Source organism: Streptomyces sp. NBC_00466 (genome assembly GCF_041433995.1).
Classification (GTDB): domain Bacteria; phylum Actinomycetota; class Actinomycetes; order Streptomycetales; family Streptomycetaceae; genus Streptomyces.
In genome coordinates this window covers 115,344-168,987 of sequence record NZ_CP107897.1, presented here as the reverse complement: position 1 = coordinate 168,987, position 53,644 = coordinate 115,344, and the positions used below count along the sequence as shown (strand labels likewise).

At 67.6% G+C, this 53,644-nt stretch carries 62 protein-coding genes and 6 pseudogenes (2 of these 68 only partly in view); 41 read left to right on the top strand and 27 right to left on the bottom strand.

Annotated elements, in window-relative coordinates; translation table 11 throughout:
- Together OG210_RS33460 and OG210_RS33455 are read right to left on the bottom strand one after the other, a co-directional pair.
- On the bottom strand, positions 1-423 hold the 5' portion of the coding sequence (locus OG210_RS33460) for a hypothetical protein (RefSeq protein WP_328335859.1). Its footprint begins 102 nt before the window's first position; the window shows 423 of its 525 coding nt (coding positions 1-423); it begins with the start codon at positions 421-423; its stop codon lies off the left edge, out of view.
- 185 nt (positions 424-608) lie between these two features.
- A complete protein-coding gene (locus tag OG210_RS33455; protein WP_328335860.1) occupies positions 609-1,280 on the bottom strand; it encodes a hypothetical protein in 672 nt (223 codons plus the stop codon).
- Between the two features lie 191 nt (positions 1,281-1,471).
- On the opposite strand from OG210_RS33455, the gene OG210_RS33450 reads away from it, so the two are divergent.
- Together OG210_RS33450 and OG210_RS33445 are read left to right on the top strand one after the other, a co-directional pair.
- Positions 1,472-1,744 (top strand): hypothetical protein, encoded by a 273-nt coding sequence (locus OG210_RS33450; RefSeq protein WP_328335861.1) that lies wholly within the window; start codon positions 1,472-1,474, stop codon positions 1,742-1,744.
- Positions 1,741-1,959, top strand: a complete 219-nt coding sequence (locus tag OG210_RS33445; RefSeq protein WP_328335862.1) for a hypothetical protein — start codon at positions 1,741-1,743, stop codon at positions 1,957-1,959. Before OG210_RS33450 ends, OG210_RS33445 begins: the two co-directional genes overlap by 4 nt.
- A 40-nt stretch (positions 1,960-1,999) precedes the next feature.
- On the opposite strand, the gene OG210_RS33440 is transcribed toward OG210_RS33445, so the two are convergent.
- Positions 2,000-2,896, bottom strand: coding sequence for a Ku protein (locus OG210_RS33440; protein WP_328335863.1), 897 nt, complete (start codon positions 2,894-2,896; stop codon positions 2,000-2,002).
- Between the two features lie 432 nt (positions 2,897-3,328).
- Between OG210_RS33440 and OG210_RS33435 the strand changes: the two genes are divergently transcribed.
- The 6 genes from OG210_RS33435 to OG210_RS33410 all read left to right on the top strand — a co-directional run bounded on the left by OG210_RS33435 (position 3,329) and on the right by OG210_RS33410 (position 9,428).
- A complete protein-coding gene (locus OG210_RS33435) occupies positions 3,329-3,622 on the top strand; it encodes a hypothetical protein (protein WP_328335864.1) in 294 nt (97 codons plus the stop codon).
- Positions 3,623-3,672: 50 nt separating this feature from the next.
- Positions 3,673-4,002 carry a hypothetical protein gene (locus OG210_RS33430; RefSeq protein ID WP_331719797.1) on the top strand — a complete coding sequence of 110 codons (330 nt, stop codon included), beginning with the start codon at positions 3,673-3,675 and terminating at the stop codon, positions 4,000-4,002.
- 74 nt (positions 4,003-4,076) lie between these two features.
- Complete coding sequence (locus tag OG210_RS33425) at positions 4,077-5,033, top strand: ATP-dependent DNA ligase (protein ID WP_331719906.1); 957 nt, start codon at positions 4,077-4,079, stop codon at positions 5,031-5,033.
- A 1,051-nt stretch (positions 5,034-6,084) separates the two neighbouring features.
- Complete coding sequence (locus tag OG210_RS33420) at positions 6,085-8,340, top strand: transcriptional regulator (RefSeq protein WP_331719795.1); 2,256 nt, start codon at positions 6,085-6,087, stop codon at positions 8,338-8,340.
- A gap of 7 nt (positions 8,341-8,347) precedes the next feature.
- Entirely contained in the window at positions 8,348-8,908 is a 561-nt protein-coding gene (locus tag OG210_RS33415; RefSeq protein ID WP_331719794.1) for an XRE family transcriptional regulator, read from the top strand.
- Positions 8,909-9,197: 289 nt separating this feature from the next.
- Complete coding sequence (locus OG210_RS33410) at positions 9,198-9,428, top strand: hypothetical protein (protein WP_328335869.1); 231 nt, start codon at positions 9,198-9,200, stop codon at positions 9,426-9,428.
- A 309-nt stretch (positions 9,429-9,737) separates the two neighbouring features.
- Here the strand turns inward: OG210_RS33410 and OG210_RS33405 are convergent, their stop codons facing one another.
- The 5 genes from OG210_RS33405 to OG210_RS33385 form a co-directional block, all read right to left on the bottom strand.
- Complete coding sequence (locus OG210_RS33405; protein ID WP_328335871.1) at positions 9,738-10,148, bottom strand: restriction endonuclease; 411 nt, start codon at positions 10,146-10,148, stop codon at positions 9,738-9,740.
- A 34-nt stretch (positions 10,149-10,182) separates the two neighbouring features.
- Complete coding sequence (locus OG210_RS33400; protein WP_331719793.1) at positions 10,183-10,362, bottom strand: hypothetical protein; 180 nt, start codon at positions 10,360-10,362, stop codon at positions 10,183-10,185.
- A gap of 91 nt (positions 10,363-10,453) precedes the next feature.
- The gene (locus OG210_RS33395) at positions 10,454-11,302 is read right to left on the bottom strand and encodes a helix-turn-helix transcriptional regulator (RefSeq protein WP_331719792.1); all 849 of its coding nucleotides are present in this window, start codon (positions 11,300-11,302) and stop codon (positions 10,454-10,456) included.
- A 9-nt stretch (positions 11,303-11,311) separates the two neighbouring features.
- Positions 11,312-11,845 carry a DUF6879 family protein gene (locus OG210_RS33390; RefSeq protein WP_328335874.1) on the bottom strand — a complete coding sequence of 178 codons (534 nt, stop codon included), beginning with the start codon at positions 11,843-11,845 and terminating at the stop codon, positions 11,312-11,314.
- Positions 11,814-12,080, bottom strand: coding sequence for a hypothetical protein (locus OG210_RS33385; protein WP_328336013.1), 267 nt, complete (start codon positions 12,078-12,080; stop codon positions 11,814-11,816). Before OG210_RS33385 ends, OG210_RS33390 begins: the two co-directional genes overlap by 32 nt.
- 166 nt (positions 12,081-12,246) lie before the next feature.
- Here OG210_RS33385 and OG210_RS33380 point away from each other — a divergent pair, with 166 nt between their 5' ends.
- From OG210_RS33380 to OG210_RS33370, 3 genes are all read left to right on the top strand, one after another.
- Positions 12,247-12,915 (top strand): hypothetical protein, encoded by a 669-nt coding sequence (locus OG210_RS33380; RefSeq protein WP_328335875.1) that lies wholly within the window; start codon positions 12,247-12,249, stop codon positions 12,913-12,915.
- A gap of 739 nt (positions 12,916-13,654) precedes the next feature.
- Positions 13,655-14,146, top strand: a complete 492-nt coding sequence (locus OG210_RS33375) for a helix-turn-helix domain-containing protein (RefSeq protein WP_328335876.1) — start codon at positions 13,655-13,657, stop codon at positions 14,144-14,146.
- Entirely contained in the window at positions 14,143-14,463 is a 321-nt protein-coding gene (locus tag OG210_RS33370) for a helix-turn-helix transcriptional regulator (RefSeq protein ID WP_328335877.1), read from the top strand. The genes OG210_RS33375 and OG210_RS33370 overlap by 4 nt, the downstream gene beginning before the upstream one ends.
- A gap of 75 nt (positions 14,464-14,538) precedes the next feature.
- Here the strand turns inward: OG210_RS33370 and OG210_RS33365 are convergent, their stop codons facing one another.
- Entirely contained in the window at positions 14,539-14,847 is a 309-nt protein-coding gene (locus OG210_RS33365; protein ID WP_328335878.1) for a hypothetical protein, read from the bottom strand.
- 458 nt (positions 14,848-15,305) lie between these two features.
- Here OG210_RS33365 and OG210_RS33360 point away from each other — a divergent pair, with 458 nt between their 5' ends.
- The 3 genes from OG210_RS33360 to OG210_RS33350 are packed head-to-tail and all read left to right on the top strand — an operon-like array spanning position 15,306 to position 17,402.
- Positions 15,306-15,533, top strand: a complete 228-nt coding sequence (locus tag OG210_RS33360; RefSeq protein WP_328335879.1) for a hypothetical protein — start codon at positions 15,306-15,308, stop codon at positions 15,531-15,533.
- Positions 15,530-16,423, top strand: a complete 894-nt coding sequence (locus OG210_RS33355; RefSeq protein ID WP_331719791.1) for a helix-turn-helix transcriptional regulator — start codon at positions 15,530-15,532, stop codon at positions 16,421-16,423. The genes OG210_RS33360 and OG210_RS33355 overlap by 4 nt, the downstream gene beginning before the upstream one ends.
- A gap of 10 nt (positions 16,424-16,433) precedes the next feature.
- Positions 16,434-17,402, top strand: a complete 969-nt coding sequence (locus OG210_RS33350; RefSeq protein ID WP_331719790.1) for a DUF6207 family protein — start codon at positions 16,434-16,436, stop codon at positions 17,400-17,402.
- On the opposite strand, the gene OG210_RS33345 is transcribed toward OG210_RS33350, so the two are convergent.
- The gene (locus OG210_RS33345; protein WP_328335882.1) at positions 17,339-18,040 is read right to left on the bottom strand and encodes a hypothetical protein; all 702 of its coding nucleotides are present in this window, start codon (positions 18,038-18,040) and stop codon (positions 17,339-17,341) included. The two genes, OG210_RS33350 and OG210_RS33345, sit on opposite strands and share 64 nt — an antisense overlap.
- A gap of 372 nt (positions 18,041-18,412) precedes the next feature.
- Here OG210_RS33345 and OG210_RS33340 point away from each other — a divergent pair, with 372 nt between their 5' ends.
- Positions 18,413-18,751 (top strand): hypothetical protein, encoded by a 339-nt coding sequence (locus OG210_RS33340; protein ID WP_328335883.1) that lies wholly within the window; start codon positions 18,413-18,415, stop codon positions 18,749-18,751.
- Here the strand turns inward: OG210_RS33340 and OG210_RS33335 are convergent.
- Entirely contained in the window at positions 18,715-19,203 is a 489-nt protein-coding gene (locus OG210_RS33335; protein ID WP_328335884.1) for a hypothetical protein, read from the bottom strand. The two genes, OG210_RS33340 and OG210_RS33335, sit on opposite strands and share 37 nt — an antisense overlap.
- Here OG210_RS33335 and OG210_RS33330 point away from each other — a divergent pair, their 5' ends adjacent.
- A complete protein-coding gene (locus tag OG210_RS33330) occupies positions 19,204-19,845 on the top strand; it encodes a hypothetical protein (protein WP_328335885.1) in 642 nt (213 codons plus the stop codon).
- Positions 19,846-20,300: 455 nt separating this feature from the next.
- Complete coding sequence (locus tag OG210_RS33325) at positions 20,301-21,101, top strand: hypothetical protein (RefSeq protein ID WP_328335886.1); 801 nt, start codon at positions 20,301-20,303, stop codon at positions 21,099-21,101.
- Positions 21,102-21,268: 167 nt separating this feature from the next.
- Here the strand turns inward: OG210_RS33325 and OG210_RS33320 are convergent, their stop codons facing one another.
- From OG210_RS33320 to OG210_RS33305, 4 genes and pseudogenes are all read right to left on the bottom strand, one after another.
- Positions 21,269-21,769 (bottom strand): hypothetical protein, encoded by a 501-nt coding sequence (locus OG210_RS33320; RefSeq protein WP_328335887.1) that lies wholly within the window; start codon positions 21,767-21,769, stop codon positions 21,269-21,271.
- A 316-nt stretch (positions 21,770-22,085) separates the two neighbouring features.
- Positions 22,086-23,163 (bottom strand): annotated as a pseudogene (locus OG210_RS33315) (transposase); the annotation flags it as partial.
- 301 nt (positions 23,164-23,464) lie between these two features.
- Positions 23,465-23,644, bottom strand: coding sequence for a hypothetical protein (locus OG210_RS33310; RefSeq protein WP_328335888.1), 180 nt, complete (start codon positions 23,642-23,644; stop codon positions 23,465-23,467).
- A 123-nt stretch (positions 23,645-23,767) separates the two neighbouring features.
- On the bottom strand, positions 23,768-24,310 hold the full coding sequence (locus OG210_RS33305; protein WP_328335889.1) for a GNAT family N-acetyltransferase: 543 nt from the start codon (positions 24,308-24,310) through the stop codon (positions 23,768-23,770).
- Positions 24,311-24,482: 172 nt separating this feature from the next.
- On the opposite strand from OG210_RS33305, the gene OG210_RS33300 reads away from it, so the two are divergent.
- The 5 genes from OG210_RS33300 to OG210_RS33280 all read left to right on the top strand — a co-directional run bounded on the left by OG210_RS33300 (position 24,483) and on the right by OG210_RS33280 (position 28,867).
- The gene (locus tag OG210_RS33300) at positions 24,483-25,496 is read left to right on the top strand and encodes an NAD(P)H-dependent glycerol-3-phosphate dehydrogenase (RefSeq protein WP_328335890.1); all 1,014 of its coding nucleotides are present in this window, start codon (positions 24,483-24,485) and stop codon (positions 25,494-25,496) included.
- Between the two features lie 57 nt (positions 25,497-25,553).
- Complete coding sequence (locus OG210_RS33295) at positions 25,554-25,868, top strand: hypothetical protein (RefSeq protein WP_328335891.1); 315 nt, start codon at positions 25,554-25,556, stop codon at positions 25,866-25,868.
- Positions 25,852-26,709 carry a hypothetical protein gene (locus tag OG210_RS33290; protein ID WP_328335892.1) on the top strand — a complete coding sequence of 286 codons (858 nt, stop codon included), beginning with the start codon at positions 25,852-25,854 and terminating at the stop codon, positions 26,707-26,709. The genes OG210_RS33295 and OG210_RS33290 overlap by 17 nt, the downstream gene beginning before the upstream one ends.
- 165 nt (positions 26,710-26,874) lie before the next feature.
- Positions 26,875-27,990, top strand: a complete 1,116-nt coding sequence (locus OG210_RS33285; RefSeq protein WP_328335893.1) for a hypothetical protein — start codon at positions 26,875-26,877, stop codon at positions 27,988-27,990.
- A gap of 69 nt (positions 27,991-28,059) precedes the next feature.
- A protein-coding gene (locus OG210_RS33280; protein WP_371540091.1) for an IS5 family transposase occupies positions 28,060-28,867 on the top strand; the annotation gives its coding sequence in 2 pieces (ribosomal slippage) (positions 28,060-28,412 and positions 28,411-28,867; 810 coding nt in all).
- A 231-nt stretch (positions 28,868-29,098) separates the two neighbouring features.
- Here OG210_RS33280 and OG210_RS33275 read toward each other — a convergent pair.
- Positions 29,099-29,392, bottom strand: coding sequence for a hypothetical protein (locus tag OG210_RS33275; RefSeq protein ID WP_328335894.1), 294 nt, complete (start codon positions 29,390-29,392; stop codon positions 29,099-29,101).
- On the bottom strand, positions 29,374-30,099 hold the full coding sequence (locus tag OG210_RS33270; RefSeq protein ID WP_328335895.1) for a hypothetical protein: 726 nt from the start codon (positions 30,097-30,099) through the stop codon (positions 29,374-29,376). Before OG210_RS33270 ends, OG210_RS33275 begins: the two co-directional genes overlap by 19 nt.
- Before the next feature lie 278 nt (positions 30,100-30,377).
- Here OG210_RS33270 and OG210_RS33265 point away from each other — a divergent pair, with 278 nt between their 5' ends.
- Positions 30,378-33,857: a DNA polymerase III subunit alpha gene (locus OG210_RS33265; RefSeq protein ID WP_331719789.1), complete on the top strand. Its 3,480-nt coding sequence runs from the start codon at positions 30,378-30,380 to the stop codon at positions 33,855-33,857.
- Positions 33,858-33,990: 133 nt separating this feature from the next.
- Positions 33,991-34,353 (top strand): hypothetical protein, encoded by a 363-nt coding sequence (locus OG210_RS33260; RefSeq protein WP_371540713.1) that lies wholly within the window; start codon positions 33,991-33,993, stop codon positions 34,351-34,353.
- Positions 34,354-34,427: 74 nt separating this feature from the next.
- Here the strand turns inward: OG210_RS33260 and OG210_RS33255 are convergent, their stop codons facing one another.
- The 3 genes from OG210_RS33255 to OG210_RS33245 all read right to left on the bottom strand — a co-directional run bounded on the left by OG210_RS33255 (position 34,428) and on the right by OG210_RS33245 (position 37,432).
- Positions 34,428-34,964: a GNAT family N-acetyltransferase gene (locus OG210_RS33255; protein WP_266862474.1), complete on the bottom strand. Its 537-nt coding sequence runs from the start codon at positions 34,962-34,964 to the stop codon at positions 34,428-34,430.
- Positions 34,965-35,255: 291 nt separating this feature from the next.
- Positions 35,256-36,460 (bottom strand): IS3 family transposase gene (locus OG210_RS33250; protein ID WP_328330467.1). Its coding sequence is split into 2 segments (ribosomal slippage): positions 35,256-36,169 and positions 36,169-36,460, totalling 1,206 coding nucleotides; the frame shifts between segments, so codons are not numbered across the junction.
- Positions 36,461-36,517: 57 nt separating this feature from the next.
- Positions 36,518-37,432 (bottom strand): Ku protein, encoded by a 915-nt coding sequence (locus tag OG210_RS33245; protein ID WP_331719788.1) that lies wholly within the window; start codon positions 37,430-37,432, stop codon positions 36,518-36,520.
- Between the two features lie 216 nt (positions 37,433-37,648).
- Between OG210_RS33245 and OG210_RS33240 the strand changes: the two genes are divergently transcribed.
- Together OG210_RS33240 and OG210_RS33235 are read left to right on the top strand one after the other, a co-directional pair.
- Positions 37,649-37,906 carry a hypothetical protein gene (locus OG210_RS33240; RefSeq protein WP_328336014.1) on the top strand — a complete coding sequence of 86 codons (258 nt, stop codon included), beginning with the start codon at positions 37,649-37,651 and terminating at the stop codon, positions 37,904-37,906.
- An 8-nt stretch (positions 37,907-37,914) separates the two neighbouring features.
- Positions 37,915-38,283, top strand: a complete 369-nt coding sequence (locus OG210_RS33235) for a hypothetical protein (RefSeq protein ID WP_331719787.1) — start codon at positions 37,915-37,917, stop codon at positions 38,281-38,283.
- A 507-nt stretch (positions 38,284-38,790) separates the two neighbouring features.
- On the opposite strand, the gene OG210_RS33230 is transcribed toward OG210_RS33235, so the two are convergent.
- The 3 genes from OG210_RS33230 to OG210_RS33220 form a co-directional block, all read right to left on the bottom strand.
- Positions 38,791-39,099 carry a hypothetical protein gene (locus OG210_RS33230; RefSeq protein WP_328335899.1) on the bottom strand — a complete coding sequence of 103 codons (309 nt, stop codon included), beginning with the start codon at positions 39,097-39,099 and terminating at the stop codon, positions 38,791-38,793.
- 760 nt (positions 39,100-39,859) lie between these two features.
- Positions 39,860-40,624 carry a cytochrome c biogenesis protein CcdA gene (locus tag OG210_RS33225; protein ID WP_328335900.1) on the bottom strand — a complete coding sequence of 255 codons (765 nt, stop codon included), beginning with the start codon at positions 40,622-40,624 and terminating at the stop codon, positions 39,860-39,862.
- Between the two features lie 5 nt (positions 40,625-40,629).
- A complete protein-coding gene (locus OG210_RS33220; RefSeq protein WP_328335901.1) occupies positions 40,630-41,235 on the bottom strand; it encodes a TlpA disulfide reductase family protein in 606 nt (201 codons plus the stop codon).
- A 174-nt stretch (positions 41,236-41,409) separates the two neighbouring features.
- On the opposite strand from OG210_RS33220, the gene OG210_RS33215 reads away from it, so the two are divergent.
- Positions 41,410-41,856: an SRPBCC family protein gene (locus OG210_RS33215; protein ID WP_328335902.1), complete on the top strand. Its 447-nt coding sequence runs from the start codon at positions 41,410-41,412 to the stop codon at positions 41,854-41,856.
- A 15-nt stretch (positions 41,857-41,871) separates the two neighbouring features.
- On the opposite strand, the gene OG210_RS33210 is transcribed toward OG210_RS33215, so the two are convergent.
- Positions 41,872-42,680 (bottom strand): IS5 family transposase gene (locus OG210_RS33210; RefSeq protein WP_371540707.1). Its coding sequence is split into 2 segments (ribosomal slippage): positions 41,872-42,345 and positions 42,348-42,680, totalling 807 coding nucleotides; the frame shifts between segments, so codons are not numbered across the junction.
- A 213-nt stretch (positions 42,681-42,893) separates the two neighbouring features.
- On the opposite strand from OG210_RS33210, the pseudogene OG210_RS33205 reads away from it, so the two are divergent.
- Positions 42,894-43,636: pseudogene (locus OG210_RS33205) on the top strand (IS6 family transposase).
- A 104-nt stretch (positions 43,637-43,740) separates the two neighbouring features.
- Here OG210_RS33205 and OG210_RS33200 read toward each other — a convergent pair.
- Together OG210_RS33200 and OG210_RS33195 are read right to left on the bottom strand one after the other, a co-directional pair.
- The gene (locus tag OG210_RS33200) at positions 43,741-44,130 is read right to left on the bottom strand and encodes a fic family toxin-antitoxin system, toxin component (protein WP_328335904.1); all 390 of its coding nucleotides are present in this window, start codon (positions 44,128-44,130) and stop codon (positions 43,741-43,743) included.
- Complete coding sequence (locus OG210_RS33195) at positions 44,127-44,435, bottom strand: hypothetical protein (RefSeq protein ID WP_328335905.1); 309 nt, start codon at positions 44,433-44,435, stop codon at positions 44,127-44,129. Before OG210_RS33195 ends, OG210_RS33200 begins: the two co-directional genes overlap by 4 nt.
- Positions 44,436-44,767: 332 nt before the next feature.
- On the opposite strand from OG210_RS33195, the gene OG210_RS33190 reads away from it, so the two are divergent.
- The 7 genes and pseudogenes from OG210_RS33190 to OG210_RS33160 all read left to right on the top strand — a co-directional run bounded on the left by OG210_RS33190 (position 44,768) and on the right by OG210_RS33160 (position 48,777).
- On the top strand, positions 44,768-45,112 hold the full coding sequence (locus OG210_RS33190) for a hypothetical protein (RefSeq protein WP_328335906.1): 345 nt from the start codon (positions 44,768-44,770) through the stop codon (positions 45,110-45,112).
- A gap of 2 nt (positions 45,113-45,114) precedes the next feature.
- Positions 45,115-45,603 (top strand): DUF6233 domain-containing protein, encoded by a 489-nt coding sequence (locus tag OG210_RS33185; RefSeq protein ID WP_331719785.1) that lies wholly within the window; start codon positions 45,115-45,117, stop codon positions 45,601-45,603.
- A 29-nt stretch (positions 45,604-45,632) separates the two neighbouring features.
- Positions 45,633-46,049: pseudogene (locus tag OG210_RS33180) on the top strand (ATP-dependent DNA ligase); the annotation flags it as partial.
- A 37-nt stretch (positions 46,050-46,086) separates the two neighbouring features.
- Positions 46,087-47,285, top strand: a protein-coding gene (locus tag OG210_RS33175) for an IS3 family transposase (RefSeq protein ID WP_328335908.1) whose coding sequence is annotated in 2 segments (ribosomal slippage) — positions 46,087-46,372 and positions 46,372-47,285 — 1,200 coding nt in all. Because the reading frame shifts where the segments join, the coding sequence is not laid out codon by codon here.
- Between the two features lie 31 nt (positions 47,286-47,316).
- Positions 47,317-47,793: pseudogene (locus tag OG210_RS33170) on the top strand (RNA polymerase sigma factor); the annotation flags it as partial.
- A gap of 175 nt (positions 47,794-47,968) precedes the next feature.
- The gene (locus OG210_RS33165) at positions 47,969-48,319 is read left to right on the top strand and encodes a hypothetical protein (protein WP_328335909.1); all 351 of its coding nucleotides are present in this window, start codon (positions 47,969-47,971) and stop codon (positions 48,317-48,319) included.
- Positions 48,316-48,777, top strand: coding sequence for a hypothetical protein (locus tag OG210_RS33160; RefSeq protein ID WP_331719784.1), 462 nt, complete (start codon positions 48,316-48,318; stop codon positions 48,775-48,777). Before OG210_RS33165 ends, OG210_RS33160 begins: the two co-directional genes overlap by 4 nt.
- 37 nt (positions 48,778-48,814) lie before the next feature.
- Here the strand turns inward: OG210_RS33160 and OG210_RS33155 are convergent, their stop codons facing one another.
- Positions 48,815-49,339 (bottom strand): NUDIX domain-containing protein, encoded by a 525-nt coding sequence (locus OG210_RS33155; RefSeq protein WP_328335910.1) that lies wholly within the window; start codon positions 49,337-49,339, stop codon positions 48,815-48,817.
- Between the two features lie 186 nt (positions 49,340-49,525).
- On the opposite strand from OG210_RS33155, the pseudogene OG210_RS33150 reads away from it, so the two are divergent.
- The 6 genes and pseudogenes from OG210_RS33150 to OG210_RS33125 form a co-directional block, all read left to right on the top strand.
- Positions 49,526-50,041 (top strand): annotated as a pseudogene (locus tag OG210_RS33150) (tyrosine-type recombinase/integrase); the annotation flags it as partial.
- A complete protein-coding gene (locus OG210_RS33145; RefSeq protein WP_328335911.1) occupies positions 50,031-50,441 on the top strand; it encodes a DUF6262 family protein in 411 nt (136 codons plus the stop codon). The pseudogene OG210_RS33150 and the gene OG210_RS33145, both read left to right, overlap by 11 nt.
- Entirely contained in the window at positions 50,438-51,613 is a 1,176-nt protein-coding gene (locus tag OG210_RS33140; RefSeq protein ID WP_328335912.1) for a hypothetical protein, read from the top strand. The genes OG210_RS33145 and OG210_RS33140 overlap by 4 nt, the downstream gene beginning before the upstream one ends.
- A gap of 179 nt (positions 51,614-51,792) precedes the next feature.
- Positions 51,793-51,932: pseudogene (locus OG210_RS33135) on the top strand (site-specific integrase); the annotation flags it as partial.
- Positions 51,932-52,258, top strand: coding sequence for a helix-turn-helix transcriptional regulator (locus tag OG210_RS33130; RefSeq protein WP_328335913.1), 327 nt, complete (start codon positions 51,932-51,934; stop codon positions 52,256-52,258). The pseudogene OG210_RS33135 and the gene OG210_RS33130, both read left to right, overlap by 1 nt.
- 123 nt (positions 52,259-52,381) lie before the next feature.
- Positions 52,382-53,644, top strand: the 5' portion of a protein-coding gene (locus OG210_RS33125; protein WP_328335914.1) for a hypothetical protein. It continues 90 nt past the right edge of the window; the window shows 1,263 of its 1,353 coding nt (coding positions 1-1,263); the start codon lies at positions 52,382-52,384; its stop codon lies off the right edge, out of view.

Sequence of the window (53,644 nt, the reverse complement as noted above, 5' to 3'; positions counted from 1 at the left end):
CTTCGTCTCGGTGCCGTCCTTGGTGTGGGCGGTCTTCGTGCCCGCGTATGGCTCGGGCCACAGGTTCTTCGGGTCGCGCGGGGCTCCGCCGAGTTCGAGCGGCACCAGGTGATCTTCCTCGTAGGAGGTCATGCTGGTGTCCGCGTAGCCGTAGTCGATGATCCCCTGCGCTTTCAAGGGGTTGGTGTACGAGGTGGGCGGGCGGACCGTCGCGGTCCATCCGGACACGCAGATCGTGGAGTTGATCGTCGACTGGGTGACGTCCGGGTTGTAGGCGCCGGGTGTGCACGAGGGGTCGGACAGCGGCAGGTAGGACTGGGAGCAGGTCGAGGCGTGGGCGGCGGTGCCGGTGGCGAGGATGAGGCCGGCAGCGGTCATCCCGACGGCAGTGGTGGTGGCGGTGAGGCGGCGCATCGGTCGCATGGGGGGTCTCCCGCAGGTTCGGCCCGGAGACGGGTGTTCCGGGTGCCTGACGGTATGACACCACCAGCCAGGTCTATGCGGGTAGACCCAGACAGTGAACAATTCATGGATGTCCGACCTCGACTGCGGGACACGCGACCGTTGCCCGTACACCCGGGCGAGACCGGCCACAAGCGCGCGAGTGGTCAGCTGAGATTGAGGGTGCTGAGTGCGGTGGTCCAGTCGGTGACGATCGCGCGCTGCGCGGCGGCAAGGGTGACCTTGTCGGCGCAGACCGCGGTGTGCAGCTTCGTCTCCACCGGGTCCTTCTTGTTGTTCACCCCGGTGCCGTTCTTGTGGTCTGGGTCTGCTGGTTCCACCCACAGGTTCCGGGGGTCGTTGGGGTCGCCTCCGAGCTGAAGGCTGATCAGGTGGTCGTACTCGGCATCGCCCATGCGGCCGGTGAAGCCGTACGAGGCGGCGTTGAGTTTCTTCTCCTTGCCGGTGACGTAGGTGGAGGGGCGGATGCCGGACGTGTAGCCGCCCTTTCGGCAGATCGTTGACTTCAGGTTCGCCTGGGTGACGGCTGGGGAGATCGCGCCGGGAGTGCACTTCGGATCCTCCAGCGGCTCGCCCTTCTCGTACCGGTACGTGCAGCTGCCGGCCGCGGGCTGCTGCTGCACCGTGTAGTGCTTCTGCGGGCCGGCGCCGATGGGGATCGACCGCCCGGACGACCCGCCTGCTGCTTTTCCGGACGGGCCCGCCGCCGGACTCCCGCTCCCGGAGCTGGCCGGTCCGCCGGGTGAATCGGTGGAACAGCCCGCCAGCAGCAGGCAGGCGAGCAGCACCGGCGGCGCGGCACGATGGGCAGAGTGCATGAGGATCCCTCATCGGTGGACAGCAGACGAGCAGATGCTGCCCTACCGCGCGCACGCCCATACCGCGCGGGGCACGGCGCGAAGGCGCACAGACTTCGCGAAGCCGGGTGCGGTTGCGGACATATAGATCCCGGCGGCGGCCTCAGGGCGGCGGCAGTTGGCGCCCGTGAGTCGCCCGTGGTGGTGGCGACATGCCGAGAAAATCGAACATGTGCTCTACTGCGGTGATGGAGTCCTTCCCCAATGAACTGGTGCAGGCGCAGCGTGAGTGGTCTCGTACGTATGCGGAGCTGTCCGTTCCCCGCCCACGGAATCCCACAGCGCTGCGGCGGCGTCTGCTGCGGCTGTCCCTGTGGATCGAGCAGCACCCCTTCTTTCTTACGGGCCCTGGGCGGTCGCCGGCAGCCCGCTTCGAGCTGCGCCGCCTGGTCCGCGAGACGGAGCGAAGGGCGGATGTGTCGTGAGGGATCGTCCGCCGAGTGAGCGGCAGGTTCAGATCCGGCGCGCAATCGCGGCGTGGATCGCCGAGCACGGTGAGGGGCCGTCCATACAGCAGCTGGGCAAGCAGGTCGGACTGTCCAGTACAGGGTCGGTCGCGTATCAGCTGAAGCAGATGGAGAAGCTCGGCATGATCAGTCGCAGTGGGCGGCGCTGGCGCACCGTCCGGCTCGGCCGCTGAGCCGCACCACGGACATCGAGCAAGGGGCGTGGCCCTGGTGTCAGGCGCTTTTCGCCTTGCGGGCGGCTGATTTCTTCGCTGTCTTCTTGGCCGTGGTCTTATTCGGGCTAGTCTTTTTCGCAGGGGCGTGCTTGATGTCGTGGACAGTCGCATCCTCGCCGCGGGTGTCCCGCGCGGCGCTGACAGAGGCGTTCAGTGCCTCCATGAGGTCCACGACGCTCGTGGCCTGCGACGTCTCTTCGACAGGCTCCGGCGTGCGATGCTCGGCCTTGGCAGCGATCAGCTCCTGGACCGCTTCTTCGTAGCGGTCGGTGAATGAGCTGATGTCTTCCCGGGCCATGGTCTCCATGAGCTGCACGGCCGCGTCGATCTCGTCGTCGCTCACGTCCGCATCGGGAGCGGTACCGACGTCCTCGGGCTGGCGGATCTCGTCCGGCCACTTCATCGAGTGCAGAACGATGACGTCATCAACGACCCGCAGCATGCCCAGGCGCTCCCGCCCGTGCCACGCAAATTTCGCGATGCCCACCTTCTCCGAGCGTTCCAAGGCCTGGCGCAGGAGCGTGTAGGGCTTGGCGGCGACCCCGCCTTTCGCCGCGAGGTAGTAGCCGTCCATGATCCGGATCGGGTCGATGCTGTCAGCCGGCACGAAAGCCGCGATTTCGATGGCCTGCGCTGTGGGCAGAGGCATCTGGTCCAGTTCCTCGTCGGTGATTGGCACGAGCTGGTCCCGTGCCACCTCGTAGGCCTTCCCGATGTCGTACGGGCCGAGGACCTCGCCGTCGAGGGAGCAGACCTTTTCGTAGCGGACCCGGCCCATGTCTTCCTGGTGGTACTGGTGGAACGCGGTCCGGTGATCCTCCGTTGCGGACATAACGGAAACAGGGATCGTAACTAGTCCAAAACTCACCGCTCCGGTCCAGATGGGACGGGGCATCGCAAACCTCCACGCCGGGCCCCGAGACATCCAGCGTACGAACGATCGCTGGAGCAGGCACCCGGGTGCTCCCGCGCGGCCGGGGCAGCTTCGCGGCCGCGGGCCTCACGAGCCGTAGGCTCCGCGGCACAGGGCTGCCACCTCGGCACTCATCACTCCGGCGGCTTTCCGGCACAGCGGGCGCATGTTGTAGCGGGGCGGGGACGGGTGGCGGGTCTGCGGCCGCCGGTGTGGTGCGCTGCGGTGATAACGGCGGTAGGCCTTCTTGGGAGCGGGTGCAGGCCACAAGCGGTGGATGCGGGGCGCAGCGGGTACGTACGCCGTAGTCCGATGGCGGTGAACGTGGCCAGCTGATGGCACCCGGTGAGCCCCGTGAACGTTTCGGTGGGTGTGCTTCTTCTTGGCCTTTGCGTGCTTGGAGTCCGTCGGCTTGTGGGTTGCGGCCTCGACGCGGGCGAGGGTGGAGCGGCCCTGTGGCTGGTGTACGTCCGGCTGTACCCGGGCAGTCAGCGGCACCTCAGCGGCCGCCGGCGGGCGGTCCTGTCCGGCTGGGCGTGGGGCAGCCGGTACGGAGACGCACCCGGATGCCGCGAGCAGCGCGGCCAGGACAAGAAGGAGGGGACGGCGGGAGATCACCCGCCCACCGTGGCGTACGGGGCGCCGACGCTGCTGGCGCCGCGCGTGATCACCACCGGACCGAGTGACCTTCCGACCACGTCCAGGTGATCATCCAAGATGCACCGTGACCTGCGGGATCCGGTGAGGGTTGGCCGCCCATGAACAAAATGATCAGTGCGGTCACTACCGCTGCCGCCTTGGCCTGCGCCGTCCTTGCCTTCTCCGCGCCCACCGCTTCTGCCGTACCGGCCCGCGCTCAGCGTTGCGCCACCATCGAGGTCACCGGTCACGCCGTGCCGGTAACGCGGGGCCAGGGCGGTCCGGTCGTACGGCGCCTGGCTCACGGGAAGCACTACACGTCGTGCCTGATCGAGCGTGGGAACACCACCCTGCACGCCTGCGGCAGCACGTTCACCGATTACTACATCGTCCCCGCCGCCGGCGGCCGCGGGGGCATCATCCCCCTCAGTTGCGCCCGGGTGGCCTGACCTCAGCCCGCTCGCAGCGCGTCCGAGCTCCGCGTAGACATGACCGTGTGGACCTGACCCCTCCGTTCCAGCCGATGCTGGCCCGCCCCGTCGAGACGATGCCCGACGGTCGTGATCTTCAGCTCGACGCCAAGTGGGACGGCTACCGGGTGATCGTGTTCGCCCGGCCCGGTGCGCCGTATCTCCAGGCCCGCAGGGGTTCGGATCTGGGTGCCGCCTTCCCCGAGATCACACGGGAGGTCGCTCTGCTCGCTGAGCGCGGCACCGTGGTATTTGACGCCGAGCTGGTCGTCTACGAGGGCGGCCGACTGGACTTCGGATTGCTGCAGTCCCGGGCTCGGCGCCGGGGACGCGCAGCGGCAGAAGCAGCCCGGCACAATCCGGCTCAAGTTGTCGTCTTCGACGTGCTGCAGATCGGCGACGAAGTGCTTCTCCAGCGTTCTCTGCGGGAACGCAGGGCACTTCTGAAAGACCTGTTCACGCACCGGGCGCTCGGGCCGCCGTGGACACTGTGTCCGGCCACCACAGATCCCCAGCTGGCGCGCGAGTGGCTGAGTCCCGCCTGGGCCGCGGTCGGAGTGGAAGGCATCGTCGGGAAGCCCCTGGCGGGGGTATATCGGCCCGGAGCCAGGGGCTGGGTGAAGCTGCGGTCGCGGGCGAGTGCCGACGCGGTGGTCGGGGCGGTCACCGGTCCGCTGATGTCGCCGACCAGCGTGCTGCTGGGCCGCTATGACCAGCACGGCAAACTGCGGCTGGTCGCCCGCAGTACCCCCTTGCCTGCTGCGCTGCGCCGGGAGCTGGGCGTTGTCCTCGCAGCGGCGGGGCCTGATCACCCGTGGAGCGCCGTGACGTTTTCTGCGGGCTGGGGGACCCAGGCGGTGCTGGAGCACCGCTGCGTGCGCCCAGCGACTGTCGTTGAGTTCGAGGGGGACTCTGCAGTTGACTCCGGCAGGTACCGGCATCCGGTGAGAATCCGGCGCGTGCGAGAAGACCTGACCGCTGACGAGGTGCGCGGCTTCGGCGGACAGTGAATCAGTCGCACCGCGGCCACGCGGCAACCGCTGTTTCACGCCGATCGGCCTGTGGCCCGCCGCCCTTCTCACGCCCTGAGTGCCGGCGGTCGCCACTGCTACCGCGTGATCGATGCCGCGCAGAGAACCGGGAGGTCCGTGGTGTTGTCCCTCCAGCCATGAAGATCAGCAGCCATCCGTACGGCACTCGCCACAGTGATCACCGCGGCCGTCTGTGCCGGGGTCGGTTGGTTCCCACCGAACGCGCCGTCGGAGGAGGGCCCCGACCGACATCATCTGGTTGAACCTACGGGTGAACCGGGAAACCTCCTTGGGCTTGTCCGAAGTCGACACCGCCCCCCATGCGTTGTCCACCTGCACCATGGGCGGCAGGCCTTCACCCAGGGCGAGGATGGCCAAGTCGCTGCTTGTTGCCCATGGCATGAATCCTCCCTGCTCGATCGGATCGTCCGGCAAGCTTCGACAACTCTGATGTATGCGGATAAACAGATGCTCGACGCCTTATTGATGTTCCGGTCTCACGAACACTGGATCACCACAAGCGGAAAGACACCGCCGGGATGAGCATCCCCGCACCCCGCAGAACGCAGCTGCTGGATGTGCCCCGGCGCAGATCGGGCCATGTGCGCGCTGCCGTGAAAACTGCTGCCGCTACGGCATTGGGACCCGCACACTCTGCGACTCGTGCTGGGAGGCCGTGGCCAACAGGCGGCAGCCGACGGCCTCCTGAGCGGACCCAGCACCACCGATGGCACGCCGCCGTACCCGTCGCTGTCGGCGGGCCGCTGCCTGCACCGCGTTACGCGATCCATTCCGGCGGCGGCTGTGCGGCACGTTCCTGCCGCCATCGCTCCTCCGCCTCGGTGCGCTCCACTTCTGCGATGGAGCTGCCGCATGGCGTGCCACGTTCGCAGTGTGCGGAGACGGAGAAGGTCGGGCGGCAGATCGTATCTAGATTCGATTCTACGCGATGCATATGTACGCGATATGTTCGGTGAATGAGCGGCAATTGAGCGGTTCGTAAGGTAGGTTGGGGCTCAGGAGGTGTTCCATGTCTGAGTTGTTCGATGCTGTCGATGCGTTGGTCGCGTCCGCGTCTGCGCTCCCGCCGCCGGAGGAGCGCAAGCGGTTGCGTGTGGCGCACGGTCTGACGCTGGAGCAGGTGGCGGGTGCTCTGAAGGTGCGCCGCGCGACCGTCAGCGTCTGGGAGTCCAGCAAAAACAAGACGGAGCCGCGGGGCCCGGAGCGTGAGGCGTACGCGCGGCTGCTCAGGCAGCTCGCGGAGCTCTACCCCGCGCCGGCGGCCACCGCCGCACCCGGACAGGACACCGTGGTGCCCGAGACGTTCACCGGCCCCTCCGCGCCCGCGCCTCGCGAAGCCGGGTCCGCCGATCTGTCCCCGGAGTCGGGTTCGGTGCCGGAGACTTCGGCTCTGGCCGACGCGCCGGACGTCCAGCAGCGTCCCGTCCGCGCTCCCTCCCGTACGACTGCCGTCACCAGGGGGCCGTCGGCGTCGCGGCGTCCGGCTGCGAAGAAGGCCACGGCCAAGCCCGCCGCCGTCCCAGCCGGTGTCGACCCGCGTTTCGCAAACGGGCCGCTCGCGGTCGTCGACATCGACGCTGACGGGCAGGTGCTGGCGTACTGCGTCGGCGGCCTGGTCCTGGACGTGCCCGCCAAGTCCATGCCGGCCCTGGTCGACTGGGCCCTGCGCGAGGCGAAGTTGGGCGCGCCGAAGCTGGTCGGGCCGGGCAAGGACGCCGACCCGCTGCTGGTGCTCAGCGAGGCTGCGCTGGAGCGCTACGGCCTCCCCGTCGCCCTCACGGAGGAGGAGCGGATCGCCGGGCGGATTCCGGAGGGCCACAAGGTGATCAAGCAGCTGGCCCGCGCGGAGTGGAAGCTGACGAAGCGCGGGTTCGGGCCGTGGGCGCGGATCTACCGCCCCGCTACCGGCTCGGAGAGGGCCTGCGTCCAGCTGTGTATCCCGTCGTGGAACGCGCTGGACACCCGGCACTGGGGCACCGCCGGCCAGCTGCCGCCGGCGGAGCTCGCCCGGCTGCTGGGGACGTACGCGTCGAGGGTGATGACGCCGCGCGGCTCGACTGCCGTCACCGGCCTGGAGCTGATGACTGCCCTCCACCCGCCGACCCGCGCCTCCGAACCGGACGTGGACGGCAAGCGGCACTCCGAGCACAATCCGGGCTCGCTGGGGAAGGAGCCGGTGGACTGCGCGCCGTGCGAAGCCCCGGACGGGCACCCGCTCCTGGCTGATTTGCCGCGCTTCCACGTCCGCGGTCCGGCAGAGAAACTCTTCGAGGAGGCGTACGACTGGGCGCGCCCGCTCACCGACGCCGAATGCATGCACCGCAACCTCGTGGGCCTGGACGTGAACATGGCCTTCGCCGCCGGTGCCAACGGGCTCATCGTCGGCCTCGGCGAGCCCGCGTACGTCAAGCAGCCGGTGTTCGACCCGAAGCTCCCGGGGAGCTGGCTGGTGGACCTCTCGCACGTCGATCTGTCCCGGGTGAAGGCCGGTAAGGACACGTGGGCGGAGCTGGACGCGAGTCTGCTGCCCAGCCCGTTCACGCCGAAGGGCGAGCGTCCCGAGGGCCCGGCCTGGTATGCGACGCCGACCGTGGCGTACGCGGTGGAGCTGGGCTACGACGTCGCGCCGGTGGAGGCGTACGTCCGGCGTGAGAACGGCCGCTATCTGGACGGCTGGTACACGCGGCTGCGTGACGCCTACCTCGCCACGATGGCCGACCTCGGTGTGGCAGCGGACCTGTCGCCGGAGGAGTTCCTGGCGGCGATGGACGGCTACCGCGGCCGTGACCCGGAGCTGGCGATCGTGGTGTCCGCGGTCAAGGCGACGGTCAAGGGCGGCCTGGGGAAGCTGCGTGAGCGGCCGAGGGGCGAGGGCTGGCGGCCCGGCCAGGCGTGGAGGGCTCTGTCCCGTCCGACGTGGCGGCCGGACATCCGGGCGGCGGTCATCTCCCGTACGCGGGTCAATCTGCACCGCAAGATCGTCAAGCACGCGGCGTTCACCGGTCAGTACCCCGTCGCGGTCAACTCCGACTGCGTCGTCTACGCGGTCGACGGCGAGAGCCCGCTGGACTTCCTGCCCTACCGGGAGGGCAAGCCCCTGCCGGGCGGCTTCAAGCTCGGAGTGAATCCCGGCCTGGTGAAGCACGAGGGCACGCAGACCACGCTGTGGGGCGAGGGCGTCAGGGAGCAGTACAAGGCTCCCGAACTCAACCTCGCCCGCTACATCAAGGACGGCACCGTCACCGACAAGGACAACGGGGAGTAGGTAGGCGATGGCCAAGGAGTTCGGGGACGGCCTCAACCAAGCGGTGCAGAAGGCGTTCACCCGCCCCGCACCGAAGGCAGCCGGCGCGCAGATGCGGTACCTGGTCAAGCAGCTCAAGGGCACCAAGGCGGTCGCACAGATGCTGCGGATCTCCCAGCGCACCGTCGAGCGGTACGTGAAGGACCAGATCAAAAAACCCCGCCCGGACCTCGCCGCCCGGCTGGAGAAAGAGGTCAAGCAGCGGTGGCAGCCGCAGATCCGGGCCAAGGCGAGGGAGAAGGCGGCGACGACCGGGGGCATCGTCATCGACGTCCATGCCCGCTTCGGCTACACCGCGCCGATCGGGACAACGGACCAGGACCGTGTCCGGCACCTCACCGTGGCCCTCCCGCCGCAGCATGCAGCCCGTCTCTTCGAGGCTCAGGAGCAGGGCGAAGGTGATGACCGGCTTCGCGAGCTCGCCGCCGACGCGCTCCGGGAGGTGTACTTCCAGGACGGCGGCCGCCGCGCTGGCTCCCTGGACGAAGTACAGATCAACGACGTGCTGGACCTGGAGTTCGAGCTGTAGGCCGTAGCCCGGACAGCCCACGAGCCCCGGACCGATAGGGTCCGGGGCTCGATCGCGTATCCGCGGGGGGTCGGATGTTCCTTCACGCGATGCCGTGCCCAACGACGGGCTTGCGCCCAGGTCACCCGCTCATGACGACGTAACGGAATGACGGGGCGACAGCAGTCGTCCTTCGGGGTGGGACCGACCCCAGCCGTCGCCGGGCCCCGGGGAGGACGAACCGGGGTCCGGCGGCCCACCCCGGCGATACCGTGGTGACACACGCCAGATGACAGCCCAGGAGCCCCGGATGAGCCAGCAGCCGGCCCCAGCGCCCGCCCGCCAGCCCCTCGATGAACACGCCGCCGAGTCGGCCCGCGCGTATGCGGCCGCGGAGCGCGCCAAGACGGACGTCCTCGCCTCGGTCCTGGAGGACATCGCGGCCAACGGCTACCCCTCGCCCGAGACTGGGGTGCCGTGGGAGGCAGCTCGCGACGCGCACCTCGCCCGGCTGGCCGACGAGCAGCCCCGTGTCGCCTGAGCACAGTCCGCGCCGCTCGCGCGTCATCACGGTGGAGCCCGCGCTCACTCACCTCTCCAAACTCACTGCGAGCGAGACGCACGCCTGGACCGCGCGATCGTCGCGATCAGCGTCAACCCCGAGCTGGGCACCGAAGTGCCCGGGACCCTGCTGCGCGACTATACGGACGAGGTCGACGGCGTACGGCTCATCTACTTCGTGACAGCCCTTCAGACGATCACGATCGTGGCGTACGTCGAAGCCTGATCGAGGCGCAGTGAAGCGGCGCACGCGAAGTTTCGCCAGGCTCGGCCAGCTCTGGGCAAGGGCTCAGGGGGTGGTGGCGGGTGACTCCTCGTCGGTGGGTACGGCGTTCTGGAGTCGGTCCAGGCGTCCGTACAGGGCACGGATCAGCCGGGCCCGCCGCTGCACCCGGTGCAGGCTCCAGCACGGCTGCGATAGCCGTCCGTCGGCTTCCTGGAGAACGAGTTCGGCGAACAGCCGCCGACCGTCGTCCTCGGGGAGGCGTTCTGCGTAAGCACGCACATCGTCAGCGACCACCCTGGCCACCCCGGCCAGGAGAAGCCCGACTTGGGCATACTCGTCGTCCCGCATCGCATCCAGGTCAGACCAGACCAGTGCCGTGCGCACCAACTGCTCGTGTGTACTGCGGTCCAGTGGGCAATCTGCGGTGCTCAGTCCGTCCGGGCCGTGCAGAACCGTGTGTGTGCTGGTGTCCATACTGTGCCTCGATGCTGCGGCGTGTAGCCGGCGGTCACCGGCGGATGTCCTGACTGCCGTCGGCCTGGCCCTCGTGGTCCCTGGTCTGGGCAAGGAACCGGGCGAAGCCGCGGTCCGCGCGGGCCAGTAGTGCGGTGGAGGGGACACCGTAGGCGCGCGACTGGAGCCCGGTGCCTTCAAGCTCGCGGGCCCTGGTGTTGGAATGCGCGCTCACGTGGCCCTGCCTCTCGGGTGGTCCGTCGGTGCTTCGACGCTACGCAGCAGCAGCGCACGCGTTCAATGAAATTGCGGAAAATTGCGGAGATTCACTCCAGTGCGTCGATCGCAGCCGCGATGAGAGCGCGGGCCGCAGACCCGTACACCGCCATCTCGGCGAGGCTGGCGAACGCTTTGGCGTAGTCGGCGAGTTCGCGCGGCTGGGTGACGTTGATCTCGGCGGTCAGGGTCTCCACTACGGCCTGCACGTCGTCGTGGAGGTAGAACGCCTCCAGCGGCCACACGGTGCGCTGCGCGGTGAACGGAATGATCCCCAGCGTCACGGATGCCAGCGGCATCACGGCCAGGAGGTGCTCCAGCTGTCCCCTCATTGTGTCGGGGTCGGCGGTGCGGAACTTGAGGACCGACTCCTCGATGAGGACGACGAAGCGATGGCCGCCCTCGTAGAGGAAACGGGAACGGGCCAGGCGTGCTGCGACCGCTTCGGCAACGTCGTTGGGGGTGCCCTGGAAGGAGGTGATCTGCTCCATCAGGGCGGTCGCGAAGCCGGGCGTCTGGAAGAACCCCGGAGGCACATTCGACAGGTACGCGCGGCAGACGCGGGTGCGCTCGTACAGGGCGTAGAAGTCTTCCTGGACCTTGCGCATCCCGCCCTGATGCAGGCGGCGCCACTCCAGGTACATGGAGTCGACCGCGCGGGCGGTGGCGATGAGGTTGTCCGCCTGGTCCTCGGCATCGCAGGACGCGCACCAGATGCGGATGTCCGCATCCGAGGGCGGCGCCTCACCCCTCTGGATGCGGGTTGTCTTCGCGGGGTGCCAGCCGCACCGGGCGGAGAGTTCTCTCCCGGTGAGGCCGGCGTCCTTGCGCAGGTGCTGCAAGCGCACAGCGAGCGCTTCACGGGCACCTTGCGCGCTGGATGAGGGGGAAGTGGACATAGCGGTTCGTCAGACGCTGTACTTCTCATGCGGGATTCCGCGTTCCCAGACGGCTTCGAAGGCCGACGCGCACAAGTCCACCGCGGCCGGGTCCTCGGTTGCCTCGAACCCGGGGTCGGCCCAGTCTCCGCTGCCAGTGAAGAAGTGGAACATGACCAGGCGGCCGTCGATCAGCCAGAAGTCGTTACCCGGCAGGGCAATGTCGCTGGCGTGCCGGCGGGGCAGCCAGCGGACCTGCTCGCCCGCATCCAGGTTCAGCGGGGTCACAGCGTGCTCCCACCGGATGTAGTCGGTAACCGGCTCGGAAACGATGCGCGCCCGGCGCATCACCACGCCCCGGCTCAAGGTCTCCTTCACCAGCCCCAGCCACTCTGGCCACCACGACGCCGTGGGATCCAGGACGATCTGCCCGGTGCGGGAGAACCGCTCGATCTCCTCGGCCTCATCACCGACGCCGTACTGGTCGCGCATCTCCAAGTGAACGGCAGTGCGCTGAGCGCCCCTCAGCAATTCAGCGAAGTCGGGCACGCTGCTCTGCGACATCACACGCCTCCCTCAGAATCGCCACCATGCGGGCCGGAATACGGATCACCGTCTCATGAGCCGGGATCCCCACCGTATGGCCGGCAACCCATTCGGTTCCGCCCACCTGTGCCTTCAGGAGCGCTTCGGCTTCCGCGCCCTGCAGCACCAGGTCGGCGCTCTCCTCTTCCACCCACACCGTCGGCGATCCACCACCACCGGTGTTCGGGTCGATCCCCACGAACCGTAACGCCATGACACTCACCCCTGTCGAGCCGATTGCGAATAGTTGCGCATCGACAATCCCGCCCGTCGGTGACGCGGTCAAGGGCGTAGGGGCGTGCGAGGTTGGCGCAAGGGCGCCCTTGTGTCAACCCGCAGGCTGTCTGAGGCTGGGACGACCAATACGGAGGGGGCCCGCGATGGGACGGTTAAAGGCGAACAAGCCGCGGCGCGACAAAGAACCCGGACGGGAGCGGTTCCGAATCGACGACCGGGTCGTCAGCCAGACGGAGATCCTGGAGGAGGGCGCACGGCTGAGCGACCACGTGGACGATCACGGGCGGCTGCTCTTCATGGATTCCCCAGCCCTGGGCCTGGGACAGACCGCCATCGGTATCGACTCCGACACCGGCGCCATACAGACCACCGACCGCGAAGACCCCATGCCCGTAGCGCTCTTCGAGCCGGCCCGCGCCATGATGACCAATCACCCCGATGGTCCTCCCCGAGAGATCCAGGTAGAAGGCGCGCTCATCGCCGGCCTACGCCGCTTCCCACGCGGCATCGCCGATCTGCGCACAATCCCCGGTTGGGCACTGCACCGGCTCCCCGACGACCAGCTGGAGCTGCGTTCACCCGACGGGGGCGTCTACTCACGGATTGCCGTTCCATCAGCCCCCGACTGGTACTCGGCGGCTCTGCATCATTGCCATGTCATGTGCCTGTATGGGCCGCAGCTCGGTGTGCGCACCCCGCCCGGGACCACTGTCGAGCAGTACAACGACACGAAGCGCCTGGAGGAGCTGAGGCAGGCGCGGGGCCGGGGTCTCGTGGCTGCCGGGATCATCGCGTACCACAACAATCGCTGAGACCTGCTGAAGACGACCCGTTCCCGGACCCAGGTGCAATGCCAGAGCACGGCGGTCCGCGGGTGTGAGAGGGAAGGGGTCAGGAAGGCGAGCGCCCCACACGGCCGCCCTGCGCAAGGCCAGCATCAGTCCCTAGCTCCACATCACCTTGCTTTCCGTGACCTGTGTGCTCCGTTCACATGGTGCCAACGCCTGGTGCCCTCGTGTGACCTCAGCCCACGAACGTCAACCACGAAGGCGGGTGCGGGAATCGCCATGGCTCAGTGGCCAGCCGAGCCGACCACCGGGATCAGCCCCTCCTCCTCAATGCATTAGTCCGGCCACAGCCGAGATGCACGGGTCCCGCGACATGTCGACGCGCCCCGAGGACCGGCGCGGGACGCGCCGGCCCGCAGGGCCTCCGGTACGGCGCGATTGCTGTGCGTCCTCATGCATTAAGAGCACGTAACCCCCGCATGGCTCTGACCTGCATAAACGCGTACCGATACCCGCTTCCTGAATCGGGTAACCCGACTCCGGAAGCGGGTAACCCGATTCGGGAATCGGGATGTCCCGACTCCTGAGTCGGGACATCCCGACTGGAGAGTCGCATTGCTTAGCTATGTGCTCATTAGCAACACGCCCAGTGATCCGACAGTCCTGCGGCTTCGGTTAGCAATTTGGTAATGTTCTATGTGGTAAGTGATCCGTCGCTCCCGTCGGGTCGGTTGCCGTTCTGGTCACTACTCGGAGGGATCGCATGGCGCAGCCAGCGAAGAAAGTGCTCTATGCGCTCGATCAGCGCACCGGCGAGCTGGAGGAGGCCCCCGAGGTCCCCCGGGCTCCCTATGCGTTCGACGGCCCTCACATCAACGTCGGTATCCGCAGGGGCCGGGAGCTTGCCTCTGCCGCCTCCGGTCTGACCGACCGTGAATTCAGGGTGCTGGTCTGGTACTGGTTCGCGACCGAAGAAGTCCAGGGCGCTGTGATGCTGACGGCGGCCGATGTCGCGAAGGAACTCGGGATGAGCGCCGACACGCTCGGCCGTACCGTGAAGGTGCTGAAGAAGGCCCGGCTGCTGCTGGAGGCGGGGGGCCTTGGCCGTACCACGTTCTACCGGTGCACGCCGCACCTGGCGTTCATCGGCACCGGCTTCGCGCATCGCGAGGCTGTGAAGGACTGGAATCCACCGGAGAGTACCGTCCGCGAACCGCGAGACCATCGGCGGAACACCAAGAGGGGCGAGGCATGATCAGAATCAACGGCGGCGACGACGTCCAGAAGCTGCTCATGAAGACTGGCCACGTCCTGACGCCGAATCAGCGCATTGTGGTCATGGTCTATGCCTCGTCCGAGCAGAACCCGGACGGCACGGTCATGACCCGCGCGCTGGACCTGGCCACGGTCGCGGGCATGAAGCCTCCGGTGTTCTCCCGGACCAGGCGCGAACTGGTGGAGGAAGGCTGGCTGGAAGAGCGGGGCAGCTTCGGCCAGGTGAAGCTCTACCGGCTGAACCCGGAGAAGATAGGGGACATCGGCGGCCGGCACCTGCACGCGGTGGGCAGCTAAGCCGCTCATTGTTAGCTATGCGCTAAGCGACCCGACTCCAGAGTCGGGTCGCTTAGCGCATAGTGGGGCCAACCTTCACCGGTCACCTACGAGGACTACGCCTACGCTGTCGCCGCCGGGTGCAGCGAAGCCAGCGGTGAGCCCTGACCTTTCTGGACCGTACGCAGTTTGCTTCCAGTCCGCCTCGATGTGTGAGGGGCAGTGCACCGTGGTGTAGAGCGCGACGTCGGCGGCCCCGGCCCGGATGGTGCTGAACTGGACCTCGATCGCCTGCGGGGAGCGGAGCCAGCCGAGCCCCACCATGTGGTTGAGGCGGCCGGCTATACCGACCAGGTCAGTGTTCGAGTCGTGCCTGAGGTGCATCTCAGCGTCGCGTGGGGGCATGCGACGCTGAAGGTCTCTGGACCCCGTCGGTGTGGTTCAGCAGTCTCAGTACGCGCTCATGGAGCGTGCGGCTCCCGCCCAGCGCGGCTGGGCGGGAGCGGTGCGGTCCCCTCCGGTGGTTCTTCAGCACGAGGGGGCGGCGCAGCCTTCCAGACGGGAAGGTCCGACGCCCAGGAGGCGTCTGCGTTCCATGGTGCTCCTTGCCGCTGGTGCCGCAAGGAGAAGTACTTTTTCGCAGTCAAAAGAGATTATTGGGCCATGTTTTGACCCCGGACGTGGCCGGGATGGCGTAATGCGCCCCTCCTGCGACTCCGGCCTCACGGCCATTGTTCCGTAACACCATGATCACGTTGAGTCGCAGGGTGTTTGCGGACCATGCTGGCGTCCACTCTTCCGGAGCGCTTCAGCACCGCACCGGAAGTGCCTTCCAGATGCGTCTAGTTGAGGGAAAAGGTGCGATGTCCAGTAAGCAGGTGTTGATCGTTGCCGTGCTGGTGGCGGTCTTCGCGTGGAGCACGGTGATGACCGTGCTGGGGCAGCTCGCGGCCGTGGCCGCGCTGCTTCCCTCGCTTGGTCTGCTGGTCCAGCAGATTGTCGCCGCGTTCAACGGCACGCAGACGACGCGGCCCGACACCATCGCGGTCGCGGAAGCCGGCACGGCCGGGCAGGAGGAGTCGTTGCGATGACACCCTTCTCGGCGCCGAAGCAGCCCCACGACGAGCCCCCGGGCAGACGCGGCCGCAAGCCCGCGGCGATCGGCACGGACGTGGGGGACTCCCACCGCGCATGGCTCGAACCGGTCCGCACCCGCTACCTTGCCAGCGGCCTCACGCTCGACGACCTCGTCCAACGCTCCGGGTACTCCAAGACCCGCATCTCCGAACTCCTGCGCGGCAAGGGCTACTACCCGGGCTGGGAGATCACCTACAGCGTGATCCGATCCCTGAACATACCCATCTGGCCCCTGCGCCGGCTGTGGACGGCCGCTGCCCGCGAGGCAGACAAGAAGCCCGGCTGGATCGAAACCCGCATACACGAGGTCCAGCCCTTGCAGCAGGAACAGCCGCCGCTGGCCCACCAGGGCTTCACCGAGGCGATGCGCCAGCCCTACACCGACTACACGCGCGCCTTCCTCCAGAGCGACCACCGCGCCCACTGGGTGGTGGCCGAGGTCTTCGACATCCTCTGGCTTAGCTGGGACGAAGCCGTCGCCAGCCCCGATGTTCGCCGCCACGCCTGGTGCCTGCTGCGCTCGCGCGTGATGCAGCGCGCCCACCGCCATCCCGACGGCCACCCCGACCTTCGCCCCGCGGCGTTCTCCACCGTCGCCCAGAGCCAGATCACCGACCTCTGGGACCGCTACGCCGAGATCACCGAGATGGCGGGCTTCTTCGACGCCATCGGCCGTCTGCCTGAAGACCAGCTCGACATCGCGGTCCTGCGCTACCTGTGCGGCATGTGCCGGCGCACCGTCCCCGCCGTTGTCGGACTGTGGCCGGCCGTCACCCACACCCTGGAGCACCACGCCCGAGGGGCCCTGGAAGCCACCTACCCCCTTCATGACAACCGGGAGTGATCACCCCGCAATGACCGCCATCGACCATCTCCTTGCCCGCGCCCTGCTCCTGAAGGAGCCCCAGGTCCCCTCCGACACCGTCCCCTACGAAGACACCGCCTACCCCGCCTTCGCACCCGACGGCACCCCGCCATGGATCAGTTGCGGCCGCGAGTCGGCGGACGACACGGCCGCACGGCACCTCCAGACCCTTTGCGAGGTTGCCGTCACCCACGCCACCCCTGATCAGGTCGCCGACTTCATCACCGAGCAGGTGCCCACCCCGCACAGCGCCTGGATCCTGGGCTGCGTCCTGCTTCTCGCCGACGCGCCGGACGGCGCACGTTTCTGGTGGCAGTACGCTGCCGGGGCCGGCAGCGATGCCGCCTCCTACTGCCTGTACCTCCACCACCGCGCACTCGGCGACAGCCACGCGGCCGCCTTCTGGCTCGAACAGAGCGGTATCGACCGCCAGGACTGCGACACCAGCGTCCCCACCGTCCTGCGGATCCTCCGGCATCTCATCCCCGCGGCTGGCCGAAGCCGCACGGAGGCGATGATCGCGGTCATGGACTACGTCTCGGGCGCGGTCGCCGCCGGGTACGCGCGCAACCCTGACTATGAAATCCCCCTGCCCGGACCGGACTTCGCCGAACAGATCAGGATCATCCTCGCCGTCACCTCAGCCATCTCAAAGCCGTCCCGGCAACGAGAGCCCGTGGTCGAGACGACTGCCCTGCCGAATCGACCCCCACTTCGCCCCGGAGAGAACCCGGCCCAGGGGCGTGGCCGCGAGCCGGAGCGTGTCCTGGAGGTCGAGGCCCTGGACCACGAGTCAGCAGCCGTCTTCAAGGAAGCGATCGCCGCCTGCTGGGAGACCGCCACCGCCGACCTCACCGCCACCAAGATGGACCAGCCCGGGGTCCGATTGCGTTACTACCTGGACCGACGACCACTCATCGACACCCTCCAGACCTCCGGCAGCAGAGCCACACAATGAGCCGCACCGTTGCACGGCCGTCCGGAGCCCGCCCTTTTCAGCGCACCTGTATAGGAGGGCCACCCCTGGGGTGCGTAATCGCACGTGTTCAGCTGCTTGGCAGGTCCCGCCTCGGTGACCTTGTCGACGATGTAGAAGACGTGGTCGACCCCGGTTCCTGCGCCTGTGGAGACGTCCTTGTTCGCGGCGTTGCGTGCCGCGTCCTCGGCGGCCTGTTGCGCATCGTCGGCGTATTTCTGGGCGTCCTTCGCGGCTTCCTCAGCGGCGGTGGCGTCTGCATCGGCGCGGTCAGCCGCCGCCCGCGCGTCTTTCGCGTCCTGCTCTGCGAGGGCCGCCGCCGTGCGGGCGGCTTCGGCATCGAGTGCTGCCTTGTCGGCTGCGGTTGCGTCGGCGGTGGCCTGGTTGTCGTACGTGACGGTGCGGGCCAGCGACGCGGTGGCCTTGGACGCTGCGGTGGCGGCGTCGGCCGCGTAGCCGGCGGCGTTGGCGGCGGACTGGTAGGCGGCCTTGGTGTCGTCCTTCGCCTGGTCGGCGAGGGCCTTGGCGGCGGCTGCTTCCTCCTGTGCGTTCTTGGCGTGGGCTTCGGCGACCGCCTTCTGCTGCTCGGCGATCGTCTTCGATGCCTGCCCGGTCAGCACGACCAGGCTCGCGGCCGAGTCCGTGGTGACGTACGGGGAGCCGAGCTGGATGGCGTCGTTGGCGGGCTTGGCGACTTGTGCGGCGGCGTTGCCCGCGTCCTCGGCTGCCTGGGCGGTGACGTGTGCAAAGCCCGCGGCCTTCGCCGAGGCCGCAATCGCCCCGTTCGATTAATGTTCTCTACATTAGAGATAAATCAAGCTATGCGGCCTGAATCGTGTCGCATGTGATCGGAGGTGGCCCAGATGCCCGGGACGGACGGCTCCCGCTGGGGCGCTGCCAGCCCGCCCCGGCTCCAAGCACGACACATCGCTCACTCAGCCTGAGTAGAACAACTCATGCGAACAAGACGCGCAGTGGAGTTGGGTAGTCCCATGCTTGAGAACCCATACACGGCCCAGGCGCCCAAGGCATGGCTCGCGCCGCTCGTGTCCACTCTCGTCACCTTGCCCGTGGCCGTCTTCTCCTTCGGCATCGTCGGGCTGTCTGCCATGGCCTGTGACTCATGCAGCGATGCCGAACTCAAGCGGTTCGACCCGAGCTACAACACCGGATTCATCGCCTTCCTGATCGGCCTCACGATTTCGCTGGCTCTCCTGATCGCGAGCTGGGCACTGCCCCCGCAGCGGCACCGAGCAACCGTTTCCCTCCTTGCCCCCATCACCCCAGTTCTTGCCTATCTGCTGTTCCGTGGACTGGTCGACTGGCCCTGAGTGCGTGTTCTGCTGGTTTCCTCAGCCAGCCCGGATGGTGCCTCGGATCCCCAGGTGCCCAGCTCGGGGACGAGCACGATGAAGAACAATGGCGAAATTCCGCCGACGCGCAGCGAAACCAGGGTGGCTTCAAGTTCCCGAAGCATGCGGATTATGGGTAATGCCCAGGATCCAGGCGGCTCGTTCGGGTAGGTCCCGTATGGCGTCGGGGCGACATTCATCGCGCCGAGCGACTTCAGGCGCCCGACCGTCAGTTCCGCAGCGACGCCATTTTGCCCATCTGCCTGGAATTTCGGGTAGGAGCAGTGCCCGGGAAGGGGCGGTGTGGCCCGCCGTGCGAGGTCGGGCAGCAGCGTCATCAGGCCGCGGCCGGCCCGGGCCAGGTCGGCGTCGCGCAGCGGCCTCAGCTCCCGGGCGAAGACCACGTCAATACCGGCGCCGCGGTCGGACACATGGCGCGCCCACCGCGAGTCCGGGCCGACTCCACCACGCCGCCTCCAGCCGACCCGCCCACCGACGTCAGCGCGCCCGCCGCTCCCGAACCGCCTCCGTCTTTCGACGTCCAGCGCCAGCACCCCACCCGCCCGGCCATCCGAAGGGGCGGCCGCCGCCGGCGTCCCGTCGTGGCCTCCGACCCCGCGGCCAAGCCCACGGCTGTCCTCGACCACGTCCGGCGCGTCTGCGAGACTGTGCTCCCCGCTGACGGCACCAGCCGGCTGATGGCCGACTTCGACGACCACTACGACGAATCGGGCGCATGCGTCTTCGCATGCCAGCTCTACATCCTCAACCGGCGCGACAGCGCCCTGTACTGGCGGAGATTCGCCGCCGGAGCAGGACACCCGCTCTCCGCCCATCTCCTCGCCGCCTACCACGCCGGCGCCGGAACGCTCTCCGACGCACGCATCTGGCACGCCTTCGCCCAGTTCCTCGGCTACGCCTCGGACCAGCACTTGCCCTGGCCGGTCTCCCTCGCGGCCGAGCAGTCGCCCGGCATCACCCAGGAGATCCCGGACAGCAACGAACTGCGGACCTTCATGGCACGCGATCACCTGCCAAAGGAACTTCTCCCCACGGCCTTCGCCAGCCGCTGACACCTTCATCACCGCGGCGCCGGTGCCGGATGCGCCCCCAGGCCAGCATCGGCGCCGCCCCCTTTCGCACACACCCTCTGCGGCGGCCGCCGACCCGAGTTCCGTCCTGCCCAGATCCTGAAGGAAACCCCCGTGGTCAATACCGCGACCTCGCCCTCGCTGCCCGGCCGGCCAAGCCGTACGACACGCATCTACCGCTGGATCCATGCCCAACGCCGCCCGATAGCAGGACACATGCTGCGCGGCCTGTGCTACGGAGCCGGGACCGGCGCAGCGGGCCTGCTGACTCTCTGGGCCGAACACCACTTATGGAGCTGACACGGCTGCGAACGCAACTGAGCGGTGAACTGACCTCCGGCTGGAAGGTACTGCTCTTGGCTCGTTTGCTCATGCCGTTTGATCGGGGGCGGTATGACAGAGCGGGTGCCACAGACGATGGCTGAGGAGGGGGTTCGGTGGAGGCCGTGCGTGTCGTTGTGCTTGTGCTGCTGGGCAGTGCGTTTTGGGTTGCCTGGCGGCGGAGCCGGTATCCCGGAGGGTGGGCTTTCGCTTTCAGCGCCCGCTATGCGCAGGAGCGGGCGGGCCTGGCCGGTGCGCGGCAGGAGGTGCGAGGGGCAAAGAAGGAGTCCAGCAGGCTGCTGGCGGCTGCGCGGGCGCGGGAGAGGTCGGAGAGCGCCGGGCACGAGCAGGGATTACGTGTGCTGGAGCAGAAGGTCACGGCCCTTCGAACCCCAGGTCTGGGCCCGCGGTTGCAGGAGCCGGTCGGTGAGCTCGTACTGCACGAGCATGCGCTGTTGGTCTCTTCGAGGACCGGGTCGATTCCGCTCGCTGGCCTTACGGTCCGTTTCGAGTCCGGCAGGCAGACCCATTCGATCTACCTGACCCAGCCGGATGGCAGGGTGCACCGGGCGAAGTACCCGCATCTGCCGCCGCCGGTGTCGGTGTCGGCCGATGGGGCGGAGGACGCGACGAAGCCCTTCGATGAGGAGCAGGTACGTGACTTCGCGGTCGAGATCCAGAACGCGGTGGCGGACGAGGACGTTTTCCGGTCCCATCGGAAGGAGCGGCTCGCGCGGGCACAGGAAGAACTAGCCGCGTCGAAGGAGGACACAGCTTCTCTGGACGCGGCCCGGGAGCATCTGTCGCAGGTCCTCGACCGTCAGAGCCGGGACCCCCGCAGGAAAGCAGCCCTCGCCGAGCTGAAAGCGGCGAGTGAGCGATGGCAGGCACTCACCGGGCGCCCTCCGCCGAAGTAGCAAGACTTCCGTGGGCTGTCTGCCCGACGCGAAGCCCATGCGTCTCGACTCTGGTTGCGGACGAGAAGCTGCCGCGAGCGTGGTGACCACGTCCAGACAGTCGCGGCGCAGCTGCTCGGCGGTAGCGGCGCGCTCGGCTCGGCCGACGCTCGCGGTTCTGGTCGTGGTCAGTCCTCCTGCGTTCGGAACAGCACCAGGTCGAAGCCGTTTCCACGTGCCGCAAGCAGCAGGTCGTACGTTGCGGGGGTGAGGCTCATCCAGCCCCGGCCGCTGCCGGCCGGCCGGAACCGGGACAGGGGGTGGTCGCCTGTGGCGTACCAGTGGGCGTCCGGGCCCAGTGCCTCGATGACATCGTCCTCGATCGCCCGCAGCCGGGCGTCGTCCATCAGGGCGTTGTCGGCGCTCGTGCCGTACGCCAGGTCGGCTGCCAGCATGCCGACCACCCAGCCGGTGGCCCGGTCCGGGGTGAACGTCGGCTCCCCTTGCAGACATTCGGTGAGCCTCGCGGCCTCCTCGTCCTCCAGGGGTGCCACCTGCCGTATCAGTCGGCAGCAGATGTCCGCGAGGGACAGCCTGCCCGTGTCGAGTTGAAACGATGCGACCTCCAGGCGCCCGGCTGCTTGGAACCGGGCCAGTCGGTTCTTCAGCGACGACTTCTTCTTGGCCACGGAATTCTCCCCTTCCCGGATGCCAGAGGGCGAGGTCGCGCCCTGCAGGTATTCAACTGATTCGAGTCAGCTGCAACAACCCGTATTCATCGACGCGACTCGGTCCCCTGGTCTGTCGGGAGGAGTTCGCCGGGGTTTCGGTCATGCTGCAGCCTGTCCGGTGTACCGGCCCGACCGGCGGTGAAGCCGTGGGCGCAGTGCCCAACCTTGCTGCAGACGGCTGCGCCGGCGTCGAGGGCTGTGCGCCATCGCCCGCTCCTCCCTCGACAGCCTGAGCGGTGACCGGGACAAGGCCCTGGTGCTCACGGGCTTCAAGGGCGACGATCAGAACCCAGGTCCAGCGGTCCGCCGTCTCGGGAGCACGGAGCTTCGGGGTGGTCCAGCCCAGGGTCTGCTTCGCGAAGCGGAACGTGTGCTCCAGATCGAAGCGGCGGAGGAATGCCTGCCAGAAGCGGTCCACGTCGTCGGGGGTGGCGTCGCTCCTGGAGGACCACAACCACACCGGCGGGGCATCCCGGTCCTTCGACAGGTGCTCGACCTTCAACCGCATCAAAGTGCCCTCGACCACTGGGAGTTCACCGTCGCGGTCGAGCCAGGAGGAGCGGTGGGTGAGTCTTGGGTGGACCCGGTCCCATGCCTGGGTCTCGGCTTTGACGTAGTTGGTCGTCTCGGTGACCGTGGTGATCGCGGGCTCGGGCCAGGTCTCCGGCTTGGTGAACCGGAACTCGGGACCGTGCTTGGGCGGTCGGCCGTTGACGCCGTGCATCCTCGGTGGTTTCGGCAGACGCATCACCCGGTCGGAGCGGACCCGGCCGACCAGCTCGACGGGCAGGTCGCGCAGGACCCAGGCCAGGCGGGTGACGTCGTAGCCGGCGTCACTCACGATCACAATGTGCGGGTCCCCGGCCTGCCACTGGCCCGCGGCGATGAGCCGCTCGACGACACCCCGCAGCTGACCGGCGGTGATCGCGGTCGCGTCATCCGCAGGTCCCAGCCGGACCGCGTCCAGGATCGCGGTCCAGGACGTGGCGCCCGCCTCCAGCACGGCCAGGAACGAGTAGGGCCAGCCCGGAATGAACTGCGAGGCTGTTTTCGCGCGGCCGTAGACGTGGCAGAACAGGCGCTCGGCCGAGCATGGCGCGTCCGAGCGATGGGGGCGACACATCGACTGCCAGGGCCAGGCGCCCGCCGTCGAAACGCGGCAGCGGCAGCCCGGCCAGCACCGTCCGCAGCCGGTCGACGTCGATCCGGCCGTGGTTCAGGCCGCCGTACATCGCTCCGTGCCCACGGCGATGCTCGGGCAGCCGCGTCAGGTCCACCGGGGACTTCACCGCACCCTCGGCACACAGCACCGCGTCCACCAGCTCGAACAACTCGTCACGCCGAGCGGGCAGATACTCGTAGAACTCTCCCCGGAAGCGAGACGCTTCCGCGAACGCTCCCTCCGGACAGCATCGGGCAGCAGACTCACCCTCACGGCCTTCGTCTTGGTCACGTGCACCTTGGTCGGAGCGCAGGATCAGACGAAGGCCGCCTCTACATCAGGCGAACCCCCAGGTGAGCGACCCAGTACGAGATACCGTTCGAGCCCGGAAGAAAAAGAACAAGCTAAGTACCGTTTCTGATAGCGGCCTCGTCCGGGCTGGGTGAGGAAGCCTTGCCGAGTGAGGCGTCCGGGGCGGCTGAGGGTGACGTTCATGGCCGGGTCATCTGTGGGCATGCCGAGGAGTTCGTGCAGATCACGAACCGGAACACCTGGTCGGGGTGCTGGTTGAAGGCGTTCACGATGGCCTGGTAGGCGGAGTTCGACTCGGGTGGATCGGGCTCGGTCGCGGCTGGTGCGAGTTCGAGGCGGTAGCCAGGTCCGCAAGGCACGCTGCGGTCTCGGTAAGCAACTGTTTGCGGATTTCGGGCCGTTAGCCTCGCTGGCAGTGCATACCGTGTGGGCACTGCGTGACCTGCTCTTTGAGCCTTTTGGCGCGATTGGGTGGCGTGGGTTCAGAGCGGACTGATGAGCATGAGGATCTCGTCGCGGTCATCGCCTGCGGAGAGTCGGAGGGCGCCGGGCCATCGGCCGACTTCCTTCCAGCCGAGGCTCCCGTAGAAGTCCTCCAAGCCGACGTCACCGCGGGCGGCGAGGTGCAGTTGTTCTAGGCCCATCTCGTCCCTGGCGACCCTGCGCACTTCATGCATGAGGGCACGGCCGACACCGCGCCCGCGTATGGCGGTGCGGGTCTGAACGTGGTGGAGAGTGCCCCAGTGGGCGATCAGCTCGAACCGATCGCGACGGATGTTGAGCCAACCTACGAGTTCCCCGTCCATGGTGGCCGTGAGGAGCCGGCTGGTGTCGGGGGAAAGCAGGCCGATGATGCGATCGAGGGCCGGAGTCACCGTGGCGGTATCCACAGGGGGAAAGGGGAAGCCGGCCGCGCCGCCTGCGTTAGTGACCTCGACCCAGCACTCGGCGAGGGCGTGCCGGAGCTGGGCAGTGACGTCGCTAGGTGAGGCGAGCTGCTGAAAGGTGAGGAGGTCGGTGGACATCCTGAGATCCTGGCACCCACCTCTGACATTCTGGCGCGGCGCCCGGTGCCAGCCACCTGCTGACCCTGCTCCGTCCCGCAGGAGCTCCGGCCGGGCCAGATCCGGTCGATAGGATGATCCGGCCCAGCCGCCGCCTCGGTGACGGCCCCGAATCCACCGAGAGGGACCCGCAGTGAGCGAGCACCGTACTGTCCGCGCGGGCGTGTTTTCGGCCGGGTCCTGGGGTACCGCCGTCGCGAAGATCCTCGGCGACGCCGGAGGCGATGTCGTCTTGCACGCCCGCCGTGCCGAGGTCGCGGACGCGATCAACAGCCGGCACCGCAACCCGGCGTACTGGCCGGACATCGACCTGCCGGCGTCCCTGACCGCTACTACGGATCCGGCGGCGGCGCTGGCGGGCGCGGACTACCTGGTGCTGTCCATCCCGGCACAGTCGCTGCGGGACAACCTCGCCCAGTGGGCCCCGCACATCGAATCGCGAACCGTCATCGTGTCGTTGATGAAGGGGATCGAGGTCGGCAGCGGCCGGCGGGCGAGCGAGATCATCGCCGAGGTGACCGGTGTCAGCGCCGACCGGATCGTGGTGCTGTCGGGACCGAACCTCGCCGCCGAGATCATGACCGGGCAGCCCGCCGCGGCCACCGTGGCCTGCCCCGACGACACTGTTGCCCGCCGGTTCCAGGCCGCCAGCCACACGTCCTACTTCCGCCCGTACACGAGTACCGACGTGATCGGCTGCGAGCTGGGCGGAGCAGTGAAGAACGTGATCGCTCTCGCGGTCGGCATCGCCGCGGGCATGGGTCTCGGCGACAACGCGTCAGCCCTGCTGATCACCCGGGGCCTCGCGGAGACCACCCGGCTGGCCACTGCCATGGGCGCAGACCCCGCCACGCTCGCCGGCCTGTCGGGGCTGGGCGACCTGGTGGCCACCTGCACTTCACCGCTGTCTCGGAACAGGACCTTCGGAACCCACCTCGGCCAGGGCATGAGCGTGACCGAGGCCGCCGCCGCGACCCGGCAGACCACTGAGGGCGTCAAGACCGCAGGGGCGCTCCTCGACCTCGCCCGCGCCCACGACATCACCATGCCGATCACCGAAGTGATGTACGCGCTGCTGCACGAGAACGTCACGCTCGCCGAAGCCGCCGCCGCGCTGATGCAGCGGCCCCCCAAGCCCGAACGCTGACCGGCGCCCCCACGGGCGCACCACCACCTTCACCTCCCGTTCCCGGAGGCCCCTTTCATGCACGCTTCATTGGTGCTGCCCGCTGCCCAAATCGCTGTCACCACAGCCCTGGTGGCAGCGATGATCAGCGCGTTCACCCCCTTACCCGGCCGCTGGTTCCGCTGGCGGATGTTCTGCCGGGGGACGTTCACGATCATCTCGCTCACCGGCACCAAGGGCGGCCGCACCGAGCCGGTGAACATCTACCAGGCGATCGTCACCTACCTGACCGACTCCGGCCGCTACGACCGGATCGACGGGCACGGCCGAGTCTTGTCGGCCCGCGGCGAGCACCCAGTCGAGGTGAAGGACAGCCATGTTCTGGTTCTTTGACGCCCTCACCTCCGGGTTCCAGCACCCCACCGACCCCGGGCGCCTCCAGCAGTTCCGCATCGTGTTCGGCACGGTCTGCACTGCGCGATTCGCCCTCTCCACCGGCCAGGGCGGCTGGGACCGGTTCGTCCCCAGCTCGATCAGCACACACCTGGCCGAGCAGCGCTTCGGCCCCGCCCGGGCCACCCTCCTCGCCAGCATCTACCGGCCCGTTCTGATCGTCCGCACGGCCGCCGCCATCACCCTGGCCGCCGGCCTGACCCCCCGTCTGTCGCTCCTGCTGGTCCTGGCAGGGATCGCTATGGAACTGCTCTATCTCAAGAGCCCCAACGCCGTCCGCTACACCCTGCTGACCGGCGGGAGCCTGCTGGCCGGGGGAGACCTTGGCCACGGATTCGCCATCGAGCACACTCCGAGCACCACCAACACCTGGCCCCTGTGCCTCCTCGTACTGATCACCACCAACATCTACTGGGGCAGCGCCTGGCAGAAGATCCATTCGCCGCAGTTCCGCAGCGGCCTCTACCTCGCCCAGTGGATACACACCTACACACAGATCAAGGACCAGCTCCCCTACCGGCGACAACACGCCATCCCCGGCTTCGTGCAACGCCACATCGGCAACCTCACCGCCCGCGACATCCGCCTCTGGCGCCTCGTCGCGGCCGCCACCATCACCGCGGAGACCCTGCTGCCTCCCGCGCTCCTCATTCCGCAGACGACGCCGTACGCCGTCGCCGCCGGCATCGCGATGCACGCCGCATTCAGCTGCCTGAAACCGCGCCAGCTCATCACCTTCTCCGGCATCACAGTCGGCACCTACCTGGCATTCGCGGCCTGACGGGCCACTTTCCACCGGCGCCGGCAGCAACCGGAGTATCCGTCTCACCCACCGCGGGAGCTCACGTTCCTTCGCGACGGACAGGTGCACCGTCGAGGCCGCCGGAAGCAGCTCCGGCCATGATGAGAGTCTGAGCCTTCTGATGGAGCGGCGACGGGGAGACTGATGGGGGCGTTCGTGCACTGGGGCAATATCAATGTCTGGGTCAGGCGCGTCGTGGTGGCGGGCGTGGCGGTGGCGGTGTTGGGGGGCGGCTATGTCTGGTTCAGGCAGGGGACGCCTGAGGTACGGCTGGCCGAGGTGTGCGGCGGGATGCTGCCCGTCGATGACATGTTGGCGCTGACCGGTACGACCGCGAGCGGGATCAGCGGCGCGGATCTCAAGACCGACAGCTGGCAGTACGGTCCGTCGAGGGACGTGGAGGTGACGGAGCCGGACGGGCTGCCGGCCGCATGCCGGGCCAATGGCGTTGAGATACACATCGAGCCCGCGAGTGATGGCCCCAGCACACTTGGTCTATCCAATTTCGCTCGCGGCGATGACGTGTTGCCGATTCCCTTGGGAGCGCACTGGTCGGGTCTGCTGGCTCCCGATGGTGAGGAAGGGATAGGCGCTTCGGTGCTGCTGGACTGCCCGAACTGGGACAGCCGCCACGGCAGCGGCATCCTGGTGACCGCCAGTGCCGATCTCGCCCATCTCGCTCATGTTCGCGACAACAACGACCCCGCTGCGCGGACGGAGCTTGCCCGGATGGTCACTGGGACGGCGAAGCAAGCTGCGCAGCGCACCGGGTGCAAAGCGGGGTTCGGCGACCGGATCAGCCGTGTCGATTCCTCGGCTACCACCGCGAAGAAGAGAGTCGGCGAGGCCCGGGGTACTTGCGCGGGCGTGCATTCGCGGGCGGTAGTACGGGAGACAGCAGCGGGCACCGCTCCGGTCGAGTTCTGCGTGCTTGAGGGCGGACTGCGTCTGAAGTCCTTCTACGGCCCGTTCGTCACCTCCCAGAACCACGACGGCGGAAGATTCGGGCCCTTCGACAAAGCCGCAGGCACCGATGAAGCGGGGATGGTGTGGGGTTCAGCGACGTGCACAGGAGCGCAAGGCACAGCGCTGTACTGGACGGAACGGGCCGAGAGCAAGTTCCAGCCCCGTCCCCATCCCGAACCCCTCACGGCAAGAGAGCAAGCCGATCTGCGGACATTCGCTGAACGCTCAGCCGCCCGCCACGGTTGCTCGTCGCCCAACCTGCCGGCCGATGTGACACCAGCGCCCGTCTCCTAACTGATCGTTTCAGAATGAAGTTTCATGTGTCCTTTGGCAGTTGGGTGATGTGTCGGCAGGATCTGTTGGGTGTCTGCTGATCTTGTGTCTGATGACCTGTGGGAACGTGTGTCTCCGCTGCTGCCGGTTCGTGCGCCGCGTCGGCACCGCTACCCGGGGCGGTTGCCTGCCGATGACCGTGCTGCTCTGCGTGGGATCGTTTACGTGCTGCGCAAGAGTGTGAGCTGGCGAGACGTCCCCGCTGAGTTGGTCGGGTGCAGTGGGGTGACGGCCTGGCGTCGTCTGCGGGACTGGACCGAGGCCGGAGTGTGGCCCCGCCTGCACGAAGTCCTGCTGGCAGAACTTCGTAGAGAGGGACTGCTGGAGATGGACGACGCGGCGATCGATGCCTCGCACGTCAGGGCCCTCAAAGGGGGCTCACACCGGACCTTCGCCGGTTGACCGAGCGCGGCCGGGCAGCAAGCACCACCTCATCGTCGACCGGAACGGAACTCCGCTCGCTGTCTCTCTGACCAGCGGAAACCGTCACGACGTCACTCAGCTCATACCCCTGCTGGACGCGATGCCCCGCATCCGTGGTCTGCGCGGCCGGCCACGGCACCGGCCCCGGCGGCTGTTCGCCGACCGCGGCTACGACTACGACAAGTACCGCCGTCTCATCCGAGCTCGCGGCATCACACCCAAGATCGCCCGCCGTGGAGCCCCGCATGGTTCCGGCCTGGGCAAGACCCGGTGGGTTGTCGAGCGGACCTTTGCCTGGCTCCACCAGTTCAAACGGCTCCGCATCCGCTACGAGATACGCGCCGACCTCCACCTGGGACTCCTCCAACTCGCCTGCAGCATCATCTGCTTGAGACGACTCAGAACCTCATTCTGAAACGATCAGTAAGAAAAGCAGGGTGCGCAACAGCGGCATGCCCTCGATCGAGGGTAGAGAGCGGGCTGGTCAGCCCATCGCCGTAAAGAAAGGTTCGCGGAGCTGGACACCAGCAGCGCTCGTTCTGCCCCCAACGCGAACGAGCTGGGCCGCCGCGCGCCGGAAGGCGTGGCGGCCGCAGCTCGGCAGAGAGAGTGCCCGGTTGCTCGCGCAATCACCCGCGCGCACTGCTCAGCCGCTCATGGTCGGCTGGCCGACGGGCCTGTGGTGTCCGTGCGGGACGGCCTGGTCGCTGAGTGCGGTGCGCAGACGGGACGCGATCGGCTGGTACGGGGCGACGAAACCGGGGTCCTGCAGTTGGTCGGGCGCGGGCAGTTTCCGGTGCGAGAGGGTCCACTTCTCGTGTGTCGACCAGCCGAGGGGGCGCAGGCCGGTGCGGGCCATGTCGCGGTCGATACCGGCGAGATAGGGCGCGTCGACGGGCAGCTTCCCGTTCGACTGCCAGATCACCCCGCCCAGTTGCATGGGGGACGGGGTGATCCGAAGAGGAACGACAGGCAGCGCTCACGCAGCACTGCGGCGCTCTGCTCCGGGCTCAGCGGTACGCCTTGCTCTTCGCCCCCGGTGCCGGGCATCACGACCCGGCAGTCGGTGTGCGGGAAGACGTCGACCTCGCCGAGAACGACGTGCGCTGTCGCGTTCTCCCGGTCGGGGTAAGACCATCCCAGCCTCGGCAGGAGGACGACGACGTCATACGTGTTGCGTGCGCTGTCGATGGCTTCCTTCAGGGGGCTCCGATCGGTCCTGGGCAGGCCTCTGTTGCTCTCCTTCGACGGGTGGCGGGCCTCCCACATGCAGGAGTGATGTACCAGCGCTCCAGACCCGGTGGACGACGTAAACAGGGTGCTGGTCACGGGCTCCGGCGGCGCGGCCGGCGCGGCGCGCTTCCGGCGGCCGCGGCTGTGGAACGTCATGGACCACTGCCAGTAGTCCTCGGCTTCTTCGAGGAGCAGGATCCGCTGCCCGCTGTGCGCCCAGGCTGCGGTGATCCCGCCGACGAGGTGGTAGAGGTTCCCGCCTCCCTCTGCCAGGAACCGCAGGACCGGCGCTCCGGTGGGGGCGGCTTCCGTGCCCGCTGCCGCGTTCCGCAGACGCAGGGACTCGGTGTACTTCGCTCCACGGCGGGCGTCCTTGCGGGCGCTCTGCGCGGCGGTGGACTGGTTCTTCGGCATGGCGTACTCCTCTGCCGGGCCGGGCCACGCCCCCGGGCCGGCTCGTACGACTGCCGTTGACACGACGGAGCGAAGAGCGGGGAGAGCGGGCCTCGGAAGACCTTGACCTCCGCATCCGGTCGGCGTGGATCCGGAAGCGGGCGGTGATCGGCAGTACGCAGCTAGCCAGGCAGGAGGCTAGCGGCCACAGGGGCCGGAGAGCAGAAGACTCGCGTCGTTCGATTAATGTTCGATACATTGGAGACAGATCCAGCCATGCGGCTTGAATCGTGTCGCATATGAGCGGAGGCGGTGGCCATGGCGCCCGGAACGGTGCACACGGGTACTCCGCCCGCTACGGCGCATCCCTCCCCCACCACCTGGTGCGCCGGGCGGCCGAGCGCGGTGTCACCACGCTCGCCCTGACCGACCGGGACACCGTGGCCGGCACCGTCCGCTTCGCGAAAGCCGCCACCACCACGGGCATCCGGCCGATCTTTGGTGTGGACATCGCCGTCGAGCCCGCGTCCGGCCCCGGCAGCGCCGGGCAGGCCCGGACGCCGGTGCGCGGGGGAGCACATGTAGTTCAGGCGCGGTGGCGGGTGACGCTGCTGGCACAGTCCGCAGCAGGGTGGGCGCATCTGTGCCGGATCGTTTCGGCCGCACACAAGCAGCCCGCGGACGGCGTACCGGTGGTCGCCTGGCCGGTGCTGCACGAGCACCTGGGCAACGGCCTGGTGGTGCTGCTCGGCCCATCCTCGGAACCCGTGTCCGCCCTCATGGCGGGGCGCCCGGATCTCGCCGAGCAGCTCCTCGCACCCTGGCAGGCGATCGCCGGGGCCGGGCTGCGGCTGGAAGCCGTGTACCTCGGGCGTACGGGCACTGGTGCAGGGTCGCTGCGGTTGGCAGGGCGCACCGTGCAGCTCGGCGACCGCCTCAAGGTGCCGGTCGTTGTCTCCAACGCGGTTCGCTACGCGGATCCGGCCCAGCACCGTGTGGCCGACGTACTGGATGCGGCGCGCCTGCTGCGCCCGATCGATCGCCGAGCGGTGGATGGTGGTGAGCGCTGGCTGAAGGGCCCGGCCGAGATGACTGCGGTGGCTGCCCGCGTCGCCGAGGCCGCCGGATGCGGGCCCGAGCGGGCGGCGGCGCTGCTCGCCGAGACCGATGCCACCGCGGCATCGTGCGAAGTGGACCCCGTTCGGGACTTGGGGATGGGCGAAGCCCACTTCCCCGAACCCCACGTGGTCGGCGCGGACCCGGCCAGGGGTGGGGCAATGCGGCTTCTGCGTCGGCGCTGCGAGGCCGGCATGCTCGCCCGCGGCCTGGACCGCGAGCGGGAGGCGGTGGAGCAGCTGGAGTACGAGCTCGGCGTTATCGGCCGGCTCGGTTACGAGGGATATTTCCTTGCGGTCGCCCAGGTCGTCGCCGACGTACGGTCCATGGGGATCCGCGTAGCCGCCCGCGGATCGGGAGCGGGGTCCATGGTCAATCACGCGCTCATGGTGGCCACGGCGAATCCGCTGGAGCACCGGCTGTTGTTCGAGCGGTTCCTCAGCGAGCGTCGGACGTCGCTGCCGGACATCGACATCGATGTGGAGTCCGCGCGGCGCCTGGAGGTCTACGACCGCATCTTCAAACGGTTCGGCTCCGAGCGGGTGGCAGTCACCGGCATGCCCGAGACCTACCGCGCCCGTCACGCCCTGCGCGATTCGGGGCGCGCGCTGGGGATTCCGCCGGAGACGGTCGACATGATCGCGAAGAGCTTTCCGCACATCCGGGCCTGTGACATCCGCTCCGCGCTCGCCGAACTGCCCGAGCTGAAGCAACTGTCGGCCCGGGCGGATGAGTTCGGGCCGCTGTTTGAGCTGGCGGAGGGACTGGACGCGCTCGTGCGCGGCTACGCGATGCACCCGTGCGGCGTGATCCTGTCCAATGCATCCCTGCTGGACCGGCTGCCGGTGCAGCCGACCCCGGGCGGCGACTACCCGATGGTCCAGGCCGACAAGGAAGACGTCGAAGATCTCGGCCTGCTGAAGCTGGATGTGCTGGGGGTGCGGATGCAGTCCGCGATGGCCCACGCCGTGGGCGAGGTGCAGCGGACGACCGGGCGGCTTCTCGACCTGGACAACCCCGACCACGTCCCCCTCGACGACGAGGCGACGTTCGAGATGATCCGCCGCTCCGACACCCTGGGCTGCTTCCAGATCGAATCACCGGGCCAGATGGACCTCGTGGGCCGGCTCCAGCCGCGGCACATGCAGGACGTCATCGCCGACATCAGCCTCTTCCGACCCGGACCCGTCAAGGGCGTGATGCCCGCACGGTTCATCGCCGCCCGCCACGGCGCAGCACCCCACTACCCCCACCCCGACCTCGTACCGATCCTCGACGACACGAAAGGCGTGGTGATCTGGCACGAGCAGATCATCGCGATCCTCGCGAAGATGACTGGCTGCGACCGGGCGGCGGGCGATGTCGCACGCCGCGCCCTGGCCGACCCCGAGCGCCTGCCCGGCGTAGAGACGTGGTTCAGGAACGCGGCCCGCGACCGCGGGTACGACGGTGCGGTCGTCGACGAAGTCTGGTCGACGATCAAGGAGTTCGGGGCGTACGGGTTCTGCCGGGCGCACGCGGTGGCGTTCGCGGTGCCGGCGGTGCAGTCCGCGTGGCTCAAGGCCCACCACCCCGCCGCCCTGTACGCGGGGCTGCTCGAACACGACCCGGGCATGTGGCCGGTGCGGGTCATCGTCGCCGACGCCCGCCGCCATGATGTTCCCGTCCTGCCCGTCGACATCAACTCCTCCCAGGTCCAGCACCGCGTCGAGCCCACTGACCAAGGCTGGGGCGTACGTCTGTCCCTGTCCGCCGTGAAGGGAATGGACGAAAGGCAGGCGGAGCGAATCGCTGGACACCGGCCTTATGCGTCGCTGCAGGATTTCTGGCAGCGGGCCCGGCCCGCACTGCCGATCGCCGAGCGCCTCATCCGCATCGGTGCCCTCGACGAGATCAAAGGCACCCTCACCCGCCGAGACCTCCTGCTCCAGGCCGGCGAACTGCACCGCCACGCCCGCAACCGCGCCACCACCGAAGGACAGCTCGCCTTCGGCGGGGAACTGGTGACGTCCGAGCCCAGCGGCCTGCGAGAACTCTCCAGCAGGGAGCGGATGAGCGCCGAGCTCGACGTCCTGTCCATCGACGTCTTCCAGCACCTGATGGACCACCACCACCGGCTGCTGCGCGAACTCGGCGCCACCGACGCAGCCCACCTCCAGCACAAGGCCCCCGGACAGAAGGTCCTGGTGGCGGGCGTACGGGCTTCCACGCAGACGCCGCCCATTCCTTCGGGGAAGCGGGTCATCTTCGTCACCCTCGAAGACGGCTCCGGCCTCGTCGACCTCGCCTTCTTCGACAACTCCCACGAGAGGTGCGCGCACACGATCTTCCACTCCGGACTACTCCTTGTCCGCGGCACCGTCGAAGCACGCGGCCCCCGCCGCACCGTGGTCGGCGACATGGTCTGGGACCTGGACGCCATCGCGGCAGCCCGCCGCGACCACGGCCCAAAGGCTGCCCTCGACCTCATCGGCCACGACACCACAGCGAACACCCCCGCCGACGACCAGCCCACCACCAGCACAACCGAACCTGCTGCGCGGGTACTCAGCGACGGAACGGCCGGCGCCAAGCTCTACGCGTGGGCGGACCTGCAACCCGCGGGCAGTCGCTCCGCCGACCTGAACCGGCTCGGACACCGATCCCCGGGAAGCGCCGGGTGACGCCTGCATCCCGGTGACTGGGCAACAGGAACGTCAGATCAGTCGGGGACCGAACCGGCTCCTGAGTAGGCAGAGAGGTTCCTCGTCGAGCACGTCCGAGCCGCTGCCCGCGTACGCCGACTTCCACAAGTAGGTGCAGGAGCAGCGCCGCAAGCGCGTCGGCACGCTGGGCGATCCGACCGCATCCGCCGCAGCCGTGCTGGAGATCGTCGACGCCGACGAGCCGCCGCTGCGCTGCTTCTTCGGTTCGGGGCCGCTGGGCATCGCCAAGGCCGGCCGGGTCTCCGGCCCCGGCTCAGCGCTGCGCGAGCTCCGCCACGGGCTGCCACTTCTCCCGACCCGCGAGACGCTGCTCGTAGGGCCTGGTCGGCGGGCCGGCTGGTGTATTCCACACCTGGAGAACGGCAGGAGCACTACCGAGTCTGCCCAGCCGGTGGCGAACCCGCCGGGCTCGATCAGGGTGACCTTGATGCCGAACGGCGCCACCGAGCCCTGATTCGAAGGCCGCGGAACCGCCTCACCAACAGCCAGCGATGCGGGTCCAGGGCCACCGTCAACTCGTCGGGTGCGTCAGAGCCGTCTCGTGGTGAACAGGGTGGTCCCGTACACCGCGTCCGCTTCCTTCCGATCGGTCTCGGCGAACCCGACCTTGGCCAGCACACGGCGAGAAGCAGTGTTCCAGTCCCAGACCGTGGCCCACAGACGTTCGTACCCAGACGATCTCGCCCATTCCAGAACCGCCAACGAGGCCTCGGTCGCATATCCCTGACGCCACACTCGGCGCAGCAGCTCGAACGCCAGTTCCGGTTCCCCTACCGCGATTCGCCCGTTGTCCACCAGCCCGCAGTATCCGATGACGTCACGAGAGGCCTTCCGTTCGACCGCCAGCAACCCGATCGACCACAACCGGTTGGTTCGGATCGACTCCTCAAGCTCCGCGACCGTGGGGTGTCCGTCCGCGTCGATTCGGCGATGCGGCGGCACCCGTGGATCACGTTCGGTCCACAGCTCACGCTGAACGACAGCCTCGGCTACCCGCCAAGGTCTGAGCAGCAGTCGACTCGTCTCGAGTACAACCTCGCTGCCCGGAGTCGCGCCAACTGTCATGACAGCAACCGTCTCACGGGCGGGCGCGCTGTTGTGCCACGGGGCGCCGTCCGCTGTCGTACGCGTGGTGCGTGGTGATGCTTCTGGCCGATCCTGGGTGAAGAGATGCGGGGGGTCTGCTTCACGCGGCCGGGCGTTCACGGCCCGCCCACATCGAAGCGTGCGGCGGGCCTGTGGGCAAGGCGCCACAGCTGGCAGTGACTTTCGAGTGAGGGAGTCGCCCGGGCTTACCGCTCTATGCGCTCTTCGGCTTTCGGCCAGCGGGCCTTGACCCCGAATCCTGAACACGGGTTATGCGGCTTGTGCCAGCGTAGTTGGTGTGCGGTGGAAGGCGTTCTCGAAGTCGATTGGTGATCGTTGTCCGAGGCGGGAGTGTCGGCGTCGGGTGTTGTAGCGGTGGAGCCATCGGAAGGCGTCGAGGCGGGCCTCGCGCTCGGTCGGCCAGCTCTTTCGTCCCTGTAGGGTCTCGCGTTTGAAGGTCGCGTTGAAGGACTCGGCGAGTGCGTTGTCCGCGCTGGACCCGACCGAGCTCATGCTTCGCCGAACCCCTGCTGACCTGCATGCTTCGGCGAATGCCCTGCTCGTGTACTGGGCTCCGTGGTCGGTGTGCATGATCGATCCGGCGAGGCTGCCGCGGGTGCGGATCGCCGCGGCCAGGGCGTCGGTCACGAGGTCCGCGCGCATGTGGCCGGCGATCGCCCAGCCGGCCAGACGGCGCGAGGCGAGGTCGATGACGGTCGCCAGATAGCAGAACTTCCCGCCCTCGATAGGCAGGTAAGTGATGTCGCCGACGTACTTCGTGTTCGGCTTGTCCGCGGTGAAGTCGCGGCGGATCAGGTCCGGCGCCTTGGTCGCAGCCGGATCGGGGACGGTGGTGCGGTGCCGTCGGCGCAACCGGACCCCTTCGATTCCCGACTCCCGCATGATCCTGGCGACCCGCTTGTGGTTGACCGCCGCACCGTTCTCCTCGCGCAGCTCGGCGGTGATCCTCGGGGCTCCGTAGGTGCCGTCCGATTCCTGGTGCACCGCCCGTATCCGGGCGGCCAGGCGGGCGTCGGCCACCTGCCGGGCGGCCCGGTCCGTGGCTGTCCGGCGCCAGTAGTAGAAGCTCGAGCGGCTGACGCCAAGGATGCTGCAGAGCCGCTTCACGCCGTAACGGCGCTGGAGGTCAGCGACACACTGGAAGCGGTTCACCAGCGCGTCTCCCCGGCGAAATACTTCGCCGCTTTGCGCAGGATCTCGCGTTCCTCCTCCAGCTCGCGGACCTTCTTCCGCAGGGCGGCGTTCTCCGCCTCCAACGGGGCCGGCGGCTGAGAGGGTTCCTGCGTCCGACGTCCTCGGGGACGGCTCACCCCGGCTGCCCGAACCCAGTTCCGCAGCGTCTCCGGGTTGATCCCCAGATCGGCTGCGACCGACCTGATCGTCGCTTCCGGCCGCGACTCGTACAGCGCGACCGCGTCCACCTTGAACTGCGGCGGATAGTTCTTCATCACCACGAGATGTCCGTTCTCAGATCCTCAGGATCCAGTGTCTCGTGTGTCCAACATCAGGGGTCAAGGCCCAGCTGCCTTCTTCCCGGTGGTCTTCTTGGCTGTGGTCTTCTTCGCGGCGGACTTCTTCTTCGTGCCCGTGGTCTTCTTCGCCGCGTGGTCGGGCAGATCGTGGACGGTCGCGTGTCCACCGTCCGAGCGGCCCGCGGCGGCTTCGACGCTCGCGTTGAGAGCGGCCATGAGGTCTACGACCCGGCCCTTGGTCTCCTCGCCCTCGCCGCTGTCCAGGGGCTTCGGCTCTCGGTGAGCTGCTTTCGCGGCGAGGAGTTCTTCGACGGCTTCGCGGTAGTGGTCGGTGTATCCGCTGACGTCGTCCTGCCCCATCGACTCCATCAGCTCGACCGCCCGGTCGATCTCCTCATCGCCCACCTCCACCTCGGGTGGGGCGGCCGCTGCGACGTCGCGGATCTCGTCGGGCCATTTCAGGGACTGCAGGACGATGACGTCGTCTTTCACCCGGAGCATGCCCAGGCGTTCGCGGCCGTGCCACGCGAACTTGGCGATGGCCACTTTGCTGGAGCGCTCCAGTGCTTTGCGCAGCAGGACGTAGGGCTTTGTGGCGACGGCTCCGTCGCCTTCGAGGTAGTAGCCGGCGGACATCCGGACCGGGTCGATGTCGTCGGCCGGTGTGAACGCGACGATCTCGATCGCCTTCGCCGTGGGCAGCGGCATCTCGGCCAGCTCGTCGTCCGTCACCGGTACGACCTGGTCTTTCGCGACCTCGTAGCCCTTGCCGATTTCGTCCTGCGCGAGGCCCTGGCCGTCGATCTCGCAGGTCTTCTGGTTCCGGACCCGGCCCTCGTCCTCCAGGTGGTACTGGTGGAAGTGGATGTTGTGGTCCTCGGTCGCGGGCAGCACCCTAATAGGGATTGTGACCAGGCCAAACGAGATCGCTCCGGACCACACAGGGCGGGGCATGAGACCTCCCGAAGAGAAGGACACGCCGCAGTCGGCCGGGCCGACGGGCGACAGGGCGTCCGTGCCTTCATCCTCGCCCCGGAGATCCGCGAACGCACCCGCTGGCATCTGCCTTGATCGGGCCAGCGCAGGCGGGACATTCGTACGGGGCAGCAGGACAACCTGACGGGTACGGGTACGTACCCGTACCCTTGCGGGATGGGAAGGAGCACGATGATGTCCGATGCCAACGTCCGTATCCCCGAGGAAGCCAAAGACCGGCTGGCCGCGATCGCAGCGGCGGAGGGGCTGTCGCTGCGCGCGTACCTGGCCCGCCTCGCCGAGACCCTGCTGACCCCAGCCGAGCGGGCCGAGCGCGCCGAACAGGCTCTCGCCGCGCTGCAGGAGTGGAACGGCTACGCCCCGACCGCAGCGGAGCAGCACGACCTGGACGGTGAGCTGGACCGGCGCCTGGCACAGGTGAACGGCCGGTGAGCGACGCCATGCACATCGTGCTCGACGACACCGCGATGGCCGCGGCCGGCCAGGGCAACGTCCTGGCGTCCCGGCTCATCCACCGTGCTCACGCCGAGGCGAGCTGGTTCTTATACGCCCCGGCGTGCGCGCTCGTCGAAGCGGACCGCGCCCGGCCCGGTACGGCGGAGCATCTGGCGTCCCTGCCCGGGATTACGGTCTTGGATCTCGATCTCGGGGCCGTTCTCGCTCTGGCACGGAAGGAGACGTGGGCTGCGGCACACAGCCAGTACGCGGCGCAGCCCACCCCGGACCGTCCTGACGGGGCGATCGTGGCGACCACCGAGCCGGCCCGGTGGGCCGGGGGGCCGGTGCGGGTTCTGGACCTCACACCCTGACTGCGGTCAGGGCTGGAACGCTGTGGGTGGGGTAGTAGGCGACGAGCGGCCATACAGACCCGTACCGGTGTCGGCGGCACCGATGCCCGCATCCCCGGTTACATCAAACACGCCAGCGCGGCCACGACCCCACCACCGGCGGCTTCACACCACCCAGGATGCATTCAGCTTCCTGGCCAATCCAGGACGGGGAAACCGCTATGCCTACGCAGTCGATGCCCCCCATCAACTTCGAACCCCACGGCGTACAACTGGCTTGATGCGCCGGGGAGATGGCCCAGGAAGGGAACGCAGTACTGCGGGGGAGCGGGTTTGCGGTGATGCGTGCGTGGCGCAGGAGCTCACAGCAGCCACGGTGATGGCGATGGCGACGCTGATAAAGGTCAGGTGTGGCTCTGTCAGGTCACGTGTTTATCAGCCCCAGGTGCCTGCGACTTGGGGCTGGCGTGTACGTATGGCGCTACCGGCTTGTTTGGTAGCGCCATACGTCAGAGGAATTTCAGCAGGCTATGACGTAACGGTTTTTACGTCGGAGCAGATCTGCCCGCTGCTGCCACCCACGCAAATCCAGAACGAGTACTTCTTCCCTTCAGGGAGATTCCCGCCCTTATTGACCGTGTAGGGTGCGCTGTGCCCGTATGTGCTGGCCTCACGGACTGGACTCGTACCCAGGTAAGCCGAGATTCCGTAGCCGTCCGAAGACGGGTCAACAGCCTCGAGGGTGTCACCGTCGGCCTTGAAGTAGCCGATGCCGATCAGCTTGTTGTTGGTGTAGCCGTTTATGCTAGAGGTGCCGGAACTTGAGATGTTGTACATGAATCTCACGTTGGGCGGAGCTCCAGCCGCAGAGGCCGTGCCCGCACCGACCGTCATAGTACCCCCCACCATAACGGCAGCGGCCGCCAATACAGTCGCAGTTCGCTTATGCATGGGAAATTTCATTTCCCCCCCTTTTCATCAGCTCCAACTTCCTACGATTGAAGATCATAAGCGAAATCGATCGAGAGGGGGAGTCGTTATTGCGACAGAACAAAAAGGGAAAAAGAGTGATATTGATCAGTTTTTGATCCATCGCGCACCGAATTTGTTGTCTTATTTAATTCGGTGGCGCGACTGCGGTGGATATGCCTATTCGACTCTCCGCTTGGCCCAGTCGGACGTAGCCATGGAGTACCAGGGCAGGACTCTGCCGTCGTGTTCGAACCACCGTTGCAGCGTCTTACGGGTCCGCGAGGTGTACAAAGTCTCCCTCGCTTCTACGCAGCCGGCTTATCCGGGCTGCGACACCTCAGAGGAGAGCACTGCCGGCGTTCTGCTTCGTGTGAAGCAGGGGCGATCTCTCGCGTCTGGGTGTCCCAGTGGCAGTCCAGGACGTGAGCCACTCGGGCTGGAACAGTGGGTGTGCGTGGTGATCGCAGTCTGGGAACTGGCACGCCCCGCCGACCAGTCGACCCGAGCCGGCAGGCAGATGTATCACTGGGAGTCGGCTCATCCTTGTGCTGGTCATCAGGATGTCCGAGCCGCGGAATGGCTCCGCGCGTCTATGCCATTGAGCTAATTCTGTAGATGGGGGGGCTCAGATACCGACAGGAAAGCCTTGCGACCAGCCCTGCATGGCCTGGATCAAGGTGTCCCAGGCCCCGGTGAGCAGCAGCAGGCCGGTGATGATCATCATGCCCCCTCCGATCCGCATGACCCATACGTACCGTTGCTTGACCCAGGCGAACGCCCCGAGCGCCTTACGGAAAGCGACCGCCGTCAAGACGAAGGGCACCCCGAGCCCGACGCAGTAGGCGACGGTCAGGAGTGCCCCGCGGCCCGCGCTGGCCTGATTGGCTGCCAAGACCGTCACTGAGGACAGTGTGGGACCGAGGCAAGGCGTCCAGCCGATACCGAACAGTGCCCCAAGGAGCGGGGCTCCTATAAGCCCGGAAACCGGCCTCTTGTGGATACGGAATTCGCGCTGTGTCATCCATGGCATGAATCCCATGAAGAACACTCCCATCAGGACCATAAGCACACCAAGGGCCCTGGTCAGGATTTCCTGATGCTGGAGGAGCGTGGAGCCGAAGAATCCGAAAAGCGCACCACCGGACACGAAGACAGCAGTGAAGCCCAACACGAAGAGAGAGGCGCCAGCTACCATGCGGCCACGCCGAGCGCTAGCGAGGTCTGTTCCGGTTATCCCAGTGACATATGAAAGATAGCCCGGCACGAGTGGCAGGACGCACGGAGAAAAGAATGATACGAGACCGGCAAGTACAGAAATAGGCAAAGCGATTATGAGTGCACCGTTGAGGACTGTTGCGTTCTCACCGGCTACCGCGGCAAGGGGCTGCATAAGATTTACTTCTCCAAGATAAGCGGGTCGATCATCTGATGCAAATTTTCTTCGGTGAGTGGACGCAGTGCGCGTGCTGCGATTTTCCCATCCCGATCAAGAGCGATAGTGGAAGGGATTGTCTGTGGGTTTAGGCTCCCCTTTGGGAAGCCGTTCAAGACTACTCTGCCAGTCGGGTCGTACAGACTCGGATATGTAACGTTATATTCTTTCTCGAAGGCGATTCCCTTATCTTGATTGGTGTCACGTGTATTGATACCGATGAACGCGACACCCTGATTCTTGGTCTGCCTAGCAACTTTCGCGAAATGAGGGGCCTCGGCACGGCACGGCGGGCACCAGGAACCCCACACGTTTATTACGACGACCTTCCCCTTGAGGCTCCCCAGTGCGAAATGGTCGCCTTGGAGAGTCAGGCCCTTGAACTCGTCTTCATTCGGAGTCTTTCGCTCCTTTCTGGGCACCGTGGAGATACCGCCGGTTCCAGCTATGTAGTTCGCCTGGCCGCCGCCCCCGGAGGTACCACTGGTGCCGCAGCCAGCCAGAGCGACGACGCCCGCGATGCTCAGCGTGGTTAACAGCGCAACAGTGGATGCGTACTTGAGCCTCATGTGAAAAGTTTCGCATGTCGCACATGGCGAACTCACACCAGCCTCGGCTGTCCGGCCGGACATCGCTGAAACAGCATCACGTGCCGGATTTGCCGCTATCCGTTCCGAAACCTCCGACAGGACTCATAGAGCTCGTAACACAATCATGGTGAGACGCGGTCTACCCTTGCTGGGGTGTCGTCCCTCGCTGTTACTGCTTCTTCGCACTCATCGGCGTCTCCCGCCGTCGTCTACGCGGCGCTCCTGGATGCAGAATCCTGGCCGTTGTGGTCCGCCTACGCCGACGTCGAGTGGGATGTGCCTGCGGGAGTCGACCGGTCGGCACGCGTGGATGACCTGCGCACCATCCGTTCCCTTACTGGGCGTGTGTGCTGCCGCGAGCGCGTCGTCGAGATGGTTCCCGATCAGCGGTTCAGCTACGAACAGGCCGCAGGACTGTTCACCTCTCATCGAGGGTCTGTGGACCTGGCCCGAGCCCCCCATGGCGGCACCGACATCACCTGGTCAGCGACCTACCGACACACCCTCCCTCTCCTGGACATGCTCAGGAGGCGGCGTCTGCAGGTTTGGGTTCAGGATCTTGCGTCATACGCCAACTCGATCGTGAGCCGTAACTCCTAGAACTGCAGCGCAGATTCATGATCCGAACTTCTTCAGGCGTCTCCAGCAGATGAGGCTGCAGCCCAACGAGACCAAGGTGTCGTGGAGTTCGAGGCGTCGTTCCCATCGGATGGCGAGACGTTTGAACTGGTGGAGCAGGGCGAACGTCTGCTCGACGACGTAGCGGAGCTTGCCCAGGCCCTTGATGTTCGGGGCACCCTTGAGGGAGATGACCGGCAGGATCCTGCGGCGCCGCAGTTCCAGGCGTACGGCCTTCGAGTCGTATGCCTTGTCGCCCAGGACAGCCTCGGGGCGCCGTCGCGGTCGGCCGGGCCGGCCAGCGACGGGCGGGATGCCGTCAACCAGATTGAGGGTCTGGGTGATGTCGTTGACGTTCGCCGCGGTGGTGATGACTTTGAGCGGGGTGCCGCGTCCGTCGCAGATCAGGTGGTGTTTGCTGCCCGTCTTCCGCCGGTCGACCGGCGACGGACCGGTATCGGCGCCCCCTTTTTCGCGCGGATGTGAGAACCATCCACGCAAGCCCGCGACCAGTCGAGCTCGCCGGCCGCGTTCAGCTCGGCGAGCAGGACCCGGTGCAGCCGGTCGAAAACCCCCGCCTTCTGCCACCGGTCCAGGCGGCGCCAGCACGTCTGTCCCGAGCCGAACCCCAGTTCCGGTGGCAGAAGTTGCCAGGCTATGTCGTTGTAGAGGACGAACAGGATGCCCTGGAGACAGGGCCGGTCCGACACCGGCCGAGGCCCCGGTGACCGCTCCGGCCACGGCGGCAGCAACGGCTCGATCAGCGCCCACAACTCATCGTCCACGATCCACGGTCGAGTACTCACACCATCGCGAACGGCCGAATCTTCACACCGGTCACGGCCAACCAGCACGTTTCACCAAGATCGTGTTACAAGCTCATAGGTCCTGTCCAGGACCCTAGACCGGATACCGCGCCGGAACGGCGGTCCGGCGAACCTATACACGTCCGGGTCTCGCACCACTCCAGAGGGCGCTGTCACGTTGGCTGACCGGGTGGGATGATCTTCGGGTTGATCATGGTGGAGGGGGAGTCGTCCGTGGGGAGTGCGTCGCCGTCGTACAGGGGTCACCGGTATCCAGTCGAGGTGATCTCGCACTGTGTGTGGCTGTACTTCCGGTTCCCGCTCAGTTTCCGCGAGGTCGAGGAGCTGATGCTCCAGCGCGGCGTCATCGTCTCGTATGAGACGGTGCGGCGGTGGTGCGCCAAGTTCGGCCAGGCCTACGCGAACGGACTGCGCCGCCGCCGGCCCCGGCCCGGGGACAAGTGGCATCTGGACGAGGTCTTCATCAAGATCAACGGTGAGCAGAAGTATTTGTGGCGGGCTGTCGACCAGGACGGCAACGTGCTCGACATCCTCGTGCAGAACCGGCGGGACAAGGCCGCCGCCCGACGCTTCTTCCGCCGCCTGGTGAAGAAGACCCGGGCGGGGTGCCGCGGGTGGTCGTCACGGACAAGCTCCGCTCCTACGGCGCGGCCCACCGCGAGGTCATGCCCTCCGCCGAGCACCGTTCCCACAAGGGCCTGAACAACCGGGCCGAGAACAGTCATCAGCCTACCCGGCAACGCGAAGGGGCGATGAAAGGCTTCCGCAGCGTGGGCGCCGCGCAGCGTTTCCTGTCCGCGTTCAGCGGCATCTCACCCCACTTCCGGCCCCGTCGCCACCTGATGACCGGCACCCAACACCGCGCCGAAATGACCGTCCGCTTCGCCATCTGGGAGCAGATCACCGGCGTCACCGGCCGGCCTGCCGCTGCCTGAGCCCAGGGCCGGCACTCGGCCCCACCACACCTCGACACACCGTCAGACACCCGCACACCCAACAACGTGACAACGCCATGGCGACTGCCCGGTTCTGCACGAGATCAGGCGACGGTCCAGTCGCGCAGCTGGCGGGCGATCCGGGCGATGCCGAGCGTTCCGGAGGCCGCGTCCCGCACGAGCGCGACGGCCGCCTTGGACGGGTAGTCGAGTTCGCGCGCGTTGAGGATCAGATACGCCTCGGTCGCATGCCAGGCAAAGCGCTCGTTGGAATGCTCCAGGCACGGCAGTTTCACCAGGGTCTGCAGCAGCGCGCCGGCCTTGAGATACAGAGATCCGTAGATGTCGCGCTCCATCGCACGGGCATTGACCCGGGCGACAGCGGCGTACAGCGGTCCGAGGTCGTCGACCTGCGGATCACCGTCGAGCAGCTCGGCGGCGTGCAGCAAGAACGTGACGTCGAGCGGGCGGGGCGGCGGTTCGGGCTGGGTCACGCGGCGTGGCCTCGCTCCTGGTGCTGTCCGAGCTCCCGGTGCGCTTCCTGCTCGGCCGCCCGCTGCTCGGCACTGGGGTCCAGGCTGCTGGGCTCGGCCGCGAAAGCCGCGCCGCTGCGGGCCATGGACGCCTGGAAACCGTCCAGGAACTGGCGCTCCACGGCGGTCGCACGGTCGTAGGCGGCAGAGAGGATGTACTCCTGCAGGCTGACCCCCGCCTGCTTGGCCGCGGCCGCGATAGCGGCCCGCTGCGCAGGATCGGGGAAGCGCAGGCTCATCGCTTTGGAATCCGACATGGTATCCATGGTACCAGCGGTATCACATGTGTGTCTCAGGAGCGACGCGGACGGACCCCGGCCCCAGGCCATGGTTGAGGGCGCATCAGCCGTCGCGCCCGGGGAGGACCTCTCACGCGCCTGCTGCGCGCTCGGATTCCCGGCAAGGGCGGCTCCAGGGCGAGGCGTTGGGATAGCTCGCCAGTGGAACGGCCAGCGGCCCAGCCGAGCTGGCTGGGTGGGTCGCTCACGACCTTAAGCTGCTGTGGCCGCACCTCACCCGGAAAGGAACCGAAAGGGCGGAATGTCCGTCTCTGGGTGTCGTCCCGGGAAGCAAATTCGAACAGGCGTACGCTGTCGGGGTGGCGACATACGACTTCCCTCCAGACCTGCGTGAGGCGCAGGCCGAGCTCCACCGGATCCGGGCAGAGCACCAGGAGCTGATGCGCGGCCTGCCCCGCTCGGTGGAACCGATGGACGCGGTAGAGAACCCGGATCACTGGTACCGCCGCAACCACCCCCTCCCGGCGTCGCCCGGGTACACACCCGATCAGCGCGAACAGGCCGACGAGCTGCAGGCACGCCTACTGGAGGCCACTGTGCGGGTGAGTACGCATCCGTTCTGGTCCAGCCTGAGCGGCGGGGACCTGGTCGCTGCCCGCATGGCGCTCAAGCATGTCGAGGCGGCCGGGGCCGAGCCGGCGTAGTTATGCCGCCGCCCGATCCGGACGAGCAGGCCCTCCCGATCACGGTTCTGCTGCCCGACCGCCAGGAAATCGACGGGCGACTGGTCGAGCGGCGGCAGATCGAGGGCGGGGCCTGGCGCTACCTCGTAGCGCTGGTTCTGTGGTGTCACACCGAGTCCGGAGCTGTCGAGGCCGCCGAGTACCGGGTCTACCTGACGCCCGAGGAGGTCCGCCCGATACCGGGGGTGTCCTACGACGGGGCGCTTACGCACCGACTGCCGCCGGCGCCCGTCCCTGTCCCGGCCGGGCCGCGGTGGGGATGGCGGGTAGAACGAAGGCTGGACGGCCAGCGCCGGCCCCAGGGAACCGTCGTGCACGTGCATGACTGCGAACTCGCCGCTGGCGCGGGGCGCGAGGTGGACCTGGATGAGGCACTCACCGCACTGAGAAGGCACGGAAGCACCCCCTGCAAAACATGTGACGCAGCCGCATCGCTGATGCCGCTCCTGTAGCGGGTCGACAGCAGGAGCGGCGCGGGGAGATGTATGGGTGGAGGGTGCTCACCCCTCCACTGCTTCCGATGCTGGCCCGCACCGCGAAAATCCTGCCCCGCCCGGACGCGCTGCCGGGCGGTACGCAGTACGAGGCCAAGATGGACGGCTTCCGCTGTCTGGTCTTCACCGGTGCGGACGGGGTCTTCCTCCAGTCCCGCAGCGGCAGCCTGGCCCTCGCCCGCGCCTTCCCCGAGATTGTCGACGCCGCAGCCACGCTCCGCGACGAGGAAGCGATCCTGGACGGCGAACTCGTCGTCCCGAACGAAGGCCGACTCGACTTCCCCGCCCTGCAATCCAGAGCCCGCCACACCAAGGTCCGCGCGCGGGAGCTGGCCGCGCAGTCACCGGCTCAGGCGATCCTCTTCGACGTACTCCAACTCCGCGGCCGCGAGCTCCTGGACGTACCACTGAGGGAACGACGCAGGCTACTGGAGGACCTGTTTGTCCGCCGCGCACTGGAAGTGCCGTGGGCGCGCGGTCGCGCTGTACGAGTCGCGGCCGGAAGCGACGATCAGGTCGGTCGCAGCCGATCTGGGGATCAACCCGGAGACGCTGCGGAACTGGGTTCGGGCAGCCGGGGTGAGCCGTCCCCGAGGACGTCGGACGCAGGAACCCTCTCAGCCGCCGGCCCCGTTGGAGGCGGAGAACGCCGCCCTGCGGAAGAAGGTCCGCGAGCTGGAGGAGGAACGCGAGATCCTGCGCAAAGCGGCGAAGTATTTCGCCGGGGAGACGCGCTGGTGAACCGCTTCCAGTGTGTCGCTGACCTCCAGCGCCGTTACGGCGTGAAGCGGCTCTGCAGCATCCTTGGCGTCAGCCGCTCGAGCTTCTACTACTGGCGCCGGACAGCCACGGACCGGGCCGCCCGGCAGGTGGCCGACGCCCGCCTGGCCGCCCGGATACGGGCGGTGCACCAGGAATCGGACGGCACCTACGGAGCCCCGAGGATCACCGCCGAGCTGCGCGAGGAGAACGGTGCGGCGGTCAACCACAAGCGGGTCGCCAGGATCATGCGGGAGTCGGGAATCGAAGGGGTCCGGTTGCGCCGACGGCACCGCACCACCGTCCCCGATCCGGCTGCGACCAAGGCGCCGGACCTGATCCGCCGCGACTTCACCGCGGACAAGCCGAACACGAAGTACGTCGGCGACATCACTTACCTGCCTATCGAGGGCGGGAAGTTCTGCTATCTGGCGACCGTCATCGACCTCGCCTCGCGCCGTCTGGCCGGCTGGGCGATCGCCGGCCACATGCGCGCGGACCTCGTGACCGACGCCCTGGCCGCGGCGATCCGCACCCGCGGCAGCCTCGCCGGATCGATCATGCACACCGACCACGGAGCCCAGTACACGAGCAGGGCATTCGCCGAAGCATGCAGGTCAGCAGGGGTTCGGCGAAGCATGAGCTCGGTCGGGTCCAGCGCGGACAACGCACTCGCCGAGTCCTTCAACGCGACCTTCAAACGCGAGACCCTACAGGGACGAAAGAGCTGGCCGACCGAGCGCGAGGCCCGCCTCGACGCCTTCCGATGGCTCCACCGCTACAACACCCGACGCCGACACTCCCGCCTCGGACAACGATCACCAATCGACTTCGAGAACGCCTTCCACCGCACACCAACTACGCTGGCACAAGCCGCATAACCCGTGTTCAGGATTCGGGGTCAAGGCCCAGCTGACCAAGCCCGACCCGGTTGCCATTCCTGCTGCCTTCGAGGCATTCCTCGTTCAGCACAAGAACGACTTCCTGCGGATCGCCGGATCCAGTCTTCGTGACCGCCAGGACGCGGAGGAGGCCGTGATGGAGGCCGCCTACAAGATGTACCGGAAGTGGGAGCGGATCTTGGCCCACCCCAACCCGATGGCGATGGCCTACCGGATCCTGCAGAACGCCGTGACGGACTTCTACCGCCGCAGAGCAAGGGCGAAGCTCCGGGAAGAGGCCGTCCGGCCAGAACCTCCGTCGGCTTCCTACTTCATGGCGCTGGGCGGTCACGACCTGCTCGACGCCGCCCTGGACGAACTGGAGAAGTCGGCGCCTCTGCAAGCGAACAGCGTGCGCCTGCGCCACCTCGCGGACCTCTCCTACGAGGACGTCGCCCTGTGCCTGGACATCACCGCGGGCGCCGCGAAGACGAACGTGTCCCTCGGCCTGGCAAAACTGCCGGAACCTGGAGCTGGTTCTGACCGAGTTCCGGAACTACCAGCAGGGCATCCTCCCGGTCGGCCCCGGCGCCCGGAGCCTCACCGAGTTCTTCGCCAGCATCGACGAGAAGCTCGACCCGGCGGCAGCCACGGCACCCAAGACCCAGCGCAGCGACCGCGACGTGCTCAACCTGCTGACCAAACGCGCCAAGGTCCTCCACCTCGGCCCGGCGAACTACTGCTGGTTCACCGACCCGTCCCGGGCACTCTGCCTCCAACTGGCCGGCACCCCGACCGCCGACCGTCCGCTGATCGGGATGTGTGACTCCGCCCGCTGCCCGCAGGCCACCCATCACCCCTGCCACCGGCCCGTCTGGGCCGACCACGCAGAGCGCACCGAGAGCTTCCTCGGCCAGCTCGGCACCACACGCAAGACCGAGCGCACCCGACTCCAGGCCGACTACGACCGGGCCCTCCGCGTCGTCGCCGAGATCGACGCCGCCCGCAACACCATGAACGAGGAATCCGCATGAGAATCTCCGCAGCCCAGCGGACCGAGAACGAGAACCGTATCCGGGCCGCCATGGACCGGCTCCTTCGCGGCGAGATCCCGCCCGGCGGAAAGTGCGACATCAAGACCCTCGCCGGCGAGGCTGCAGTCGACCGCACCGCGTTCTACGGCACCCGCCCCTACTCTCACCTCCGCGTCGAGTTCGAGCGACGCCTTCAGGCCCTGCAGCAGGCCGGCGACATTCCCGACCCCCGCGAAGCCCAGATCACCCGCCTCAAGACGGAGAACGCCAAGCTCAGGGAGCGGCTGGACCGATCGAAGCAGACAATCGACGAGCTCACTGACTTCCGCACCCAGGCCCTGGCCCGGCTCGCCGCCCAACACGAAGAGATCACCTGGCTCCGCGAAGCTGCCGCCGGGAAATCCAGGGTCAGACGCCTTCCAGATCCGCGAACCCAAGTCATCGGGTCCTGCAGCTGAAATGCCCGCCCCGAACCGAGGCGACCCGCATCGCCGATCACCCGGCCGCCAGTTCGCCCACACCGCTGTCGGGCCCGGAATCGAGATATCGGCGCAGAGCTTCCCGCCCTCCCGGAACGAAGCACCATTGATCAACGACTTCGCGCAGTTCAGCCACCGTCAGCCAGTCCAGCCAGTCGATCTCACCCGGGTCCGGGACCAGGGACTCCGACGACAAGAGGGCCTCATGCACCCCGAACCATATGGGGCCGATCCCTTCCCTGCAGAGGAACTTGAACAGGAAGCGCACCGGCACGCGAACGCCGAGCTCTTCAGCCAGCTCGCGGACCGCCGCCTCCTCATACGACTCGCCCACGTCCACGGCGCCGCCGACCATCACGTCGTAGTGGCCCGGGAACCGGGAATGCGTCTCGGACCGCCGCACAACCAAGATCCGCCCCTCGCGGTCACGGCAGATCGTTGTTGCAATGCGATGCGGCCAGTTCTCGCGCACCGCCTCGTCTCGCTCCACTATCCCCAACACGCGGTCATGCTCATCGACATGCTCAACCAGTTCGCTCACGGAGGCACGATCTCAGCCCCCACTGACAACACGGCCCCACGAGCACCAGCAGCGAGTGATCCGCATCACAGGAAACCCCGTGGAAAGCAACACGACCGACGATCTGCGTCGCGAATGCGGCCTCGACACCTGGCCTGCTCAATCGCGACACGAGGTCATCCGCACACGGCCTCTGCGGACACAAGCCATACTTTTGGAACCAGGCTGATCAACCGGGACGTCCCGCAGGAGGTCGTACGCGTCCTGCTCGATCACTCTTCCGGTGAGATGACCGCGCACTACGCGCGGCTGCACGACACCACGGTCCGCCAGCACTGGGAGAGGGCCCGCAAGGTCAACGTCAAGGGCGAGAACGTCACGGTCGACCCGGCCGGGCCGCTGGCCGAGGCTACCTGGGCCAAGCAGCGGCTCGGGCGCGCGACCCAGGTGCTGCCCAACGGCTACTGCGGCCTGCCGGTGCAGAAGACCTGCCCGCACGCCAACGCCTGCCTGACCTGCCCGATGTTCCTCACCACCCCCGAGTTCCTGCCGCAGCACCGCGAACAGCGCCAGCAGTTGCTGCAGATCGTCTCCGCTGCGGAGGCCCGCGGCCAGGCACGGGTGGTGGAGATGAACCGGCAGGTCCTGGGCAACCTGGAGCAGATCATCACCACGCTGGAAGCCGAGCCCGAAGAGCCGGAGGTCACCGCTGATGCGAGCTGACAACAGCCAGCACATCGTCGAGGCCGCCCGCCGCCGCAGCGAATACACCCGCTCCAAGGCCATCCAGGCACTGCGCTCCATCGACGCGGTCGGAGAGCCGGTCACCTTCGATGCTGTCGCCAAGCAGGCGGGCGTCTCGCGGTCCTGGCTCTACGGCCAGCCGGACCTGCGGGCTGAGGTCGAGCGCCTGCGGGCAGCACACAGCCGAGCACCCGCGTCCCCTGTTCCGGCGCGCCAGCGGACCTCAGACGCCTCCTTGCTGCGGCGACTCGAAGCCGCGAACACCCGCGTCCGGCAACTCACGGAGGAGAACCGCCGCCTCCGCGACCAACTGGCTAGCGCACTGGGCGAACAACGAGCCGACAGAATCACAAGCAACCAAGCGAGGGGACAACGATGAGTACCGCCGACGAGCAGGACCGACTATTGCGGGGACCCAGGACCGCTCTCGAACGAGCCCGGCGGGACGAGGCGACTTGGGCGGACCTCGCCTACTGCGGCGTTCAGGACACCGACGAAGGTGCCGTGACCGACCGCAACAGAGCCGCCCGCTTCGCGGTGCTGTGGGCACTGCAATACGACCGCCGCCCCCAGGATCTACCGCTCCTGCGCTTCCTCCTCCAGCAGCAGACCACGTACTACCGCGAGGCCGTCCGCTGGGGCATGGCCCCCGACCTGACTCTGGCTGGGTTCCTGGTCGCCGAGCACTGGCAGGTCGAGGACCTGTGGCTGCACTGGGACGCCAAGAACACCAGCTTCGACACCGCCCTGGGCTACCACCTCTACCACCTCCTCACCGCGGGCATCGCCGCCAGCGCCGAGGCGGTGCAGGCCAGCTCCCACCCTGACCGCGACCGCATCCTGGGCGACATCACATCGGCCCGCCATACCGACGCTGCCGTCGAAGAATGGCTGGACCAGCAGCGAACCCGCTTCCCCGCCGAGCCGGCCGATGAAGGGCTCAAAGAGTGGGCCCACCACGCCGCCCGCCTGGGCGAGCGCGAGGCATCGCGCCTGTTCATGACCGAGTGGGCGGCCGGCGAGCCGCAAACCGACGCCACGCTCAACACACTGCAGTTCCACCTCGCCCACCTCGGCTATCTCAACGAAGCCGTGGAGGTGCAGAAAGAAGCCGTCGCGTTCAACGATTCGTGGTCAGGAGCGAAGGGAAGCAGACTGCTCACCCTGGCCCGACTGCAACGACGAACCGACGACTTCGCGGGCGCATGGCAGACGCTTCAGGAGGCCCAGCGCCTCCTGCCGCCCGACAAGCACGGCTTCGAGCAGGGCAAATGGCGACACCTCGTCAAGGAGTGCTTCCTTCTCGTCCCGATCGCACCTGACACTTCCACCGCGCAGGGTCTCCTCGCTGCGAGTGAGCAGGATCTCCAGGGGATTCCCCGACTCTGGATGGACGGCGTCCTCGACGCCGCCATCGCGGCCGCTGAACACGTCGGCGATCCGCAGGCACTCCACCGCTACAGCGAACTGCAGCAGGTCGCGGCTGGCGAGAGAGCTCAGGAAGTCGACCGAGTAACCCGCCCTTCTGCGTCAGGACCCACAACCTCGTGAACCCCAGCACCCTACGCACGCAGACGAGTCAGCCCGTCAGAAGCCACAGCGGTGCGTCTCGACCCGGTATCGATCAGTCAGCTGTCCTCCAGGCCGCCGAGACGGCCAACTCCGCCTCGACAACAACGTCGTCAACGCGAACGCCAAGGTCACAGGGACGAGGCTGGTCCGGACTCAAGATAATCCAGCAGCAGGTCGGCCACGACCACGCCTCCACCACGGCGATCTATGCGTCTCCTCCGACTTCCGCACCCGCTCCCTCCGACGCGTCCTGGACGCCACCATCGAGGCCGCTCTGCGGCCGGGAAGGACCTCCTGATGCCACGCCAGATCAGCTACCGGTGGCGCCTGCGCGAGCTGATGGCCGCCCGCGGCATGTTCACCGTCGGCGAGCTCATGCCGCACCTGGCAGAACGCGGCATCACCCTGTCCTCCTCCCAGGTCCACCGCCTGGTCTCCGGCACCCCGGAACGGCTGTCCCTGCCGGTGCTGGCCGCCCTCTGCGACATCCTCGGCTGCACGCCCACCGACCTGATCACCACCTCGGCCCAGAACCTCCCGGCCCGCCGAGCCGCTGGCGAAGAAGCTCCGATCAACCTAGCCGCCCGGCGACCCACAAGGGTCCGACTGACGCCCGAGGGGTGAGCGGTGACTCCGGAGGAGTACGAGCGGTGGATGATCCGCGACTGCGCACGCTGCGGCCGTCGGGCCTCGAAGTCCGCCGAGTGGTCAGACGGACCGATCTGCCGGACCTGCTACGAACGGGCGATGCGAGTCCGCGGCCTCTGCCCCTGTTGCGACACCGATCGGCTGCTGCCGGGGCGAGACACCGGTGGCACACCGATCTGCCGGGACTGCGCGGGCATCGCCCGAGACTTCTTCTGTGATCGCTGCGGCTTCGAGGGACTCCTGCTCGGCGGACGTCTCTGCGAACGCTGCACCCTCGCCGACACGCTCGTCCGCCTCCTCGACGACGGCACTGGTCGTGTCGCCCCGGAGTTCCTGCCTCTGGTCAAGATCCTGCTGGATATGGGCAGGCCCAAGAGCCGACTGATCTGGCTTCGCAACCCCAACGTCGTCCGTCTCCTCCAGGGCCTGGCCACCGGCAGCATCCCGCTCACCCACGAGGGGCTGCACCAGGAAACCCCTTGGCGGACTGTCACTCACCTGCGTGACCTGCTGATGGACAGCGGCGTCCTCCCACGAGTTGACCGGCAGCTCATCCTCTACCAGCGGTGGCTGACCGAACGGCTCGCTGTCATCGAGGAGCCCGAACACCGTCAGCTTCTCCGGCACTTCGCCACATGGCACCAGATGAGGCGCCTGCGGGCCAAGGCGGAGAAGGGACCGCTGGGACGCTCCCAGACCAACCACACCAAGCAGGAGGTCACCCAGGCCGGTGCCTTCCTCGCATGGCTCGCCGACCGAGGACGCGCCATCGGACAGTGCCAGCAAGCCGACATCGATGCCTGGCACACCGAGAGCCTGGCCACCCGCCGTCCGTCCCAGTCATTCCTGCGGTGGTGCATGAAGACCGGCCGGATGCCCCGCCTCGCGCTGCCGCCCGCCGTCATCACCCAGGACCCGGAACCGCTGCACCAGCACCGCCGGCTCGCGATGCTCCGCCGGGTCCTCAACGACGACTCCTTGCCCCTGCGGGCCAGGGTCGCCGCCGCCCTCGTTCTCCTCTATGCGCAACCCGTCAGCCGCATCGTTCGCCTCACCATCGACGATGTCACCGACGACGAGACGACCGTCACCGTCCAGTTGGGCGACCCGCCATCCCCGCTGCCCGAACCCGTCGCCGTTCTAATGCGGGCCTACATCCAGTCCCGTCAGCACCTGCCCTACGCCAGCAGCAGGAGCTCGCAGTGGCTCTTCCCTGGCCGTCAGCCCGGACAGCCGATGAATCCGGTCAGCCTCCAGGTTCATCTGCGTGAGATCGGCGTCCCGCCGCAGCGCGGCAGGACCTCCGCCATTCGGCAGCTCGTCCTCCAGGCCCCGGCTCCCGTCATCGCGAAGGCGCTCGGT

What these genes read in the sequence shown, in the direction of transcription:
- OG210_RS33285 (WP_328335893.1), top strand. Translation starts at nt 26,875, where the DNA reads ATGGGGGCGTTCGTGCACTGGGGCAATATCAATGTCTGGGTCAGGCGC.
- OG210_RS33290 (WP_328335892.1), top strand. Translation starts at nt 25,852, where the DNA reads ATGTTCTGGTTCTTTGACGCCCTCACCTCCGGGTTCCAGCACCCCACC.
- OG210_RS33375 (WP_328335876.1), top strand. Translation starts at nt 13,655, where the DNA reads ATGGCGCAGCCAGCGAAGAAAGTGCTCTATGCGCTCGATCAGCGCACC.
- OG210_RS33140 (WP_328335912.1), top strand. Translation starts at nt 50,438, where the DNA reads ATGAGTACCGCCGACGAGCAGGACCGACTATTGCGGGGACCCAGGACC.
- OG210_RS33270 (WP_328335895.1), bottom strand. Translation starts at nt 30,099, where the DNA reads ATGCCGAAGAACCAGTCCACCGCCGCGCAGAGCGCCCGCAAGGACGCC.
- OG210_RS33395 (WP_331719792.1), bottom strand. Translation starts at nt 11,302, where the DNA reads ATGTCCACTTCCCCCTCATCCAGCGCGCAAGGTGCCCGTGAAGCGCTC.
- OG210_RS33370 (WP_328335877.1), top strand. Translation starts at nt 14,143, where the DNA reads ATGATCAGAATCAACGGCGGCGACGACGTCCAGAAGCTGCTCATGAAG.
- OG210_RS33225 (WP_328335900.1), bottom strand. Translation starts at nt 40,624, where the DNA reads ATGCAGCCCCTTGCCGCGGTAGCCGGTGAGAACGCAACAGTCCTCAAC.
- OG210_RS33425 (WP_331719906.1), top strand. Translation starts at nt 4,077, where the DNA reads ATGCTGGCCCGCCCCGTCGAGACGATGCCCGACGGTCGTGATCTTCAG.
- OG210_RS33160 (WP_331719784.1), top strand. Translation starts at nt 48,316, where the DNA reads ATGAGAATCTCCGCAGCCCAGCGGACCGAGAACGAGAACCGTATCCGG.
- OG210_RS33415 (WP_331719794.1), top strand. Translation starts at nt 8,348, where the DNA reads ATGGCCAAGGAGTTCGGGGACGGCCTCAACCAAGCGGTGCAGAAGGCG.
- OG210_RS33390 (WP_328335874.1), bottom strand. Translation starts at nt 11,845, where the DNA reads ATGTCGCAGAGCAGCGTGCCCGACTTCGCTGAATTGCTGAGGGGCGCT.
- OG210_RS33350 (WP_331719790.1), top strand. Translation starts at nt 16,434, where the DNA reads ATGACCGCCATCGACCATCTCCTTGCCCGCGCCCTGCTCCTGAAGGAG.
- OG210_RS33145 (WP_328335911.1), top strand. Translation starts at nt 50,031, where the DNA reads ATGCGAGCTGACAACAGCCAGCACATCGTCGAGGCCGCCCGCCGCCGC.
- OG210_RS33220 (WP_328335901.1), bottom strand. Translation starts at nt 41,235, where the DNA reads ATGAGGCTCAAGTACGCATCCACTGTTGCGCTGTTAACCACGCTGAGC.
- OG210_RS33365 (WP_328335878.1), bottom strand. Translation starts at nt 14,847, where the DNA reads ATGCCCCCACGCGACGCTGAGATGCACCTCAGGCACGACTCGAACACT.
- OG210_RS33430 (WP_331719797.1), top strand. Translation starts at nt 3,673, where the DNA reads ATGAACAAAATGATCAGTGCGGTCACTACCGCTGCCGCCTTGGCCTGC.
- OG210_RS33440 (WP_328335863.1), bottom strand. Translation starts at nt 2,896, where the DNA reads ATGCCCCGTCCCATCTGGACCGGAGCGGTGAGTTTTGGACTAGTTACG.
- OG210_RS33305 (WP_328335889.1), bottom strand. Translation starts at nt 24,310, where the DNA reads ATGTCCACCGACCTCCTCACCTTTCAGCAGCTCGCCTCACCTAGCGAC.
- OG210_RS33240 (WP_328336014.1), top strand. Translation starts at nt 37,649, where the DNA reads ATGTCCGATGCCAACGTCCGTATCCCCGAGGAAGCCAAAGACCGGCTG.
- OG210_RS33410 (WP_328335869.1), top strand. Translation starts at nt 9,198, where the DNA reads ATGAGCCAGCAGCCGGCCCCAGCGCCCGCCCGCCAGCCCCTCGATGAA.
- OG210_RS33385 (WP_328336013.1), bottom strand. Translation starts at nt 12,080, where the DNA reads ATGGCGTTACGGTTCGTGGGGATCGACCCGAACACCGGTGGTGGTGGA.
- OG210_RS33245 (WP_331719788.1), bottom strand. Translation starts at nt 37,432, where the DNA reads ATGCCCCGCCCTGTGTGGTCCGGAGCGATCTCGTTTGGCCTGGTCACA.
- OG210_RS33195 (WP_328335905.1), bottom strand. Translation starts at nt 44,435, where the DNA reads ATGGATACCATGTCGGATTCCAAAGCGATGAGCCTGCGCTTCCCCGAT.
- OG210_RS33265 (WP_331719789.1), top strand. Translation starts at nt 30,378, where the DNA reads ATGAGCGGAGGCGGTGGCCATGGCGCCCGGAACGGTGCACACGGGTAC.
- OG210_RS33380 (WP_328335875.1), top strand. Translation starts at nt 12,247, where the DNA reads ATGGGACGGTTAAAGGCGAACAAGCCGCGGCGCGACAAAGAACCCGGA.
- OG210_RS33355 (WP_331719791.1), top strand. Translation starts at nt 15,530, where the DNA reads ATGACACCCTTCTCGGCGCCGAAGCAGCCCCACGACGAGCCCCCGGGC.
- OG210_RS33450 (WP_328335861.1), top strand. Translation starts at nt 1,472, where the DNA reads ATGCCGAGAAAATCGAACATGTGCTCTACTGCGGTGATGGAGTCCTTC.
- OG210_RS33275 (WP_328335894.1), bottom strand. Translation starts at nt 29,392, where the DNA reads ATGCAACTGGGCGGGGTGATCTGGCAGTCGAACGGGAAGCTGCCCGTC.
- OG210_RS33230 (WP_328335899.1), bottom strand. Translation starts at nt 39,099, where the DNA reads ATGTACAACATCTCAAGTTCCGGCACCTCTAGCATAAACGGCTACACC.
- OG210_RS33455 (WP_328335860.1), bottom strand. Translation starts at nt 1,280, where the DNA reads ATGCACTCTGCCCATCGTGCCGCGCCGCCGGTGCTGCTCGCCTGCCTG.
- OG210_RS33420 (WP_331719795.1), top strand. Translation starts at nt 6,085, where the DNA reads ATGTCTGAGTTGTTCGATGCTGTCGATGCGTTGGTCGCGTCCGCGTCT.
- OG210_RS33405 (WP_328335871.1), bottom strand. Translation starts at nt 10,148, where the DNA reads ATGGACACCAGCACACACACGGTTCTGCACGGCCCGGACGGACTGAGC.
- OG210_RS33330 (WP_328335885.1), top strand. Translation starts at nt 19,204, where the DNA reads ATGGCGCGCCCACCGCGAGTCCGGGCCGACTCCACCACGCCGCCTCCA.
- OG210_RS33235 (WP_331719787.1), top strand. Translation starts at nt 37,915, where the DNA reads ATGCACATCGTGCTCGACGACACCGCGATGGCCGCGGCCGGCCAGGGC.
- OG210_RS33255 (WP_266862474.1), bottom strand. Translation starts at nt 34,964, where the DNA reads ATGACAGTTGGCGCGACTCCGGGCAGCGAGGTTGTACTCGAGACGAGT.
- OG210_RS33130 (WP_328335913.1), top strand. Translation starts at nt 51,932, where the DNA reads ATGCCACGCCAGATCAGCTACCGGTGGCGCCTGCGCGAGCTGATGGCC.
- OG210_RS33185 (WP_331719785.1), top strand. Translation starts at nt 45,115, where the DNA reads ATGCCGCCGCCCGATCCGGACGAGCAGGCCCTCCCGATCACGGTTCTG.
- OG210_RS33295 (WP_328335891.1), top strand. Translation starts at nt 25,554, where the DNA reads ATGCACGCTTCATTGGTGCTGCCCGCTGCCCAAATCGCTGTCACCACA.
- OG210_RS33340 (WP_328335883.1), top strand. Translation starts at nt 18,413, where the DNA reads ATGCTTGAGAACCCATACACGGCCCAGGCGCCCAAGGCATGGCTCGCG.
- OG210_RS33360 (WP_328335879.1), top strand. Translation starts at nt 15,306, where the DNA reads ATGTCCAGTAAGCAGGTGTTGATCGTTGCCGTGCTGGTGGCGGTCTTC.